32 protein-coding genes are annotated in these 41876 nt (G+C 34.1%); 4 read left to right on the top strand and 28 right to left on the bottom strand.

All coding sequences use genetic code 11. The features are described from left to right. The first annotated feature begins 31 nt into the window (after nt 1–31). On the top strand, nt 32–955 hold the full coding sequence (locus AB8B52_RS08680; protein ID WP_406027175.1) for a DUF2268 domain-containing putative Zn-dependent protease: 924 nt from the start codon (nt 32–34) through the stop codon (nt 953–955). Between the two features lie 135 nt (nt 956–1090). Continuing rightward, nucleotides 1091–1339, top strand: a complete 249-nt coding sequence (locus AB8B52_RS08675) for a hypothetical protein (RefSeq protein WP_406027173.1) — start codon at nt 1091–1093, stop codon at nt 1337–1339. A gap of 280 nt (nt 1340–1619) precedes the next feature. Here AB8B52_RS08675 and AB8B52_RS08670 read toward each other — a convergent pair whose 3' ends face one another. From AB8B52_RS08670 to AB8B52_RS08615, 12 genes are all read right to left on the bottom strand, one after another. Continuing rightward, nucleotides 1620–2000 carry a hypothetical protein gene (locus tag AB8B52_RS08670; RefSeq protein WP_406027171.1) on the bottom strand — a complete coding sequence of 127 codons (381 nt, stop codon included), beginning with the start codon at nt 1998–2000 and terminating at the stop codon, nt 1620–1622. A gap of 311 nt (nt 2001–2311) precedes the next feature. Beyond that, entirely contained in the window at nt 2312–4609 is a 2298-nt protein-coding gene (locus AB8B52_RS08665) for an ATP-binding protein (RefSeq protein WP_406027169.1), read from the bottom strand. A gap of 157 nt (nt 4610–4766) precedes the next feature. Further along, complete coding sequence (locus tag AB8B52_RS08660; protein WP_406027168.1) at nt 4767–5609, bottom strand: pseudouridine synthase; 843 nt, start codon at nt 5607–5609, stop codon at nt 4767–4769. Nucleotides 5610–5650: 41 nt separating this feature from the next. After that, nucleotides 5651–6598 carry a carbon-nitrogen hydrolase family protein gene (locus AB8B52_RS08655; protein WP_406027167.1) on the bottom strand — a complete coding sequence of 316 codons (948 nt, stop codon included), beginning with the start codon at nt 6596–6598 and terminating at the stop codon, nt 5651–5653. Further along, complete coding sequence (locus tag AB8B52_RS08650; protein WP_406027166.1) at nt 6599–7501, bottom strand: geranylgeranylglycerol-phosphate geranylgeranyltransferase; 903 nt, start codon at nt 7499–7501, stop codon at nt 6599–6601. It lies immediately after the preceding gene. Between the two features lie 79 nt (nt 7502–7580). Further along, complete coding sequence (locus tag AB8B52_RS08645; protein ID WP_406027165.1) at nt 7581–8510, bottom strand: mevalonate kinase; 930 nt, start codon at nt 8508–8510, stop codon at nt 7581–7583. 35 nt (nt 8511–8545) lie between these two features. Continuing rightward, nucleotides 8546–8893 carry a four helix bundle protein gene (locus AB8B52_RS08640; protein ID WP_406027163.1) on the bottom strand — a complete coding sequence of 116 codons (348 nt, stop codon included), beginning with the start codon at nt 8891–8893 and terminating at the stop codon, nt 8546–8548. Between the two features lie 60 nt (nt 8894–8953). Then, nucleotides 8954–10051, bottom strand: a complete 1098-nt coding sequence (locus AB8B52_RS08635; protein WP_406027161.1) for a diphosphomevalonate/mevalonate 3,5-bisphosphate decarboxylase family protein — start codon at nt 10049–10051, stop codon at nt 8954–8956. A 1-nt stretch (nt 10052) separates the two neighbouring features. Next, a complete protein-coding gene (locus AB8B52_RS08630; protein WP_406027160.1) occupies nt 10053–10592 on the bottom strand; it encodes a DUF1697 domain-containing protein in 540 nt (179 codons plus the stop codon). Further along, nucleotides 10593–10862 carry a type II toxin-antitoxin system RelE/ParE family toxin gene (locus tag AB8B52_RS08625; protein ID WP_406027158.1) on the bottom strand — a complete coding sequence of 90 codons (270 nt, stop codon included), beginning with the start codon at nt 10860–10862 and terminating at the stop codon, nt 10593–10595. Further along, complete coding sequence (locus tag AB8B52_RS08620) at nt 10846–11097, bottom strand: hypothetical protein (protein WP_406027156.1); 252 nt, start codon at nt 11095–11097, stop codon at nt 10846–10848. The genes AB8B52_RS08625 and AB8B52_RS08620 overlap by 17 nt, the downstream gene beginning before the upstream one ends. Before the next feature lie 228 nt (nt 11098–11325). Continuing rightward, the gene (locus AB8B52_RS08615) at nt 11326–12537 is read right to left on the bottom strand and encodes an NAD(P)/FAD-dependent oxidoreductase (RefSeq protein ID WP_406027154.1); all 1212 of its coding nucleotides are present in this window, start codon (nt 12535–12537) and stop codon (nt 11326–11328) included. 28 nt (nt 12538–12565) lie between these two features. Between AB8B52_RS08615 and AB8B52_RS08610 the strand changes: the two genes are divergently transcribed. Continuing rightward, the gene (locus AB8B52_RS08610) at nt 12566–13375 is read left to right on the top strand and encodes an SdiA-regulated domain-containing protein (RefSeq protein ID WP_406027152.1); all 810 of its coding nucleotides are present in this window, start codon (nt 12566–12568) and stop codon (nt 13373–13375) included. Nucleotides 13376–13440: 65 nt separating this feature from the next. Here AB8B52_RS08610 and AB8B52_RS08605 read toward each other — a convergent pair whose 3' ends face one another. The 6 genes from AB8B52_RS08605 to AB8B52_RS08580 all read right to left on the bottom strand — a co-directional run bounded on the left by AB8B52_RS08605 (nt 13441) and on the right by AB8B52_RS08580 (nt 22645). After that, nucleotides 13441–17121 (bottom strand): metallophosphoesterase, encoded by a 3681-nt coding sequence (locus AB8B52_RS08605; RefSeq protein ID WP_406027150.1) that lies wholly within the window; start codon nt 17119–17121, stop codon nt 13441–13443. Between the two features lie 34 nt (nt 17122–17155). Beyond that, entirely contained in the window at nt 17156–18094 is a 939-nt protein-coding gene (locus AB8B52_RS08600; RefSeq protein WP_406027148.1) for an L-histidine N(alpha)-methyltransferase, read from the bottom strand. Next, entirely contained in the window at nt 18095–19261 is a 1167-nt protein-coding gene (egtB, locus tag AB8B52_RS08595) for an ergothioneine biosynthesis protein EgtB (protein ID WP_406027147.1), read from the bottom strand. A gap of 3 nt (nt 19262–19264) precedes the next feature. After that, nucleotides 19265–20488, bottom strand: coding sequence for an alpha/beta fold hydrolase (locus AB8B52_RS08590; protein WP_406027145.1), 1224 nt, complete (start codon nt 20486–20488; stop codon nt 19265–19267). Between the two features lie 84 nt (nt 20489–20572). After that, entirely contained in the window at nt 20573–20854 is a 282-nt protein-coding gene (locus AB8B52_RS08585; protein ID WP_406027144.1) for a DUF427 domain-containing protein, read from the bottom strand. Between the two features lie 228 nt (nt 20855–21082). Continuing rightward, nucleotides 21083–22645 carry a protein adenylyltransferase SelO gene (locus tag AB8B52_RS08580; RefSeq protein ID WP_406027143.1) on the bottom strand — a complete coding sequence of 521 codons (1563 nt, stop codon included), beginning with the start codon at nt 22643–22645 and terminating at the stop codon, nt 21083–21085. A 198-nt stretch (nt 22646–22843) separates the two neighbouring features. On the opposite strand from AB8B52_RS08580, the gene AB8B52_RS08575 reads away from it, so the two are divergent. Next, on the top strand, nt 22844–24061 hold the full coding sequence (locus tag AB8B52_RS08575) for a Pycsar system effector family protein (protein ID WP_406027142.1): 1218 nt from the start codon (nt 22844–22846) through the stop codon (nt 24059–24061). Nucleotides 24062–24077: 16 nt separating this feature from the next. Here the strand turns inward: AB8B52_RS08575 and AB8B52_RS08570 are convergent, their stop codons facing one another. From AB8B52_RS08570 to AB8B52_RS08525, 10 genes are all read right to left on the bottom strand, one after another. Next, nucleotides 24078–26450 carry a GAF domain-containing protein gene (locus AB8B52_RS08570; protein ID WP_406027141.1) on the bottom strand — a complete coding sequence of 791 codons (2373 nt, stop codon included), beginning with the start codon at nt 26448–26450 and terminating at the stop codon, nt 24078–24080. Between the two features lie 101 nt (nt 26451–26551). Beyond that, the gene (locus AB8B52_RS08565) at nt 26552–26902 is read right to left on the bottom strand and encodes a hypothetical protein (RefSeq protein ID WP_406027140.1); all 351 of its coding nucleotides are present in this window, start codon (nt 26900–26902) and stop codon (nt 26552–26554) included. Nucleotides 26903–27011: 109 nt separating this feature from the next. Then, nucleotides 27012–29138 carry a glycoside hydrolase family 97 protein gene (locus AB8B52_RS08560; protein WP_406027139.1) on the bottom strand — a complete coding sequence of 709 codons (2127 nt, stop codon included), beginning with the start codon at nt 29136–29138 and terminating at the stop codon, nt 27012–27014. Between the two features lie 243 nt (nt 29139–29381). Continuing rightward, nucleotides 29382–31064 (bottom strand): alpha-amylase family glycosyl hydrolase, encoded by a 1683-nt coding sequence (locus AB8B52_RS08555; RefSeq protein WP_406027137.1) that lies wholly within the window; start codon nt 31062–31064, stop codon nt 29382–29384. Between the two features lie 17 nt (nt 31065–31081). After that, the gene (locus tag AB8B52_RS08550; RefSeq protein WP_406027136.1) at nt 31082–32497 is read right to left on the bottom strand and encodes an alpha-amylase family glycosyl hydrolase; all 1416 of its coding nucleotides are present in this window, start codon (nt 32495–32497) and stop codon (nt 31082–31084) included. Nucleotides 32498–32771: 274 nt separating this feature from the next. Further along, nucleotides 32772–34667: an alpha-amylase family glycosyl hydrolase gene (locus tag AB8B52_RS08545; RefSeq protein ID WP_406027135.1), complete on the bottom strand. Its 1896-nt coding sequence runs from the start codon at nt 34665–34667 to the stop codon at nt 32772–32774. 5 nt (nt 34668–34672) lie between these two features. After that, nucleotides 34673–37060 (bottom strand): TIM-barrel domain-containing protein, encoded by a 2388-nt coding sequence (locus tag AB8B52_RS08540; protein ID WP_406027134.1) that lies wholly within the window; start codon nt 37058–37060, stop codon nt 34673–34675. Between the two features lie 176 nt (nt 37061–37236). After that, entirely contained in the window at nt 37237–38250 is a 1014-nt protein-coding gene (locus tag AB8B52_RS08535) for an alpha/beta hydrolase (RefSeq protein ID WP_406027132.1), read from the bottom strand. A gap of 55 nt (nt 38251–38305) precedes the next feature. Beyond that, nucleotides 38306–40255, bottom strand: coding sequence for a glycoside hydrolase family 13 protein (locus AB8B52_RS08530; RefSeq protein ID WP_406027130.1), 1950 nt, complete (start codon nt 40253–40255; stop codon nt 38306–38308). 159 nt (nt 40256–40414) lie between these two features. Next, a partial coding sequence (locus AB8B52_RS08525; RefSeq protein ID WP_406027128.1) for a family 65 glycosyl hydrolase domain-containing protein occupies nt 40415–41876 on the bottom strand: 1462 nt, incomplete at its 5' end.

Genomic DNA, 41876 nt, shown 5'->3' with positions numbered 1-41876 from the left:
CAAAACCGTTGTGCAACATTGAACCCAAACTATGAAAAACCTTATTACAGTATTTTTATTAATCGTTTTTTTAAGCTGCCAATCGATACCGAAAACTACTCAAAAACAAGAATCATCTGAATTTGAATTGATTGATTTGACAAAGACTCAATTGAACTTAATGAAAATGTTCAAAGATGAAGATAGAATTAAAAGAGATTCAATTTTTACAGAAAAAATATATGAACCTTATTTAGAATTGTGGAATAATTACTTGGGCAATAAAAATGATTTTATAGAATGGCTAAATACCACATCCTTTCCTGAATTAAATCAATACCAAAACAAAGCAGAAGAAATAAATCTGGAAGATTTAAATAAGTATTTTAAAAATACTAAAAAAAGGATGACAAAGTTTACTGGATTTGAACCTGTTGGAAAATGGTACATAGTATTTGGCCCTAAATGGACTGATGCTGGTGGTATTGGTAATAGTGCAATGGTTCTTGATTTAGCGAATTCCATAAATGATACGGAACATATAAAGTTATTATTCCCACACGAATTAAATCATCAGATATATTCAAGTACAATTCCAAACACTGAAAGTATAGTTTTAAAGAGAATTTTAGATGAAGGATTTGCTTCTTATGTAAGTTTCTTATTTCATAAAGGAGAAACTACTAAAGCTCAAGAATTACATTACACAGAAAAAGAATTAAAAACTTGTAATGAAAATGAAGATATGATATTAAGGAAACTTGAAAAATATCAAAATTCTATTGATAAAAAAATAGCGAACCTTTTCGCAGATAGAAGTTATAAAATAGAAAAGGATTTACCAGGAGGAATTGGATATTATATAGGCTTTAGGATTGTAGAAGAATACGTAAATAAAAATGGAAAAGAATCTTGGAGAAATATTTATACAATGAAACCAGAAAAGGTACTTGAACAAAGTGGGATTTTAAAATAAAACGCCGCACAACAACGCATATAATTAATTGCTAAGTCTGTACCAACTTCCTAAAATCCCTTCAAATTTTCTATTCCGTGATTATTCATTAAATTCATTGCCTAATTACACATCATACCATTAAAACCAAAATTTATGAAAAAAATCACAACAGCAATCCTACTTTTTGTTGCGTTAATTTTACAAGCTCAAGAATTGACTTATGGAATAACGTTAGGTGGAAATGTTTATGAAATATACTCTAATAGTACTTTAAACCCTTCAAATAGTAACATACGTAATGAAGGAGGCACAAAGAAATTTAAACTTTATTTAGGCGGATTTGCTGATTATGGATTTAATCAATTTGGAAAAGTTACAAAAGCAACTTCCGAATCTATTTAAAGTTTGGATACCAATTTAAAGCTATAAGAACGATGATCTATAAATATGAATCATCGAGTCTCTAAAATAATTATGCATACTGCATTATATCAAAAAAGACCTATAATCACCAATACTTTAAACTCAAACCAACCTATTAAAATTTAAAAACATGCTACCAATTATAAATTAATAGCATGTGTAGTTATAAGATAAAGTTTGGTTCTATTACCTTCTTAAATTTAACCTGTACAATCGTGTACAAATATTAAATTTTAAAAATTCCTTAGAAACGTATAGGTTACAATTCTGTTAAAATATCGGCCGAATCTACTACTACTTCAATAGTGTCACAATTTTCGAGTGATAATTGTACTTTTTGACCGTAATCAAATTCATTGGATGCTACAACAACCGCGTTATAAGTAGGCAATTCAATCCAATTACTATTGTCGGCAATAGAAATACTGCTCACAAATAACTCCGTGTAATTATCATCTAAATCGTAAATAATAAAATCGAAACTATGCGTACCGTTATTGGTTATTCTAACCATAGGTAAATCGTCAACACACATTTGGGCTTCGGGAGATACTAAATCTGAGATGTCATTAACATCGGCTGGTTCTGTTGTACAGTTTACAACAAGTAAAAACAATAAGAGTAGTCTTATATTTTTCATAAGTAGGTAATTTTTCATTCTATTTGGGACTGCAATATATAAAAAATTAACATACAGCCGTTAAAAAGTTGTATTTATTCGATGAACGGTAAGAAATAAACTTTCAAATTAAAACGCAAACCAGTAATTAATGCGTATCACAGAGTTAGATAGAACTATAATACGATACCAATAACAGAAGAGTGGATCCTAACTTATCAAGTAGATTAGTGGTAAAACACCCCATTTCAAAGCTTTGGTTTAACGGATAAAACTGTAGAAATATTATTTTTTGGTTAAAACTTAAATTTTTTAAATTTAAATTAATCATCTTAAGCTAATTTTCTCAATTCACTTTCATGCTTAGGAGTCAAATTTGCTATGATGGTCTTTTTAAACTGATCCACGTCGTAAGGTTTTAGGATAATATCGTTCATCCCTGAGTCGTAAATCTTATGTTTTTGCTCTTCTATTTCAACAGCTGTTAATGCAATTATAGGAATAAACTTATTGAATGTTCTTATTTCTTTCGTCGCCTCAATACCATTTTTTACAGGCATGTTAATGTCCATTAAAACTAAATCGAACGCATATTTTTTAACTAAAGCCACTGCTTCTTCACCGTTTTGTGCAATATCACAAATAACATCAGAATTTTCTAAAATTCGTTTGGTAACGGTTTGGTTGATACGATTATCTTCTACAATAAGTATGTGCTTTTTTTCTAGTTGCTTACAATCTAAGATCGGTGATATTACTTGTTTCTCTGCATCTGATGCTACTAAAATATCTAAATGAAAATAAAACACTGTTCCTTCTCCAATTTTACTATTAACACTAATAGTACCTTTGGCTTGCTCTACCAATTTTTTAACAATAGGTAATCCAAGTCCGGTACCTTGATATGTTCTAGATGACGATTCAATTTGAGTAAACTCATTAAACACCTGTTTTAGTTTACTTTGCTCTATGCCTGGACCTGTATCTTTAATTGTAAATTGAAGTTTAGCCGTTTGGTCTGATTGTTCTAACATTTCAATATTGACATCTATAGATCCCTTTTCAGTAAATTTACAGGCATTGCCTATTAAATTCATAAGAATTTGAGAAAGTCTTACCGAATTGCCCTTTAATAAAATAGGAGTGTTTTTTTCAATATGAACTTCAATTGTATTTTGATGCTGCAGTCTAATATATTCAAATGACGATACTATTGTCGCAGTTAATTCTTCTAAGTTGAACACAATTGTTTCGTCAGTAAAACTATTGTTGTCAATTTTATTAATATGAAGTAAATCGTTTATAAGCGCCAATAAATAGTTGGCTGAAAATTTTAAAGATTTTAAATCTTTTTCATGTTTTTTTAAATCATTATCCTCTAATAAAATAGAACTTAAACCAATAACTCCATATAAGGGTGTTCTTAACTCATGACTCACCGTTGCAAAGAACTTTGTTTTTGTTTTGGTAAATTCTTCACTTTCCTTTTTAGCAATTAAATATTGCTTGTTTTTAATTCGCAAATCTTTTACTAAGATCCTTCTTCTTTTATGTGCAACGTAAGTAATGGCTAAGATTAACATTAAAAAAACACCAATACCTAAAAACAGCAATAACAAGATATTCTTTCTTTCAGCTTGTTCTATTAAAAGTTGTTTTTCAAGCTCTTTAGACTTAATCTGGTCTTTAAAGCGTTCTACCTTTAATTTTGTACTTACGGATTCAATTATACTTTTAGCTTCACCTTCGTCCTTTTCCGCTTCATAAACCTCTAATTTTTTACTAATATCATAGACTCCTTTATAATCTTTTTGCATCTCTAAAGCCTCTTTGTAACCTGTGTAACCTTCAATTAACGCATCTCTAAACTCTGTATTATCACAAATAGCTATGGTTTCTTTAAAACTTTTAATAGCTTCTTTTGGTTTGTTTAATAAAAGTAGCATTCTGCCTTTATTATGAATATGGCTGGCTTTATAATGCGGTGGATTGTTTAGAAGATTTAAATATAACTCCGTTTTTTTGAGGTGATAGGCACTACGTTCGGGCTGTTGCGTTTCGTTAAACGCTCTTGTTAAATTATGATGTAAAACAAACAATTTTGTTGTATCCTTTAATTGTGCCGCTATTTCTACACTTTCAAGATATATTTTTATCGTTTTACCCTTGTAGCCTTCGGTATAATAATAAATGTTAGCAAGATTACCTTTAGCTTTTAAAATAAGGCTACTGTCATTAGTTTTATTAGCTTGCTCTAATGTTTTTAAAAATAATTTTTTGGCATTAACAGTGTCTTTAATACGTATCAATGTATTTCCAATTACAGTTCTTACGTCATGGATGTGATTTGTATTCGCGCTTTTTTCTGCTAAGGACAATCCTTTTTCAGCATAGATTAAAATTGGTGCATAATTAGATTTGTAATGCTCTTGGGTCATCCATTCTAACATCGCCTCAACATGGGTCTTAATCTCAACTTTTGTAGAATCCTTTGATATTTTTGGTAGCTTGCTGGTAATAGATGTCAATGGACTTTGATTTAAATCAAAATCTACATTTTCGTTTTGACTGTAGGAATACAGACATACAAAACATGCAACCAAACCTAAGGTTTTAGTTAGGAATTTCATAGTAGGTATAGATAATTTGGGATTGTAATATATGTATTATTTATTACAAAAAGGCTATTACACCGAAATAATCTGCATTTTACCCGATATTATCCAAAACTGATTCCTGTAAAACCCTAGAAAATAGTTTTATTATACTAAAGAAATTCTGTAGACTCTAAATCATTTTTAAAGTATTTACCTCTTGTTCAGTAAGGTGTTTCCAATGACCACGAGGAATATCTTTTTTGGTTAAATGACCAATGGCAACACAATCAATTTTTACGATGTCGTAATTGAGATTGTCAAATATGGTTCTTAAAATGGTGTTTCCTGTATTTTTAATCTTAATACCAACAAGATTTTTAGATTCACCTTGTATATAGCTAATTTCTTCAACCATTACAGTCTTCCCTTCAACTTTAAAACCCTCTTGAACCTTCTTTAAATCTTCAAACTTTAAGTTTTTATCGAGCTCTACCTGAAATAATCGTGCGACACCCTTTTTAGAATTGGTGAACTTCTGCATAATAATATCATCATTGGTAAACAACAATAAACCTAGGGAGTTTCTGCCTAAGCGACCTATAGGTTTAATATTTGCACTAGTGGCATTAGCGACCAAATCCATCACAGTTCTGCCTTTGCCTTCGGCAGTTGTCGTTGCAAATCCTTTGGGCTTGTTCAATAATACATAAACCTTTGCCTCAGGCATGATGCGCTGACCGTCAAAACGAACATCGTCCGAACGTTTTACTTTATAACCCATTTCGTTAATCACTTTGCCATTCACAGAAACTAAACCAATGGCAATATTTTCATCAGCTTCACGACGCGAGCACATACCCGAATTGGCAATGTATTTATTTAAACGTATCTCTTCTGAATTAGAGTTTGGTTTTGAAGCTTGAGTTTTCTTTTTAACTGGAGCATTTCCTTTCGTAAAACTTTTAGGTTTACTAGGTGCAGTTCTACTTCCTGAAGGTTTCCCTTTTCCTTTGCTATTTCGCTCTTTGCTCATGTTGTAATTTTTTGCAAATGTAAAACAATAGTTGACATTAACTATTTAATTTCTACAGTAGTTTGTCGTTCAGTGTTTACGGTTAATTTAGTCACGTCTGGTCTTGAATAATGACCAACTGGATCAAAATTTTGGCGTTCTTCCAAAACCCGATTAAAATCTATAGTTTGAATGATTAGCCCTTCTTTATGCAATACAGGTTCTACAATCCACTCACCATCTGGTCCTGCAATGCAACTTCCTCCATTAGCCAACGTGTCTGGTGCATTTTTAATAATAGCATCAAAATGTGGTGTGTCTTTCGGAACGTCTGTTTTAGACATTAAACACGATACAGAAACCACAAACGAACGTGATTCTCGTGCAATAAAGCGTGTAATATCTTTGGTATTGTGATCGCTTCCTGGCCAAACGGCAATATGAAGATTTTCACCTTGACCATATAATGCTGTGCGTGGTAAGGGCATCCAATTTTCCCAACAATTGAGTCCACCAACCGTAAATGCTTTTAATGGATGTACTTTTAGTCCGTTTCCGTCACCTGGTGACCACGTGAGGCGCTCATCGTAAGTAGGCTGTAATTTTCTATGGACCGACTGGATGTTACCGTCTTCATTTATATACACTAAAGAGGCATAAATACTATGACCACCTCTATCAGTTGGACGCTCTATAATGCCTAAATAAATAGCAATACGATGCGTTTTTGCTAATTCACAAACTGTATCTAACTCTCCTTTTTCTATACAAATGGCATTATTAACATAATGTGCGTGTAGTTGTTTATTGACATCTGTATTCCATTCTGCACCTCCTGTAAGTGCTAACCAAAAGGGATATCCTGGTAATAGCGCTTCACCAAAAACTACAAGTTCACAATTTGCGCTTGCCGCTTCTTTAATTGCTTCTTCTACTTTTTTTAAAGTCGCACTTTTATTTAACCACACAGGTGCGATTTGTGCCATGGCAATCTTTAACGTTGTCTTCATTTATATACGATTTAAAACAATAGATACATCAATTAACAAAATAGAAAACACACCAGCTACAATAATAAACTTAAGCATATTATGTAATAATAAGTAATGTGTTTTCTTGCTAGATTTTAAAAGTATTATTAAAAAAGCTAGTAGCACTACCACACTAAAATAAAAGAAATAATACATATGACCGATATCAAAAAACAGCACTAAGGCTATAGAAACACTCATAGTAATGACTGCTACAATAGTGAGCATGGTCTTAGATACTTTTTCTCCATAAACCACTGGTACCGTTCTGTAATTTAGAGCTAAATCGCCTTTAATGTTTTCTAAATCTTTAGTCAACTCACGCATAGATACTAGTAAAAACAAAAATAATCCGTGAGCAAAAATGACTTTTTCGAAATTTTGATAATAAATAAATATCGCAAAAAATGGTGTAACCGTAAGTACCGCAGAAACCAAATTACCAATCATTGGTTGCTTTTTTAAACGATGCGAATAAAACCAAATTGCAAATATATACAGCGCAAAAAAGATCACGGCTCTAAAAGACACATAGCTCGCAAAAACAACAGCCAAAAAATTAAGTACAAAGTAAAAGGATAGTTTTGTGTTTTGACTTACCAACCGATCTAACATTGTTTTTGTAGGCTTGTTGATTAAGTCTTTTTCAGAATCGTAAAAATTATTAATAATATAACCTGCTGCAATCGTTGCAGATGATGCCAAGACGAGCATCATTAAATTGATATCAAAAAGAACGGATTTTATGGTTTTATCTGGAGCGAAAATATAAACCGAAGCTAAATATTGGGCTATAATTACCACTAAAATATTGTACCCTCTTACTACAGAAAACAGGCTGAAAAATTTTAGAAGAATGTGTTTCTGCCGTCTAGATAACATGATTGATGTTTAGGGAATACGCAAAGCTATTTTAAATAAAAGAAGGATTACAGTGTTGCAGTTTACTGACTAGCAACTATTAAAAATTATAAACCACCTCTAATTTCTGACCTTTTAAGGCTTCTTTAGCTTTGTCTATATTTTCAGTAAAACCTAAAATGTAACCTCCACCACCAGAACCACAAAGTTTTAAGTAGTAATCGTTGGTTTCAATACCGTTTTTCCAAAGCTCATGAAATTGCGACGGAATCATTGGTTTAAAGTTATTAAGTACAATTTTAGATAATTGTTTTGTGTTTTTAAATAACGACTTCATATCACCTTTTAAGAAATCATCTACACAAGCATCTGTATGTTTTATAAACTGATCTTTAAGCATGCTACGGAAGCCTTCATTTTTCATGTTTTCCATAAAAATACTGACCATAGGTGCGGTTTCTCCAACAATACCACTATCTAATAAAAATACAGCCCCTTTTCCTTCTGCCTTTTGCGACGGAATGCCAGTAGCTTCTATATTATCTTTAGAATTTATTAAAATTGGAAGACTTAAATAACTGTTTAATGGATCTAAACCAGAAGATTTTCCGTGGAAAAAGGATTCCATTTCAGAAAAAATAGTTTTAAGCTTTAATAATTTTTCACGTGTTAGGTTTTCTAAAACTGTAATTTTATTAGAAGCATATTTATCGTAAATAGCTGCAACTAACGCACCACTACTTCCTACTCCATAACCTTGAGGAATTGAAGAATCAAAGTACATTCCTGAATCCACATCGTGCTGTAAAGTTTCAAAATCAAACGTTACGAGATCTTTATCTAAGCATTTTAAATGAGCCACTAATCGCTTTAAACTCGCGTTAGATTCAATCGCTTCTTTCGTCGGATTTTCATCAACCTTAAGTGCTCCATTGTAAAAATTATATGGAATAGATAAGCCTTTAGAATCTTTGATGATTCCGTATTCACCGAATAACAAAATCTTTGAATAAAATAATGGTCCCTTCATGTAATAATGAAAAATTAATAATGCAAAGTTAATGATTATTCTTTGGATGTTTTAACAATACTAACCAATAATCGTAACATTTCCTGTGATTTAGGTTTAAATTTGCCAAAATCTTTAGTGTTTATATAATTTGTTGCGTGAAGTAAATCTAACCAATAATCGGTTTCATTAGCTTCTTTTAGACTAATTGACATTTTATTAATAAAATCTTTTTTGCTTTGAGCGAATTCAGCTTCTCTTACATTTGCACCAATAGATGTTCCTGATTTTAAAAGCTGTCTCGACATCACAAATTCTTTTTTATTGTGTGCTAAATCTTTATATAAATTCACAATATTTATAGCGAAATCGAAACTTTTTTCTTTGATAATATTTGGCTTCATAACGATGAATTTAAGTACAACATCTGAAAGATACTACTTAAATTTTTTCATTATTACTTATTAACTTTTAATTAATAGTTCCGCACCTTTTCCTATTTGATCGCAAATATAATGCTCGTTTTGACAGTATTTCGCTAATACTTTTTCAATAAATTCAAGCACTATTTCCTTTTCACTTTCAGGATATAACACATGGACATTGGCACCTGCATCTAAGGTAAAGCATACTTTAGAACCTGTTTTCATTCTGAAAGCCCAAATTTTATTGATAACTTCTAAAGTATTTGGTTTCATCAATATGAAATAAGGCATACTCGTCATCATCATAGCATGAAGGGTTAAAGCTTCACTTTCTACAATTTTTATAAATGCGTTTAAATCACCCGAAGCTAAAATAGTTTTCAGTTTTGCCAAATTATCATGGGCTTGCGCAAAACGCTCTTTTGCAAACGGATGACCATACATTAATTGATGACCAACGGTACTGCTGACTTGCTTTTCTCCTTTGTCAACTAACAAAATAGTGTCTTGATAATTATTGAAGTTGGCGTGTACATCACCTTCAAACTTTATTCCGTATAAATCAGAACTTTCTGTACTTTCATTTTTTCCCCAAACAACAAGTTCGCCTTCAATACTTCGGCAAGCACTTCCTGAACCTAATCTTGCAAGGAACGATGCCTTTTGGTTGAAAAAAGACTTCTCGACTGCGCTCGAAGTAACAGCATCAGTCAATTCCTGTTCAATACTCATTAAACAAAGTGCAATGGCGCTCATTCCAGAAGCAGAAGATGCAATCCCTGAACTATGAGGAAAGGTATTAGAGGTTTCAATTTTGAAATGATAATCCTTCAAAAATGGCATGTAAGCTTCAATACGCTCAAAAAAGGTTTGGATTTTTGGCTTGAACGCTTCATTTTTCTCGCCTTCAAAATAGACATCAAAACTAAAATCGTTGCCTTCTTTTTTAGAATAGGTAATTTCTGTGATGGTCTTACAATCTGAAAGTGTAAAACTTATTGATGGATTTTCAGGAATTTGATGCTCCTTTTTGCCCCAATATTTTACCAAAGCTATGTTGCTAGGTGAAGACCATTTTACTGATCCGTTTTCAACATTAGCGTTGTATGTTTTTAGAATAAAATCTTGTGCTGTCATGCTAGTCATTTGTCTGAGACAAAGATAATAGTTTTAGCATTGTTTTATAATTTCTGGCAGTAGCATTGACTTTTAATTTTTTTTCGAAATAATTTAGATTGAATTTTGCGCGTCCATAACCTTTTGCGCAAAACAAATACATAGAATCATTTAATATCACATAAGTATCATCAGGATATACTTTTTGAGATGCCTCTACTACTAAATCTTTACTTGGAACTTTGCTAAGTAATACGAAATAACTTTCTGTTTTTTGGTTTTCCGTAAAAGGGCAATTCTTAAAAATAGTTGCAAACTCAGTTGTTGTTTTAACCAAAACTGGAACTTCAAATTGGAAATGATCTAAAATTGATTTTTGAATGCGGTTTTCTAAAACTTCCGCTTCATGAGCTGAAGATTGAAAAATAACATTACCACTTTGAATGTAGGTTTTTACTTTTTTAAGTCCAGAGTTAGCAAGTATTTCTCTAAGCGTTGCCATGGGCACTTTTTTGTGTCCACCAACATTGATGCCTCTTAAAAGTGCAATGTAGGTTTGCATTTAGTAATCTTGTTTCTGGTTTATAATGTGAATTACATATATGTCCTCATTTATTATTCTATAGTGAATAGAATAACTATGCTTTTCAAGCGAAACAATTCTTACATCTTTATATCTAACCTGAAAGCAATAAGGCATTTTTTTTATTAAGTTTAACTGCCTAATTAAATCACTAAAAAAATCATCGTGTTTTTCTAAATATTCATAATAACAAGAAATTCTATAGAGTTCACGCTGCGCATCTTCTGATAAACTAAAGTTCTCTTCCATACTTTTTCAATACTTCAGATACTGGCGTAAATTCAACTTCTCCCTTGTCCATTCTGTCAATCATATCATCCATCATCTTTTTATAAGCTTCCGATGGTTCACTAAACCTTTGCGCAGTATCCTCAAGTGTAAATTCTATGTAATTTTTAAGAGAGCGCTTTTGAAGTTTTGCTTGCTTTTCTAAAATAGCGATGGCTTTATCGTCTAGTTCTATGAGTTTTTTTGTTTTTCCCATGGTATATACTTTTTATATAGTAAATATATATAAAATATATTAGATTAGATTAATAGAGCTGTAAGGCTTTCAATATCTTGCAGGTTGGTAAGTCATAAATAGTCTAACGACGAAGCCTTTCGACTTCACTCATTAACCTTAAAAACATTAAATTTATAATACCAACTTAAAAACCCTCTTTGACTCTAGTCTTACAGACCTGCAAGCTTTTTAAAAGCTGCTAGGTCTTTAAACAACAGACTGTGATACAATATAAGCACCTGTCCAAGCATTCTGAAAATTAAAACCGCCCGTTACTGCATCTACATTGATGACTTCGCCTGCAAAAAATAAGTTTGGAATGCGTTTACTTTCAAACGTTTTAAAATTGACCTCTTTTAAATCGACGCCTCCTGCTGTTACAAATTCTTCTTTAAATGTGCTTTTTCCCGTAACCTGAAATATAGCTCTAGTTAATTGCGCTGCTAGATTTTCGAGTTGGTTTTTATTGATGTCTGCCCAACGTTCGGTTTCATTTATTTCTGAAGCTAAAACGAGTTGTTTCCAAAGGCGTTTTGGCACATCGAATTGGTTGGAATTCTGAATTATTTTTTTTGCAAATTCGTGCTTAAAACCTTTGAGATGTTCTAAACACATTTCAAAATCTTGTCTAATAAAATTGACTTCGATTTTAAAATTGTAATTCAACTTGGCCAAAGCTACAGCTCCAAAAGCTGATAGTTTTAAAATCGCTGGTGCACTCATACCGACATGTGTAATAAGCAAAGGGCCTTCTGACTCTAAATCCGTACCTACAACGTTTACCTCAACATCTTTTGCCACAACACCTGGAATATCTTTAATGCGTTTATCCTTAATATCGAAAGTGAAAAGTGAAGGCACAGGCTGCACAATCGTATGACCCAAATCTTCGAGTACGTTCCATATTTTTGGATTGCTTCCTGTGGCAACTACTAATTTATGGCAGTCTAAAATTCCTTGAGATGTTTCTATTAAAAAATCATTTTCTCTAACTTTAATAGATTTTACAGAATAATTATAAAGTACGTCAACCTTATGCTTTTTGGCTTCATTTAAGAAACAATCAATAATAGTTTGAGAGGAATTTGAAACTGGAAACATTCGGCCATCGTCTTCAATTTTTAATTCTATACCTCGTTCTTCAAACCACGCAATTGTATCGCCTGTCATAAAAGTGTGAAAAGGCCCTAAAAGTTCTTTTTCGCCTCTTGGATAATTTTGTATTAATTCTGACGGAATAAACTCTGCATGCGTCACATTACAGCGACCTCCTCCAGAAATCTTTACTTTTTGAAGGCCTTCTTTTCCACGTTCTAAAATAGCAACGGATAACTCTGGATTTTTCTCAGCAATATTAATAGCAGCAAAAAAACCTGCTGCTCCACCTCCAATAATTATAATATCTTTACGTTGACTCAATGTGACTGATTTAAAGGATAAAATTACAATGATATACCTCAAAAGACTAATATTTCTGTTACTTATTACCACATCTTGTCAATCTACTGGGCAACTTAAAGTTGAGGCTGATATTGCACAACATTTAAAAGAAGTTTCGGCTGTTGAAACCTCTACAGCGTCATCACTTATCTGGACCATTGAAGATTCTGGAAACCGTAATCAATTAGTTGGTTTAAATGCAGAAGGCACCGTTATTAACACCATTACTATTACTAATGCAAAAAATGAAGATTGGGAAGATTTAACCGCTGATGATGAAGGTAATATTTATATTGGCGACTTCGGAAATAATAATGAAAAGCGAAAAATATTCAGAATTTACAAAGTGAAATTTGAAGATTTAGATAAAACGACTGCCATCGCAAACATTATTGAATTCGAATTACCTAAAAAACAAGATTCTAAAGACTTTGAAGCGTTCTTTCTTTACCAAAACTACTTTTATATTTTCAGTAAAGAACATAAGAAATTCTTAGTGCTAAAAGTGCCTAATATTGAAGGTAAGCATTTAGCAAAAATACATTCTGATTATAAGCTCGATGGCAAAAACAATAAAATAACCTCTGCTGATCTTAGTGATGATGGCAAAACAATCGTATTGCTAAATCATGATAAACTTTGGAAACTTTCGGGTTTTAAAGGTGCCGATTTTTTCTCTGGACATATCACCGAATTACCATTTGAGCACAAGTCTCAAAAAGAAGGTATTTGTTTTAAAAATAACGCTGAAGTATTAATTACAGATGAGCGCAGAGGTACTGACGGAGGCAACATTTATAGTTTTAATCTAAACTGAGAAGACTATCCTTATTAGAATACTAAAACGTGTTAAGCACAAGCAATTTTGGGCTCATCTAAATACTAAAATCCAAAGCCAAGTCTAAATGCTAAACGCACACCATCATCGCTATTAAAAGCAGATATATTGGCCGTCATCATTTCTGCCATATTTACAAAAAATCCTCCACCAAATGAATTATTCCATTTCTTGGAGTCGTCATTATCTATCCAAACACGGCCATAATCCATACCACCATAAATACCAATATGAATTGGAAGTAATCCTGTTTTAAGACTGCTAAAATTCCAACGTATATCTGTAGATTGTGAAAATGCACTTTTACCTGTAAACCTTTGAAATCTGTAGCCTCTTAAACCTGTTCTGGCTCCTAAAGTAGCACCTTGATAGAATTCAAAATCGTCACCAAAATTAATATGCCCTCGAAAATTAGTCGCTAAAACCAGCTGACCACTGGGAATTAATTTATAGTCGAAGCCTAATTCTGGAATGAGGTATCCAAATCCTTTTTCAGTACTTACATTATTTTTATATCCAACTTCTAAAGTGGTTTGCATGCCAACCGTTGGAAACGCGTCATTATCTTTATTTGCATAAGCATATTTAGCATTGACACCATAAAAATCTTGCTTATCAAAAACAGGATTATTTTCTGATAAAACTGAAATAAAGCGTTGTGCGGTACGCTCTACCTCATTGCTTTCATAAGAGATTCCAAACTTAAAACTTGCCCCTTCTCTACCTTTCCAAATTAAAGATGGCATAGCGCTAAAAGTTCTTATTTTCACACGGTTAAAATCACGATCAACATCTACACCATCAGCATCATCTGCTTCAAAATTTCGTGTTTCATTGCCAAAACCAAAAAAGTTAACGGCGTAATTAGGGCTATTAAAATGAACATCCATTCCTAAATTTACACCTGGAAAAATATTTGAAAACTCACCACTATAATTCAAATCAAATCCACTGGTTGCAAAATAATAAGATGCAGCGACTTGATGTTGTGCTGTAAACGGGTTACGTTCAAAACCATAATTAGTAAAAATAGCACTAGCTCCAATTCTAAAACCATCGTCTGGATTCGACCCTAAACTTGGTAAAATTTGAGTCATGTTATTTTTTAATTTTTTATAATCATAGACATTGGTTTTGTAATCATCAGTAAACTTCTTGTGTCCTTTATTTGTTACAACCGTACTTTTCTTAGACTTATAATCATAATACGTCACGCGCTTTCCGTTTTCAATAGTGTAAGTGTCGTTATTTTGCCCACCTATTAATCGTAACTTTATCAAATGATCACCATTTCCTTTAACCTCAAAAACATCATCATCGTCTAAAGCATAAATCCATATCTCTTGTGTTTCTTTACGATTGTACGTTCGTTCATGAAACTTATCTTTCTTTTTACCATCTTTAATCCGATAGGCTGTGACTTTAGTTTCACCATTAGGCAAGCGCTCAATATCGAACCAATCATCTTTATTGGTTCCTTTTATTACAGCATATTTATTCACTAATTCATAATAGCGATCAGAAATTTTTTGAAGATTGGCTCGTCTCGCCTTTAACTTTTCTTTTATCGCCTCTACAGAATGTCCTTGTACTTCTTTTGGCATGTTTAAAAATGCTTTTTCAATAACAGCATCTGTAACATTCTCTTGAATATGTTTAACTTGAGCATCCCAAACATCTTTCCTAGACTGTGTAATAATCTCCATATCTATTGGATAGGGTTCTATATTCACACCTTTAACGTCTTCTAAATCATCAGAATATTTTCTTAGAATACGTGCATCAGGTATGAGTTTTACAGCAGCACCTAAAAGAAAACCATCTGACATAATTGAAAATGCCTGATCACGATCTCTTGGCATTGGTCGGTAAACTTTCTTACCATTTTCTTTAAACTCAATCCATCTCCATTGGTCTTGATGCCTATCCCAATCTCCAATCAACATATCAAACAATCTTGCTTTTATATACGCTTTTTCGTCAACTACGATATCTTCATCTTTATGGACTTTTTTCATCATATCATCAGTTGATAATAATTTGTTCTGAAAACCAAAACTTGCTTTATCACTATGACCTTCAGAGGTGTGTTCTTCAATCATGTAAAGTTCATCACCAAATTCATCATTATAAGACCCTAAACGCTCTTGCTTTGGTACATAATACAATACAGGATTGGTATGATAAACACCAATAGCATCTGCCAAATCACCCACAACCAATGGTGCATAAGGATGAGATCCTGTAAATACATCTAAAACTAAATCTTCGGTTGCAGTGTCATCAAATTGACCTTCTATATACTGATCTTTAAAAAGAAATGCTTGTAAGTATTGAAGTGCTTGTTTTCTTACGGCACGCATTACGTATTGCGTTCCGTTTTTATCTTTTAGCCGTAAGGACTTCGATTGATTTCCACCACCTTTTCTAACAGGTTGCAATCCACCGAATAATGTATCTAAGCCAACATTTGGAGCCTTTACTTTAGTACTGTAGTATTTTCTGTAGCGCTCTCCCCAAAGAAATTTACCAAAACCGCTAAAATCTGTCTCATCTTCACTATAGATAGAAGCACTCGTATGAGACGATACGTTGTCTTCATAAGCTTTTGGTTGTAATGGTTTGTTTTCTTCAAAAACTTCAATTGTAAATACTTCTTTTTCTTCATCTGCAGAATAAAAAGTAACGTGTGATGAACCATCTTTATACACCATAAGTTTAGCATAACCAGGTGTTCCATAACCAAATTTTCCACTCCCGATATTTCGAACAGCAGACACTTTAGAACCTGACCCTGAAACAATTTGATGCAAATTATCTTCTACCAAATACTGTAAACTATGCTCATGACCCGAAACAAAAACTACTTTTTCATTCTCCTGAGCAATGGTTACTAAACGTCCTTTTAATTCATTATACATTGGATTTTGAAGATCGGCATGTGAAACGCCTGTTGTTGTTCTCAATACATTTTTTAGGGTTCCTAAAATTGGTAATGGAGACATATGACTAACGAAACTGAATTGTCCTCCATGCGAACCATTTGTATACATAGGATGATGCATGGCGACAATTGTCGTTTTCCCTCTTGCCTTTTTTATGAGGCTACTAAACTCGTCTAAAAATTTATGTCTCGTCTTTATCTCACAATCATCGTTGATCGTTGGACGATTGTTCCAATTAGTAATGTACCAGTGGGTATCTATTATAATTAATTCAATAGCATCTGAAATATGAATTTTATCTATCGGACAACCATTTTCTGGCAAAAAGCTGTTTTTTCCAAGGGCTTTTTCTACCATTTTCTCTTGGTCTTTTAATCCTGAACTACCTGAGTACCAATCGTGATTTCCTGGAATAAAAACAGTTTCTCCCTTAAAATTTTGAGCAGCTTCTGTTTGAATAGTAATACGATGTTTCGCTAACTCATAACCTTCTTCTGATTTCTTAGGTAGTCCTTTTGGATAAATATTATCACCTAAAAAAATAGCTGTACTGTTCTTGTCTGCTTTCTCGAGTTCAGTTTTAAAAGCTTTTATGGCTTTTGAACTTTCTCCTAAATCAGAATTTCCTGCATCACCTATAAGGTAAAAGGTGTGTTCAATATCTTTATCTGTGGGCAGTTCGCTTTCTACACTTTTTGTGGCTTGCTTTTTTAATGTCGCACAAGCATTACAGACTAGCATTAAAGTTAAAACTAGAGCGTATTGGTATCTTATTTTCATCAGAATATTTTGGTTGGTCGGTGAATTTACAACATCACTTTTCCCAGAGGCTATCTGTGAAATAATGTTTGCAATCCAAAAAATTAGTGGTCAGTTTAAAGTTTGTGGCTTCTGCTAAGTTACTAATTTCGTCGAGACTGTACTTTTTAGAAAGTTCTGTCCAAATTAACTCATTATAATCAAAGTGAATTGTTGTGTTTAAAGCTTTAATTTCAACGGCTTGTTTCCTCAGACTTACGATGTAGCTTTTTACATCGCCAGTAATAGGATTATAATGGCAATAAAAATCGAAATCATCGATCTTAAAATCAGCTTCTAATTCTCTACTAATTCTTAGTAGTAGATTTAGGTTAAAACGTTTGGTAATTCCATGCTTATCGTAATACGCATTATGAATGATGACTGGATTCTTCTTAATATCGAAACCAATCAACAATTTATCGCCAAGTTTCATATGATCGTGAAACAATTGCAATAGTTCTTTGGCTCGGTCTTCTTGGTAATTACCAATATTTCCACCTAAAAACAGTAACAAACTTGGGTAATCACTAGTGCGATTGTCTTTCAAAATTTCGAAATAATCACCCACTTTTGGATGGACTTTTAAATTAGGCAAACGTTCTTTTAAATTCTTAGTCAGTATATATACAGCTTCTTGCGAAATATCAATAGGTATGTAATGAAAATCTACATCATGATTTACTAAATGCTCTAAAAGCTTAAAAGTTTTAAAACCATCTCCTGCGCCTAATTCCACAATATTAAAAGGTCCTGAGAATTTTAAGGCCTCAATAATTTGTTTCGACTGCATGGATAGTATTTCGAACTCAGCATTGGTGAGATAATATTCAGGCATATTCATTATTTCTTGAAATATGCGACTCCCATTATCGTCGTAAAAGTATTTTGAGGATAAGTATTTGTTTTCGGCTGTTAAGCCATTAAGCACATCTTGTGCGAAGGTATCTGTCATCTATTTTGCTAATCTTATGCCTGAAAATTGCCAACGCATTTCAGGGTGAAAAAAATTTCTGTATGTTGGTCTGCTATGATTGTTTCCCGTAGCGACGGAGGCACCTCTCAAAACCATAGTATTAATCATAAATTTGCCGTTATATTCTCCCAAGGCTCCTTCTACTTTTTTGTAGTTTGGATACGGTAAATAAGCACTGTTGGTCCATTCCCAAAGTTGTCCGTAATTCAATTGATTGGCTGCGACCTCCCATTCAAATTCAGTTGGTAGTCGCATGCCTTTCCATTGTGCAAAAGCGAAAGCTTCGTATAATGTGACGTGGCTAACTGGCAAATTAGGTTCAATAGCTTTAAACCCTTTAAGTGTGTAATGCATCCATTTGTCTTTGACTTTGTGCCAATACATTGGTGCTTCCAATTTGTTATTTTGAACAAAATCCCAACCTTCAGCATGCCACAAATTAAAATCTTTGTAACCACCAGCTTCTATAAATTCTAGATATTCTGAATTGGTGACCAATCGATTTGAAATTTCATAATCATGAAGGTACACTTTATGTCTTCCTAATTCATTATCCCAGCAAAAGTCATCAGTATTATGACCAATTTCATAAACACCTTCTGAAATTTTTACAAATTCTTGATGTTCATCTTCTTGTTTCAAACTGATCTCAAAGTCTAACTTTGGAAACGAAGGTTGGTGTCCAAAAATATACTTAATATCATATATCAGTAACTCTTGATGCTGCTGCTCGTGCTGTAAACCAATTTCAATAATATCGGATATATCTTTGGAGATGCCTTTAGAAATGAATGCACTTAAATGTGAATTAACATAAGTTCTAAATTCTATAACTTCACTGAATTTTGGTCTTGTCATTAAACCTCGATTAGATCTTATGACACGGTCACCAACGTTGTTATAGTAACTATTAAAGTAAAACGCATAATCATTATGAAAAACTTTGTAATCTTTAACGTATTCCGTAAGCACAAACTGCTCAAAAAACCAAGTTGTGTGCGCTAAATGCCATTTTGGTGGCGACACAAAATCCGTAGGTTGAATTGCTGTATCTTCTGGACTTAATGATTTACAAATGGCTTCCGTTTTATGCCGAATTTCTAAAAACTGTTCTTTTGTAACCGTATGTGATGTTGTGATTTGCAAGGGTTAATCTTTTATAATTTGGGTATTAAAAATAACTTCACTTTCAATGGTTTTATGCACAGGACATCGCGAAGCAATCTCTTTTAAACGTTCTTTTTGCGAAGCATCTAAGTTACCAACAAATTTTAGTTTTTTATTGATATGGTCTAAATATTTTGGTTGATCTACCTCAATTTGTAAATCGTCACTATGTTTTCTGGAATGTGAAATGTAAACAAACACTTCTCGTAAATCCCATTGCTTTCTCTCCGCATACATTTTTAGTGTCATTACTGTACATGCGGCAAGTGCTGCGTTGAGATATTCGTAAGGCGAAGGCCCAAAATCGCTTCCACCAATACTTGCTGGTTCGTCTGCAATGAAGTTATGATTTTTAGTTTGAATTGCCGTGGTAAAATTATCTTCAACAATGTTCAAATGACCAACCAATTGTTCCCCTTCAATACTTAACATGGTGTTCTCTTCTTTCGGAAAATAACGTCTTGCCCAAGTTCCTATAATATCGCCAACATATTTACTATCGTTTTCTTGAGATAACAGATGGTCGGCATCATCTAAAGTGATAAAACTTTTAGGATGGTAAGCGTTTTTATAGAGTTGCTCTGCATTTTCAATGCCTACAATTTTATCGAATGGCGAATGCATAATCAATAAAGGCTTTCGCAGTGCTTTTACGGTAGCTGGTAGATCTGTTTTACTAAATTCTGAAACAAAGTCTTCATCAATAACAAATGGTCGTCCACCAATATTTACTTCAATGTTACCTTTATCTTTAATCGCGTCAATCTGATGCGAAAATAAATGCGTAACATGATCTACTGTTGCAGGTGCACCAATAGTTGCCACAGCTTTAACAGCATCAATTTTTGAAGCCGCAACTAAAACTGCTGCTCCACCAAGCGAATGACCAACTAATAAACTTGGTGCTTGGTAATATTCTGTTATATAGCCATGAACATCTATTAAATCTTCTACGTTGGCTGAAAAATGACTCTCTGCAAATTCACCTTCACTTCTGCCCAATCCTGTAAAATCGAATCGTAATACGGCAAATCCATCTTGGGTTAATGCTCTACTTAAATGCTTTACGGCATTGAGATTACTACTACATGTAAAACAATGTGCAAAAATGGCGTAGTAGTTTGGTTTTTGGTTTGCAGGTAATTCTAAACTTGCGCTTAGCATTAGTCCTTTTCTGTTTATAATTTTAAGCTTGGTGCTTTTCATGGTGGTTTTTTATTTCATACCTGTCAGGTTGGTAAAACCTGACAGGAAATTTCGGATTCAAATAGATTTTATTAAACCATCATTTTATTCCTCAACTCTAACTCCTCGCCAGAATGCGACACGATTTTTTATGCCCTTTGCTAATTCTGAAACTTCAGGATAAAACCATGCTGCATCTTTATTTTCTTTGCCGTCGACTTCTAATGTGTAATAAGATGCAGTGCCTTTCCAAGGACATACGGAATGTAATTCGCTAGATTTAAAAAATTCCTTTTTGATACTCTCATGCGGAAAATAATGGTTGTTTTCTATGACGACTGTATCGCTACTCTCTGCGATGACTTTGTTATTCCAAATTGCTTTCATGTTTGTTATTTTTATAGACCTATATGGTTTTTTTTAAACCTTGTAGGAACTGTTAGTTTAGCTTTACAACCCTAAAGTCCCCTCAAGGGGACAATAGTCCAATTCATCTCAGCGGACTGTCCACTTGAGAGGACTTTAGGAGTGTTTTTCGTCCGATTTATATTTTATTATTTCGTTTAAAGACCTGCTAGGTTTTAAAAACCTGCTAGGTCTGATTGAGGTCTGAATTTAAGAACTACAACTTAACATTGAACAACCTACTTTATGTCGTGCCCATTCTGGTCGTTTGGTAAACCATTTTCCGTTTTCTGGTTGTTCTTGGTAAGGTTGTTTTAATAGTTCAAATAGTTCATCTATTAATTTGTAATCGCCTTTGTCTGCATCGTCAATTGCCAATTGTGCCATGTAATTTCTTAACACGTATTTTGGGTTGACTTTATTCATTTTATCTTTGCGGTCAGCATCTGATAGCAATTCCTTTTCTAGTCGTTGGTCGTAAATTTTAAACCAAACTTTCCATTGCGCTTTAATTTCATATTTTTGCTGTTCTGGTTTGTAAATGGCTTTATGGACGTGTTCTAATCCCGCTTCAGGAAACCCTTTTTTATAATTTGACAATAGTCTGAAAAACATGGTCATATCAGTTTCGTGTCGTGTTAAACAGTCTTGTAAATCTGACATTAATTTGGCATCACTTGCAGCTTCAATTTGCAGTCCTAATTTAGAACGCATCATCTGTAAAGACTTCGTTTCAAAATCAGTTTGATACTGGTTCAAAACAGTTTCAAACGGTTCGGCTTCATCAACTAAAGTATATAAAGCATTGGCGAGTTGTAGTAAATTCCATAGTCCGATGTTGGGTTGATTGCCAAAACGGTAGCGCTTATTTTGTTTATCAGTTGTGTTTGGTGTCCATCCAAAATCGAAATCTTCTAACCAGCCATAAGGTCCATAATCAATAGTTAATCCGAGGATAGACATATTATCTGTATTCATAACGCCATGCACAAAACCGACACGTTGCCAATGGATAATCATGTCTAGTGTTCGGTTAGCAACGGCTGCAAAAAACTTGATGTAAGTTTCTTTTGAAGGTTTCCCGAGTTCAGGATAAAAATGCTTGATGGTATAGTCAGTAAGCTTTTTTAAATTTTTTGTGTCGTTTCTGGCTGCGAACAATTCAAAATTACCAAAACGAATAAATGTTGGAGCTAATCTGCTCACAATAGCTCCTTTTTCATAATCGGCATTACCATCATAGAGCATATCTCGCAACACATCATCACCAGACAACATTAAACTCAACGCTCTTGTGGTAGGCACTCCCAAATGAAACATGGCTTCGCTGCATAAATATTCACGAATGGAAGATCGTAACACTGCAAATCCATCGCCTTGTCTAGAATATGGAGTGGCTCCAGATCCTTTGAGTTGTATGGCCCAACGTTTTTTATTGTGCTCCACTTCAAACAAGTTAATAGCTCTACCATCGCCTAGTTGACCAGCCCAATTGCCAAACTGATGGCCTGCATAAGCCATGGCATACGGTTTTGTTTTAGGATAAATTTTTGAACCCGAAAAGATGTCTAAAAATGCTTTTGAATGGCTGTCTTTTTCATTCAACCCAATAGCTTCTAACATTGCTGCAGAAGCATGAATTAATTTTGGATTGGAAGGCACTTTTGGAGTTACATACGAATGTGTGGCTTCAAAAACTTGGCGTCTTGAGTTTTCAGTATGAGTATCTGATGGTAATTCGGTATTAAAGGTGTTGCTTATTTTTAATTGCATTGAAGGCTGCTTTCTGTTTTGGGTAAATAGAACGTTTATTAATACGTGCTCTTGGTAATTATTCGATATGAATTTCGTCTAAACAATCGTCGTTATAGTTTTGATTACATTGCAAAGACAATCAACTTTAGCTAAGTTACTACTTTAGTAATTGAAAAGGTTATAAATAATTCTTAAATTAGGCTCACATTTTAGTATATGGAGAATATAATAATTGAAGCAGAGAAGTACGTTATATCATATTTGAATGATAATTTAGATGCAACTTTCGTTTATCATAACCTTGCACATACGCAACGTGTGGTTGGCAAGATAAAAGAACTTACAGAAGAAAGCTCTTTAAGTGATACGGAAAAACAACACCTTTTAATTGCTGCATGGTTTCATGACACGGGATTTACAAAAACAATTGAAGGTCATGAAAAAGAAAGTGTAAAAATTGCTTCCAAGTTCTTAACAGCGCAAAATGTTTCAGAAGATACTATAAAAGGGGTTTCTAAACTCATAATGGCAACGCAAATGAATTATAAACCTACAACTAAGATTGAAGGTTATATAAAAGATGCCGATTGTGCCCATTTATCTAGCAAAAATTATGAAGATTACGCCAGCTTATTGCGGAAAGAATGGGAATTAACCATAGGCAAGACCATATCGAAAACAGATTGGATACAAGAGAATATTATTTTTTTAACTAACCATTCTTTTAATACAGATCTTGCTACAAAAAAATGGGAAAGTCGTAAAGGAAAAAATTTAGCGAATCTTTTACAAAACCAGAACAAGATTAAAGAAAACACAGAAAAGCTAAAACAGAAAAAAGCAGAATTAAAATTTAAAAAAGACAAATTAGACTTACCAGATCGTGGTATTGAAACCATGTTTAGAGTGGCACTTCGTAATCATATTACTTTAAGTGATATAGCGGATACTAAAGCCAATATTCTATTATCTGTAAATGCCATTATTATCTCTTTGGTTTTATCTAATTTAGTTTCTAAACTCGATAATCCATCTAATGGTTATTTAATATGGCCAACAGCTATATTTGCCTTATCTACGGTAGTTTCAATCATCTTATCAGTACTAGCGACAAGACCAAATGTAACTGGTGGTAAATTCACGAAGGAAGATGTCTCTAACAAAAAAGTGAATCTTTTATTCTTTGGAAATTTCCATAAAATGAAACTTGATGAATTTGAATGGGCTATGAAAGAAATGATGCAAGACAAAGATTACCTCTATAGTTCACTTACTAAAGATTTATATTTTTTAGGGCTTGTCTTAAATAGAAAGTACAATTTACTCAGGCTCACGTATACTGTATTTGCCGTTGGTATTATTGTAAGTGTTATTGCTTTTGCCATTGCATTTCAGTTTTCTGGTTCAGAAATAGCGACTACAGCGATGTTATAAAGGCAAAACATCAATTTTACGCCTTGATTTCTTTCATTAAATCATCATAAGTATAAAACGCCTTATCATCTTTATCTTTATGATAGAGCACACTCACTCTGATAGCTTTTAAGCCAGTAACAGCTTGAAGATCTTGAAGCTCAACGATTTCTACATCATCATCTAAATAGCGTTTAGATTGTAAAAACTTAACGTATCTTAAATACTCTCGTTCGTCTTCTTTTTGTGAATACACAATACTGATTTTACCTTTTTGTGTTACGCGTTCTGTTGTACCTTTAATGAAGGCTTTATCTACGCGTTTTTTTACTATCTCGTAACGCGCATTGTAAGTGCCATCGACATCAAATTGCTTTTCATCCATTCTAAAACTAATGGACAATGGTTGGTTAAATACTAATATCATGGAAGCGACATCCAAAGCCACTGGAAAATCTGACTGCATTTGATAATACGCGTTTTCCATTTCTACCATGACTTGCAACTGCCATAATCTTAAATTATAAAGGTAAATAGGATTAAAACTATCTTCTTTAGTAATAGATTCGCCTATATACATGTTGTGCTCAACACCATCTGTTTTAAAACGTTCAAAATAATGTGGATACATCAATTGCGCTTCTACTTGTTTCTGGTCTAACAGCGCAGCCATTTCTTTATTAATTAAAGCAATGGTGTCATCATAATGTTTTCTATGATGGTATAAGACATCTACAACAGCATCAATTTGATTAAAATAATGATCAATTCCTGCTTTCAATTCGTCTGTAGTGTACAAATGTTTTAAAACAGGCTCTATGTCATCTTTAATAAAACTTGCTATTTGTTGTTCACTATCGACTTGAAAATTTGAATCTAAACCTTCTAAAAAATCAGTGATTTGATATATATATTGCTCATAAATTGGTAACTGCTCTAATTCTGACGCTTCTTTTAAAATGCCCTGAACCGTTTTGAGTTGTAAAGTCAAATCTTGTTGCGTTGCTGTATTTCGAGCTTCGGAAGAGCCTTTAATATCTATTTGTCCGTAAAGTGGATAAATATTCTCGAATGCAATTTTATTAAAGCTCGGCTCATTGCCACTCATTTGATCTTTAATAAAATTTTTGGCCTCTTTTTCGAATCGCCAATGCACACTTGGATGGATAGAGGTACATTCTTTTTGAATAATGGCTTCAATTAAATTGACTTCTTCACTTTTAGAACGTTCTACTGCAGATACAATAAAAGGCATCACATCTACTAACTTATTCGCATTAATACTATTAAGGACAAAAGGTTTTTCTGAAACAATTTCTAAAATCCCCATTAATCCATCTTCATTGGCAATAGGTGCCAAAATAGCACTTTTAACACCTTGATCTTTTAAGGTTTTATACTGAGGTGCTTTACCTTCTGATAGCTTAAAAAATTTATCGACGTCAGACACCGCGTAGAACTTCTTTTCTTTCAATAATGTTTGATAAGACCAACTGCACATGGCTTCAGAACACTTCAAAGTCTTCTGTTTATTTAATAAATAACTATCCATACCTACACCGTAGACATGCTCAAAGGTATCTTCTTCTTCGTTATAAATTGAAAAGCCAACTTTAACGTCGTTTAATCCTAAAAGTGAACGGAAAATTTTATGAAAATCTTCCATAAAACTTTCATTTTTCCGCTTGTCTTCGCCTATTAATGACGATTTAATATTTGAAATAGACTGATCGTCTGTAACATCAAAAATATTAGAAATTACAAAGCCTTTAAACGTATAGCTGTTAGGTGGAAACTTCGCTTTCCAAAGTTCAATATTTTCAAAGTTATCTAGTAGTTCATCATAATCTTCTCTTGTTATTTTTGGAGCATCTGCACTTGGGATGATCTCAGTAAAATCTGCATTATATAGAATCTTATAATAATGCATAATTCCATTGGCATCTGGAATTTCGTAAAGAAATGGACGCTTAAAATTTAAATCATAGCCGTAGCAAAAATTAAGAATTATGGTACATGCGATGATATACGTCTGATCCTCTGGCATGTTTTTAATCTGTAATTCAAAATCTTTACCAGCGATTTCAATAATAGACTTAAATCGTTCTGAGGAATTGAAGATAAAATTATGAAATGGTATCGATGCTGTTTTAATCTCGTTCTTGGTTAGAATAGGACTAAACGCATCTTGAAGAATGCCTTCTATTTCCTTTTCATACGTTTTAAATAATTTAGTATCACTGAAACCGTCTCTTAAAACAGGATGCTCTTCTACAATTTTAAGTACACGTCTTGCATTAGAGGCAATAAAATCGTTATCAGCTTGAATTAAATTTTCGTACTGACTTAAAAGTTTATTGAAACTGACTTTTAATGTAAAAGGGGATTCTATGTTATCGTTAATATCCAAAATTATCTAATTTGATTAAAGCAAGTTACGAATAATATAGATAGTCGTTTTATTTTAGCATAGCTTACGTGATTCAACGTCATTTAAGTCCCTAAAAAAATCTAAAACCCTAAATGACCATAAGTCCAGTTAGAACCATCACTAATAAAAATTAATGTTTTGGTAGTAATGTTAGCACCTGCGAGATCAACTGTAGTTGTGCCTGCTGTACTGTTGTTTCCTGCAAAAAACTCAATACCTGCTCCTATACTACTTATTATAGCATCATCTACGTTACTTACATTCCTTAATATATAGATTCTACCCGGGAATAATGAGGCATCCGGCAAGCGAAATACTTGACCTGCACCAGTCGTAGTAATTGATATATAAACACCATCCTCTATTAAGGTTGGTGTTGCTGAACCCGTTATACTTAAATGTTTTACAGAAAGGTTTCCATTGATATCCAAAGTACTTTGAGGGTTATTTGTACCTATTCCTACTTGAGCATAAGTAGAATTAAAACAAAATGCTAATACTATTATTAAAATTAAATTTTTCATAACGAGTAAAATTAAATTATTGTTTCTTTTTTAAACTGATGGCAAAACCTCCACCTTCAGCTAATTTTATAGTTAGTTTAGTTTTATTATTTATGTCTATTTTTTCTATGATTAAATCCAAAGGATTATCATTCCAATGTGCGTTGTCACCATCTTTATAAATTATGGCTTCATAGATGTGATTCTCATCTAAAAAGCTAAAATCTAAATCTAAAGATAACGAATTTTCATCAGTTATGCCACCCACAAACCAATCTTCAGTAAGACGCTCTTTTCTGGCAATGGTCACATAATCACCTACTTCACCGTTTAAAACTAAAGTTTTTTCCCAATCTACACCAACATCTCTGATAAACTGCAAAGGTTTCGGGTTAGCTTCATAATGTTCTACCAAATCGGCTGCCATTTGCACAGGACTATAAATCACCACATACAATGCTAATTGCTGTGCAAGCGTTGTATTGACCTGATTGTCTTTTTTGTATGCATCGAATTTAATATTGAAAATACCTGGTGTAAAATCTATTGGCCCAGCAAGCATTCTTGTAAAAGCTACGATAGGTAAATGCTCTGGCGGATTGCCACCATCGCTTGCCCAAGCATTAAATTCTTGTCCACGCAAACCTTCTCGCGAAATGGTGTTAGGATAGGTACGTCTTAAACCTGTAGCTTTTATAGGTTCATGTGCGTTAATAGCAACTTGGTATTTTGCCGCTTTAATCACCGTATTATTATAATGATTGACCATGTATTGCCCATGATGGTATTCGCCCTTTGGTAGAATTTTACCAACATAACCTGTTTTAACGGCATGCATACCATGTTTCTGCATTAAAGCAAAAGCCGTGTCTTGTTGTTTAGTGTAGGTTTCAGTTGCCGCAGAGGTTTCATGATGCATAATAATAGTAACACCTTTTTCTTTGCCATAACGTACCACTTCGTCTATATCGTAATCTGGATAAGGGGTTACAAAATCGAAAACGCCTTCTCGGTCTTCAAAACCAATCCAATGTTCCCAACCTGTATTCCAACCTTCTACTAAAACGCCTCCAATATTATTCTTAGCTGAAAAATCTATAAAACGTTTTACATTTTCAGTGGTTGCACCGTGTGTTCCATTAGATTTTCCATGATCTGTCCACGTATTCATATCTTGAGTCATTCCATAATCCCAAGAGGATTTTCCTAAATGCATTTCCCACCAAACACCTGTATATTTCATGGGTTTGAACCATGAGACGTCTCCTAGTTTATTGGGTTCGTTCAAATTCACTATCAGATTCGATGTAATTAAATCTGGTGCATTATCCGTAATTTGAATCGTTCGCCAAGGTGTGTTGAAAGGCATGGTACGTTTTACTTTATAATCGGTGTTTTTAGAACCAACGAGATTACTTTTTAGATTGAGATTTTCAGTATCCACTTTTAAGGTCATTCCAGAATAATCGACTAATGCTGCCTCATGAAAACTTAAATGGATACCATCTTTACCAACCATAGTGACTGGTGTATTTACGGCATTTTCCGGAATATAGGTTTGTGCTAAATTGGTATGATTCGCATATGTTAAAGCGTCAACTTCTGAAAGTTTTGTAGTGCTATACAAATGTTCATAGATATCCCAATCTCCAGGAATCCAAAAGGTTTTGTAATCTTCTGTGAGGTTGAATTCAGTATGTTCTTCGGTTATAAAAACCTCTCCTTTTAAGTTCGTTTGTTCTGGAAATTCATATCGGAATCCAATGCCATCATTGTAAACTTTGAAAATGATGTTTAATAAGCGTGCTTCATCCGTTGTTTCTTCGAGTTCAATTTTTAATTCGTTGTAATGATTGATTACATCTAATTGTTCTCCCCAAGGCATTTGCCATGTGTCGTTAAAGTCTGAAACGTTTGTAGTCTTGACGCTAAAGTTTTTATTGAATTCAGGAATATCCTTAAATTCGAAACCTAAATAAGAGGTATCAACAATCGTTTTATTGTTGAATTTAACCGAATAATATGGACGACCTTCAGTGTCGAGACTAAAATTAACTTCAATCTTTTCGTTTGGTGACGTTATAATTTCTGTAACGCTCAATTCTGATGACTTACACGTAAATAGTGTTAGTGCGATTGCTATGATTACTAATTTTGTTTTCATAATTTGACTTTTCATACCTGTCAGGTTTGCAAAACCTTACAGGATATTAAATAACACACACCTACTCAATTTTTGAAACCTCAAAAGCGATTTACAATTTAACTGTTTCTAATTTTCATTTTACACCTATGAGGTTAGATACTGAATCAAGTTCAGTACATGCCTTGCAGGATATTTGAATCTAGACCTCAAAGGTAGATACCGAAACGAGCTCGGCACAAGACCTTTGAGGTCTTTAGATCGTTACTTCTTTTCCAACAAAACCACGTCAAACTGTGATTTAATAGTTACTGTTCCGTTTTTAACTTCTGCTGTTTGATTAGAATAAGCATCATATAATGTGTCACCATCTTTAAAAATCTTAGAGACATCCACAATCTTATCGCCTTTTTCAAGGTCTAATCCAACCACCACTAAATCTTTATAATCTCCTTTTTGATAACTTCGGTAGAAGTAATAAGGGGATTCCGTAATTATTTGATGCATGCCTGCTCCAACCGCAGGATGATTCGCTCTAAATTGACCTAATTTCTGCCAATGACTTAATACTTCTTTTGTTCTTGGTCGTTTTGCTATAGAATCCCAGTTCATCACCGAGCGTAATTTTGCATCACCCTCTGTACCAGGTACAGCAAGTGTTCTTGCAGATTCATCTCCATAATACACTTGGGAAGTTCCTGGTGATAATAGTAGTTTGTTAGCCGTTTCAAAAGGCTTTTTTCTTAAAGCATCAAAAGGGCTTCCATCGTCGTGAGAACTTAAATAATTTAGAGTTCCAAAATCTTCTAAATCACCTGTTAATATTTTATCGTAGTGCTTAAATAAATCCTCATAACCCATTTCTTTAGAGTTCCATTTAAATTCAAAATTAATGAGACTTTGAAAACTTGGTGGATCAAAATAATTGACTTTTTTATCTCCAAAATCGAACGCTTGTCCTGAGCTTACTCCGTAATTATAGACTTCTCCAACTAAATAGAAATCATTATCGTCTAAAACTTTCTCCGAATTATTCTTTTTGTATTGTGCAAATGCATAATCACATTCGGCTTTAAATTCTTCCCAAACATAGGCTTCGGTATGTTTTACCGTATCTGCTCTGTAACCATCTACCCCAAACTCAGTAATGTAATCTGTTAACCATTTTATAATATAAAAACGTGGTGCTCTTGGATGACCTGTGCGCTCAAAAAAGGCGTCGAGTTCTTTTATTTCTTGCTCGTATCGGCCTTCTGCTTTCCATTTTTCGACTAATTGAGGTGGTAATTCGACATTCTCATTGCTTTCTGTTCTAATATCTGGAAGATTGGCCACTAAAGTACAGGTCACAGTGTTTTCGTAATTATCATAGGTACATTGTGGTCCTGTGCGCACCCAACTGTCTGGCCAAACTGGGTCTTTTTCAGTTACTGGACCTGTATGATTGATTACTGCATCGAGCACTATTCTGATACCTTTAGCATGCGCTTCTTTTACCAACTCTTGTAAGTCTTCTGTTGTTCCGAAGTTTGGGTCAATTTTTGTCCAATCCTTCGTCCAATAGCCATGAAAACCATAGGTTACACCAGTACCTTCATCTGTACCTCCATGAATTTGCTCTACAATTGGTGTCATCCAAATGGCATTGATGCCTAAATCTGTAAAATAACCTTCTTTTACTTTTTGGGTGATGCCTTTAATATCGCCACCTTCAAATCCTCTTAATTTTGCGGTTGTTTTGGTTCTATCAAAATTAATATCGTTAGAAGGGTCTCCATTATTGAAACGGTCGGTTAATAAAAAATAGATGTTGGCAGCTTCCCAAACGAAAGGTGCCTCCGTCATAGAAGGTTCAATTGCAGTGGCATTACTATTTTCTGACTTGGATTGATTTTTACAACTTAAAATCATAAAACTTAGGCAAATTAATGGGATTATTTTTTTCATCTTAATTGTGTATTCTTTTATGGTTGAATATATATTTTATAGCTCCATGGTTCTAAATTTAGAAGCGTCGCATTGTGTAATGTGATTGTTTCATCTGTGCTAAAGTCTTTGTAAACTCCTTGATTAAGTGCTTCTTTAAAAGTGACAGACTTACTTTTATCTGAAAAATTAAAAACAGCAAATACCTTATCATTTTCATTCTGACGCACAAAACTGAACACCTCACTTTCATAATTATTTGGCACTTTAATCATGTGACTTCCCCATTTGGCATGCCATAATGCGGTATTTTTTTTCATTAATGTGAAGAGCTTTTTGTACAAATCACCAATAGGATGTTGTTGCCATTTAATGGCATCTTTTTCAAAAAACTCTAATCGTTTTGCGTTACCTGCTTCTTGTCCGTTGTAGATTAAGGGCATGCCTTCTCCAATAACAGACAAAGCGATGGCAGCTTCCAAACCATCTCCAAATTGTTCGTACATCGTGCCTTCCCAAGCATTTTTATCGTGATTGCTTACAAAGGTCATGCGCATACTATTCTCTGGAAATGCGCTTTCGTTCCATGAATAGTAGATATAAAGTTTATTTACATCTGCCTTTCCCATACAAATATTATGGACGGCTTCATTCCAGCTCCAAGCATAGGTCATATCAAAAGCTTCTGCGTGTAAATCTCTAGATTCCCATTCGGCCAACATAAAAACGGGTTTGATGTCGTCTAATTCTTTTCTGACGTTATTCCAAAATTCTAATGGCACCATTCCTGCGACATCGCATCTGTAACCATCGATATTGGCTTCCTTTACCCAAAATTTTAAAGCTTTGGTCATGTATTTTCTAACTTCAGGTTGGTTGAAATTTAAGTCGATAATATCGCTCCAATCCCACCAAGGTGTTGGACGAAAATCGCCTTTGTAATCTTTATCGTACAAATCTAGATGTTTCGTTACTAATTCATTGTCCCAAGCCGTATGATTCGCTACCCAATCTAAAATCACATACATGTCTTGCTCGTGCGCTGCAGCTACAAAATCTTTTAAATCTTGAAGTGATCCGAATTCAGGATTGACACTGTAATAATCTTTTACCGAATATGGACTTCCTAAGCTGCCTTTTCGGTTTTTTTCTCCAATCGTGTGAATTGGCATCAACCAAATAATATCGACTCCTAAATCTTTAAGTCTTGGCAATTGTTTTTGAGCTGATTTAAAGGTGGCTTCTTCGCTGAATTGTCTAGTGTTTAATTGGTAGATTGAAGCATTTTTACTCCATTCTGGATGTGTTAGTTTTACGTAAGATTGAGGTTGGTGTGGGTTTGAAGTTGAAAGTTCTGAATTTTCAATTGTCTCTTTTGATGGGTTTGAATTGTTTTTGCATGCTGAAAAAGCGCATATAACTGAAATTAGAATGAAGAGACGTTTTGTTTTCATGAGTTACGTTCTGTTTTATAAACCTCAAAGGTTTCAAAAACCTTTGAGGTTTGAGCTATCTTTTTGTAAATCGACTCGCTTCGACTTCGCTCAGCGACCCATTTTTGAGGTTTGGTTTGTTGAGACCTACTAGGTTTTGAAAACCTCGTAGGTCTTAGTTTATGATGTTCTTATTTATACCTACAAGGTTTTTGAAACCTTGCAGGATAGACTAACTTTTATCTAATTAATCATTTTATACCTACAAAGTGAAACCTTGCAGGAAAACAATCCATTATTTTTCAATTTTTAAAATAAAGGATTCTAAGGGTTTTATGTCAATTCTCACTTGTGCTTTACCATTTTCTACTTTTAAAGTTGACGTATAAGTCGTATACAATTGGTCTTTTACGTCGTACTCTCCATCTTGAAGTTTTAATTTTTGAACTAAATCTTCAGGTAATTGTAATTCAAAGCCATAGGTGTTTTCTGCATTAAAATTTGAAATGATAATTAATTTTTCATCATCGCTCCAACGCACAAAAGACAAGACTTTATCATTATACCATTCTGTATTTTGATGGTTGTAAATCTGAATATCTTGATAGTCTCCCATCAAAGCCGAACTGTTAATGGTGAAATTTAGTAAGCGTTTGTAAAAATCACGAAGGTTTTTTTCTTCTTCTGTGGATTGCCCTCCATCAAACTTTTTATCGTTTACCCAACGCACATAACTTGGTACTGAACCATAATCGAAAATAGACGTTCTTGTTGGATCACCGAAACCTAAGTCTTCGGCACCAGATTCTCCAAATTCTTGTCCGAAATAAACCATCGTTGGTGCCGTTGATGATGTTGCAGAAATTACCATCGCTGGTTTTCCCTTTTCTGCACTACCAGCAAAATCAGGACTAGCAATACGTTGCTCATCGTGGTTTTCTAGGAAGTGAAGCATGTGATGTTCAATATCTCTTAAATCATCTAAAATTAGTGGAATATGGTCTGTTTTTCCGTGACCTTGCATCACGTGTTTCAACGTATCATACAACTGAACTTTGTCGTACAGATAATCCATTTTCCCTCTTTTGATGTAGTCTCTGTACAAACTCGGATTGTACACCTCAGCCAATAAGAAGGCATTGGGATTTTTCATTTTTACGTGCGAATTCATATAACTCCAAAATTCTACAGGTACCATCTCAGCCATATCGTAACGGAAACCGTCGACTCCTTTTGCCGTCCAATACAAGGCAATGTCTTTAAATTTTACCCATGAACTTGGTACGGTTTTATCTTTCCAGAAGTCGAAGTGTTTTTTATAATCTTCGTTCTCAAAACCTGCTGGCAAATCGTTAAAATCTTTTTTACCATCAGGACTTACTCCGTAATTCACTTTTACCGTTTCGTACCAATCGTTAACATCTGGTTGTGATGCTCTTGACCCGTTTCCTGTCCATTTTGCGGGAATTTCTTCAAACTTACTATCTGCAAGTGGATGCTTTTCGCCACCTAAAGGCTGGTAACCGTTTTTCCATTCTGGTACTCTAAACGCTTCATTTGGATTGTAATAAAAGTTATTATTAACGTCATAAGTTTTGGTCTTATCATCTTCTGCTCCAAAATCTGTTGTGCCTTCAGGATTGGTTAAACTTTGATAATTTCGTGCCACGTGATTTGGTACAATATCAATGATCACTTTTAAACCTGCTTTGTGAGACCGTTCTATTAAAGCTTCAAATTCTTCTAATCGGTTTTCCACATTTACGGCTAAATCCGGATTCACATTATAATAATCTTTAACCGCATAGGGTGAACCTGCACGACCTTTTACAATATCTGGATCGTCGTTAGAAATGCCATATTTTGTGTAATCTGTAATCACATCGTGATGCGGCACACCTGTGTACCAAATATGTGTGACTCCTAAATTTTTGATTTCATTTAAGGCTTGAGCTGTGAAGTCATTAAATTTTCCTACTCCATTTTCTTCTAAAGTTCCCCAAGGTTTATTTGTGGTATTGGTATTTCCGAATAAACGTGTAAATACTTGGTAAACGACTTCTTTTTTCTTCATTTCTTTTTTTATTTCTTCACTTCCACTGCGCTCAGTGACTGTTTCTTTAGGTTCGTTTTTACATCCAAAAACACCTAATACGATTAATAGTGCTGTTATCTTTTTAATGGTTTTCATTTGGATTATTTTTTAAGTTTAACCGTAATAATTGAAGTTTCTTCTGAGTTTCGTTCTACAGGAATTCTGGCTGTTTTTGTAGTTTCGGACCAATCAAAATCAGAATTACGACCCACCATAATACGCTTTGGTTTTTTTTCTAAGCCATGAATAGTTAAATAAAATATCCGTGATTTTGAACTGTAATTTTTTCCTATGTCATCAGAAATTTGAAACTCTAAAACAGAGCCTTTTGTTTCCATTTCAAAATTTAGGATTTCATAGTTTTTATCGGCAATAGCATTTGCAGATTTACCGTCGTCCGTGTAAACTGATCTGCTACTGCTTAAAACGGAAGCATCGTGATAATAATCAATTTTATAAACCCTGTCATCATAGATTTCTGTAGTTTGGATGCTATTGGTATTTGGAATAAAAGCACCTGCTCTCACATAGGTTGGTATGGCGTTTTCTTTTAAAGTTACGGTTTTTGTTTGTCCACCTGTTACTTTTTCATCTGTGTAATAATTGAACCAAACATTATCTTTTGGAAAGTACACGTCTTGTTCTTTTTTACCTGCTTCCAAAACTGGCGACACTAAAAAATCATTTCCCCATAAATAGGTTTTTGAATAATCGAACAAGTCTGAATTATTGGGTTCTTCAAAAAATAAAGGTCGCATTAAAGGTTTACCGAATTGGTTATTCTCGTAAACTAAATTGTAATTGTATGGTAATAATTTGTAGCGTAATTCTATGGCTTCTTTGGCAAGTGCTTTCGCTTTTTCGCTTCTAAAAACAGGTTCACTCGGCACATCTTCTTGTGCGTGTGGTCTGTAAATTGGGTTAAATACTCCGTATTGTAACCAACGCGCATACAATTCGTCATCTAAATTGGCACCTGCAAAACCACCTAAATCACTATGCATATAAGCTAAACCTTGCATACCCATTTGTAGTGCAATTTCGGGCTGACTTTGTAAGCCTCCCCAAGTTCTATTAACGTCGCCAGACCAAGGAATCATTCCGTAACGTTGCGAGCCAGAGTAGCCTGCTCGCATTAAAATGAATGGCCTTGTGTTTGGGAAATCACGCTCATAACCTTCAAAAACCAATCTTGCCCAATCGTGACCATAAATATTATGCACTTCGTTTGCGCTTCCAGCTTTGTGCTCCACCCATTCTGGATGCACTTCTGGTTCGCCTAAATCTCCCCAAACTCCTGCGACTCCTTTATTGGCTAATCCTTTATAAATGTTCCAAAACCATTTTTCGCCATCAGGATTGTAGATATCGATGAGGCCTGTGTTACCAAAATAGAAATCGTAGGTTGCTGGTTTTCCGACAGAATCCTTTGCCAAAATTCTTTTCTCAACCGCTTCATTCCACTTTTTAGATGTGGTTAAAATAAACGGTTCTGTAATCGTTATGGTTTTGACACCTTTATCTTTGAGACGTTTTACCATGCCTTCAAAATCGGGAAATGCTTCTCGGAACACTTCCAAATTTCCCATGGTGCCTTTAAGTTCTTTTCCAAACCAATACAAATCTAAAATAATGGCATCGACTGGGATTTTTTCGTCTTTAAATTTTTTAATCGTCATTTCTACCTCTCGCTGTGAATGGTAGCCAAATCGGCTTGAAAAGTTACCCAAAGCCCAACGCGGCAATAGTGGTTGTTTCCCTGTTAAATCGGTATAATTATCAATCATATCTAACCAAGAATCGCCTACAATAACTTGATAGGTTTTTCTACCCGAAATGGTTTCATAGGTTAAGGTATTATCGCCTTTACTATCTAAATCTAGGAAGCCAATTGGTGCATTATCAAAATGTACGAGATATTGTTTTGACGATACTACGATTGGCATAGTATAGTTCATTAGTTCGCTTCGGGTTTCGTAACCATAATGTGCTTTGTTGTACAATTCTAATCGATTGCCACGACGGTTCATTCCTAAAGCTCTTGCGCCTCCTCCATATAAAATTTCATCTTTTTCTAAATGGAACTGTATGGTTTCGAGACTGTCATTTTTAACATAGCCTTCTTTTTCTGAAATGATAAATTTATCTTTATAATGGTACGAAATTTTAAATGGCTTTTTAGTAATGGTAACGTAAAGTCCTTTGGTTTTTAACACGACCTCGTTACCATTATCAGTCATTTCAAAATACGAGTTGTAGGGTTTTGCGACTACAGCATGAGAAGTTGCTTTTAGATACTCACCTTTTGGAACAAACGTAGTTTCAATAATATTTGCAGAAAATGGTTTAAAAATATAGTAACCATCATTGACTTCAATTTTTAAATCTAAGCCTTGTTTTACAGCACTTTGAAAAACTCGAGTTGAATTTTGAGCATGCGTAAAACCGGATGAAAAGAGGGTAACGATAAATAAAATTATGTTTTTCATATTTTGTTTATTGAGACCTCACCGTTTTTAAAACCTGTGAGGTCTAGAAATATTTAATTCAATACCAACAAGGTTTTGACTTCGACTCACTTCGCCTTCGCCAAGTGACTTACAATCAGCTAGCAACCTTAAATTAAAAATACCACCTGCAAGGTTTTAAAAACCTGCTAGGTCTATTAAAAGCCAACATCAGGTCTGTTTTTTTTATCATTTTTTACTTTTAATAAAAATTCTAAAGGTACATTTAATCGTTTGTTCCATGAACTTTCTGAATGGTCTGTACCTTCAAAATATAGATTCTTAAAGTCGGTATCAGAATATCCTTTTGATTTTAGGATATCATCGACTCTTGTTGCGTATTGCGGATAATGCTCGTCTAGAGTTTTATTACCATAATCAAAATACAATTTATGGTCTCCTGCTGTTGGTAAATTGGCTTCCATATACTTAAAAATGGCTTCTGGATATGGGTTATTTGGCATTGGCATTGCACCAACCCAATGTGTTGATAAACCTGCTGCGCCACCAAAAACTTCTGGATATTCTGAAATCGCATACATAGACATTAAACCTCCCATGCTTGAACCCATTATAAATGTGTGTTCGCGATTTGTTTCGACCGAATAATTTTTATCAATACTAGGTTTTAATTCTTCAACTACAAATTTTAAATAGTTATCTCCTTTAAAATCACTATTAAAATTGTTCTTTTTAGCTAATGCCATTAAAGAATCTTTAACCTTAATATTCATAAAATCCATTGCTTTTTGCGGAAATAAATCTTGCCAACGGATTTCTGGAATATTGTGAATTCCGACTACAATAAAATCTTTTACTTTTTCTTCATCTACTAATTTTGATGCCCATTCATCTACTTTCCATTCTTGTTTGTTCCATGTGGTGGTAGAATCAAATAAATTTTGACCGTCGTGCATATATAACACTGCGTATTTTTTATCTTTTGAATAGTCCTGAGGTAACCAGATGTCTACTGGTCTTGCTTGAATATATTTTGACGGAAAGCTGTCTGTACGATGAATTTCACCCTTATACAATTGAGCCGTTTTTAAAGCTTGAAACTTAACCTCAGGTTGATTGGTTTCAACTTTAATATTTTCTTGTATTGGTTGTGTTTCATTTTTACATGATAACAAAACCAGAAAGGTGCATATGTAAATAAGGTGTTTCATAGATGTTGCTTTTAGACCTGCTAGGTTTGAAAAACCTGCTAGGTCTCTGTAACTTTTAAAATTTAGTCGTTAAAATCAGACTCCCTTTTTCGTTTAACATTAAAGTCGTATCCCATTTTAGTTGTGCTTCAGAAACGATATTTTTCAATAATTTTCCTTTTAATCCTAATTCTTCAAATCGAGATACCTCTAATTCAATTGGATTCTCGTTTTTATTGATAATATGAACAATGGTTTCGTTTTCTGACATTCGTGCTAAAACATAAACACCATCTTGTGGTGCAAAATGCATGGTTTTTCCGTCGTGAATGGCTTCGCTTGTTTTTCTGTAATTCAAGATGGTTTTGAGATACGATTGCATTTCTTTTTGATCTGCTGTTAAACCTTCACCCGAAAATGCATTTACCGTATCACCTTGCCAACCGCCTGGAAAATCTGTTCGGATAAGTCCATGGTCACCTGGATTATCAAAATCCTCCATTAAAATTTCGGTACCATAATAAATCTGTGGAATTCTCGGCAACACCAATAAATAACTCAAAGCCATTTTGGAATTGGTTAAATCGCCTTTAAATTCTGTATAAACGCGACTTTTATCATGATTGTCTAAAAATGCCATAATATCTTTTGGCGACGTGTATGCAAAATCATTGGATAAGCCTTCATAAATTTTCACGAGGCCTTTATCCCAAGATTCATCTTCATTTAAAGCTTCGACGATTTGCTTTTGCATGGCAAAATCCATCGTAGATTTTAAGTTAGAATCGTATTTGTCTGTATTGTTATGGCCCTCTTGCCAATAGCCAATTAACAATGGGTTATAGCTCCACTCTTCTCCAACAATGGTAAAATTAGGATATTCATTCATAATCGCACCAGCCCAGTGACTCATAAACGTTTTGTCTGGATAAGGATAGGTGTCTTGACGAATGCCACCCAAACCTAAGGTTTCAATCCACCAAATGCTATTTTGAATAATATAATTTGCCATAAAGGGATTACGCTGATTCAAATCTGGCATCGTAGCTACAAACCAACCGTCTGCCATTTCAGAATAATCTTTTTTAGACGCATATGGATCTTGATTTGTAGTACGTCTGTGGCTCGATGTTTTGGTGGTTTTCCAATCCCAATTGTCCTTATTCTTCTCGTAATGTTCTTGATAATTCACCCAATCTTTAAATGGTAAATCTTTCATCCACCAATGTTGCAATCCACAATGATTAGCCACCTGATCCATGATGAGTTTCATATCTCTCGACCTTAAATCGTCTGCTAAGGTTCTGTAGTCTTCTAAGGTTCCGAATCGTGGATCTACTTTGTAAAAATTAGTCATGGCATAACCATGATATGAGCCTTGTGGCATATCGTTAATTAAAACAGGACAAGGCCAAATTGCTGTAAAACCAAGGTCTTCAATGTAATCTAAATGGTTGGTAATGCCTTGTAAATCGCCTCCGTGTCTGGCATAACCATCTGTTCTGTCAGTACCTTGTTGAAGCAAACCTGCTACTTCATCATTTTTAGGATTGGCATTAGCAAAGCGGTCTGGTGTAATGAGGTAAATGGCATCCGAACTATCGAAACCGACATAATCTTCTGCGGATTTTTCGCGTGATTTTAACGTATAAGTTTGAATTAATTCTGAACCGTCTTCACGTTTGAATCGGATATTGAATATGCCTGCTTTTGCAGATTCAGAGATGTCTAAATCTAAAAATAAATAATTAGGACTATCGGATTTATGCACTTTTTTTAAGGTGACACCTGCATAAGACATTGTTGGTGTTGCATTTCCGATATTTGGATGCTTAACCAATAATTGAAGGTTTTGATTTTTGAAATCTACCCACCAATTTGGTGGTTCTATGCGTTCAATGTCATTCTGAATTTCCGTAACAGTTTCGGTTTCGGAAATCACGTTTTTCTCTGACGTGCTTTTTTCTTTGCATGACGACACATTAATAAGGAATAGGATGATTAGGATGTGTTTTAATGCTTTCATACTTTTTGTTTCAATTAAGAAAATATACCTACAAGGTTTTAGAAACCTTGCAGGATAAAAGTCAGGTTTATTTCAAGATAATTGGTTGTTTTTAAAATTTTAGACCTGCTAGGTTTGCAAAACCTGCTAGGTCTTTGACCAATTTAAACTCACAGGATATTATACCGTAACCAAATTTCCAGAGCTAATCATCACTTCCTTACCATTAACCAAAATTGGTAATGCCTTATCACCTTCCAACTCAAAATGGGTTTCATTTTGGTTGACGCTTACTTTTATAATCTGATGTCTAAAATTCACTTTAAAAGAATAGCCTTTCCATTGTTTTGGAATCTTAGGTTCAAAAGATAAGGTGTCGTTTTTAACACGCATACCACCAAAACCTTCTACAATACTCATCCATGTCCCAGCCATTGAGGTGATGTGCAAACCTTCGTGTACTTCATGATTGTAATCGTCTAAATCTAAACGCGACGTTCTCAAGTAGAACGTATACGCCTGATCCATGCGGTCTAATTTTGCCGCTTGAATACTGTGTACGCAAGGTGACAAGGAACTTTCGTGAACTGTAAATGGTTCGTAAAACTCAAAGTGACGCTCTAATTCTTCAATTGTAAAATCGTCCTCAAAGAAATAAAACCCTTGTAATGTATCTGCTTGTTTGATGTATGGCGACCGTAATATGCGATCCCAAGACCATTTTTGATTAATTGGACGTTGGGTTTGATCTAAATCTTCAACCGTAATCAGTTCCTTATCTAAAAAACCATCTTGTTGTAAATACACTTGATGTTCCTCGGAATATGGAAAATACATGTGATCTGATACTTTTTTCCAAAGTGCTAATTCTTCATGTGAAATTTTTGTTTTGCCTTTAATTCTTGCAAAATCTTCGCCATGCCCTTCTTTTACTTTTTCAATCGTTTCTAAGGTATAATCGATACACCATTTGGCAATGTAGTTGGTGTACCAATTGTTGTTTATGTTATTTTCGTATTCATTTGGTCCTGTAACACCGAGAATGACATATTTATTTTTTTGTGTTGAAAAGTTAGCGCGTTGGTGCCAAAAACGTGAAATAGCAATTAAGACTTCTAATCCCATTTCTGGAATGTAACTGAAATCGCCAGTATATCTGTAATAATTAAAAATGGCAAAGGCAATGGCTCCGTTTCTATGGACTTCTTCAAAGGTTATTTCCCATTCGTTATGACATTCTTCGCCATTCATGGTGACCATTGGATACAAAGCAGCTCCATTTTTAAACCCTAGCTTTTCAGCATTCTCAATGGCTTTTTCGAGATGATTATAACGGTAGGTTAATAAATTTCGTGCGACTTCTTGATCTTTGGTTGCCATGTAAAACGGAATACAATACGCCTCGGTATCCCAATACGTACTTCCTCCATATTTTTCGCCTGTGAAGCCTTTTGGACCAATATTTAAGTTAGGATCTGTGCCTAAATAGGTTTGATTCAAATGAAAAATATTAAATCGAATACCTTGTTGTGCTTTTACATCGCCTTCAATAGTAATATCAGACATGTGCCATATCGTTGCCCAAGCTTGTTTTTGATCTTCTAGTAATTTTGAAAAACCAGCTGTTGTTGCTTTGCTTAAT

The sequence above is a fragment of the Winogradskyella sp. genome (genome assembly GCF_045105575.1).
GTDB lineage: Bacteria > Bacteroidota > Bacteroidia > Flavobacteriales > Flavobacteriaceae > Winogradskyella.
The sequence above is the reverse complement of the archived record's forward strand: the minus strand, read 5'-3'. Positions and strand labels throughout refer to the sequence as shown.

Bases quoted from the DNA above. Each gene is read 5' to 3' on its own strand.
- AB8B52_RS08680 (WP_406027175.1), top strand. From the start codon at position 32: ATGAAAAACCTTATTACAGTATTTTTATTAATCGTTTTTTTAAGCTGC.
- AB8B52_RS08675 (WP_406027173.1), top strand. From the start codon at position 1,091: ATGAAAAAAATCACAACAGCAATCCTACTTTTTGTTGCGTTAATTTTA.
- AB8B52_RS08670 (WP_406027171.1), bottom strand. From the start codon at position 2,000: ATGAAAAATATAAGACTACTCTTATTGTTTTTACTTGTTGTAAACTGT.
- AB8B52_RS08665 (WP_406027169.1), bottom strand. From the start codon at position 4,609: ATGAAATTCCTAACTAAAACCTTAGGTTTGGTTGCATGTTTTGTATGT.
- AB8B52_RS08660 (WP_406027168.1), bottom strand. From the start codon at position 5,609: ATGAGCAAAGAGCGAAATAGCAAAGGAAAAGGGAAACCTTCAGGAAGT.
- AB8B52_RS08655 (WP_406027167.1), bottom strand. From the start codon at position 6,598: ATGAAGACAACGTTAAAGATTGCCATGGCACAAATCGCACCTGTGTGG.
- AB8B52_RS08650 (WP_406027166.1), bottom strand. From the start codon at position 7,501: ATGTTATCTAGACGGCAGAAACACATTCTTCTAAAATTTTTCAGCCTG.
- AB8B52_RS08645 (WP_406027165.1), bottom strand. From the start codon at position 8,510: ATGAAGGGACCATTATTTTATTCAAAGATTTTGTTATTCGGTGAATAC.
- AB8B52_RS08640 (WP_406027163.1), bottom strand. From the start codon at position 8,893: ATGAAGCCAAATATTATCAAAGAAAAAAGTTTCGATTTCGCTATAAAT.
- AB8B52_RS08635 (WP_406027161.1), bottom strand. From the start codon at position 10,051: ATGACAGCACAAGATTTTATTCTAAAAACATACAACGCTAATGTTGAA.
- AB8B52_RS08630 (WP_406027160.1), bottom strand. From the start codon at position 10,592: ATGCAAACCTACATTGCACTTTTAAGAGGCATCAATGTTGGTGGACAC.
- AB8B52_RS08625 (WP_406027158.1), bottom strand. From the start codon at position 10,862: ATGGAAGAGAACTTTAGTTTATCAGAAGATGCGCAGCGTGAACTCTAT.
- AB8B52_RS08620 (WP_406027156.1), bottom strand. From the start codon at position 11,097: ATGGGAAAAACAAAAAAACTCATAGAACTAGACGATAAAGCCATCGCT.
- AB8B52_RS08610 (WP_406027152.1), top strand. From the start codon at position 12,566: ATGATATACCTCAAAAGACTAATATTTCTGTTACTTATTACCACATCT.
- AB8B52_RS08605 (WP_406027150.1), bottom strand. From the start codon at position 17,121: ATGAAAATAAGATACCAATACGCTCTAGTTTTAACTTTAATGCTAGTC.
- AB8B52_RS08600 (WP_406027148.1), bottom strand. From the start codon at position 18,094: ATGACAGATACCTTCGCACAAGATGTGCTTAATGGCTTAACAGCCGAA.
- AB8B52_RS08590 (WP_406027145.1), bottom strand. From the start codon at position 20,488: ATGAAAAGCACCAAGCTTAAAATTATAAACAGAAAAGGACTAATGCTA.
- AB8B52_RS08585 (WP_406027144.1), bottom strand. From the start codon at position 20,854: ATGAAAGCAATTTGGAATAACAAAGTCATCGCAGAGAGTAGCGATACA.
- AB8B52_RS08580 (WP_406027143.1), bottom strand. From the start codon at position 22,645: ATGCAATTAAAAATAAGCAACACCTTTAATACCGAATTACCATCAGAT.
- AB8B52_RS08575 (WP_406027142.1), top strand. From the start codon at position 22,844: ATGGAGAATATAATAATTGAAGCAGAGAAGTACGTTATATCATATTTG.
- AB8B52_RS08560 (WP_406027139.1), bottom strand. From the start codon at position 29,138: ATGAAAACAAAATTAGTAATCATAGCAATCGCACTAACACTATTTACG.
- AB8B52_RS08555 (WP_406027137.1), bottom strand. From the start codon at position 31,064: ATGAAAAAAATAATCCCATTAATTTGCCTAAGTTTTATGATTTTAAGT.
- AB8B52_RS08550 (WP_406027136.1), bottom strand. From the start codon at position 32,497: ATGAAAACAAAACGTCTCTTCATTCTAATTTCAGTTATATGCGCTTTT.
- AB8B52_RS08545 (WP_406027135.1), bottom strand. From the start codon at position 34,667: ATGAAAACCATTAAAAAGATAACAGCACTATTAATCGTATTAGGTGTT.
- AB8B52_RS08540 (WP_406027134.1), bottom strand. From the start codon at position 37,060: ATGAAAAACATAATTTTATTTATCGTTACCCTCTTTTCATCCGGTTTT.
- AB8B52_RS08535 (WP_406027132.1), bottom strand. From the start codon at position 38,250: ATGAAACACCTTATTTACATATGCACCTTTCTGGTTTTGTTATCATGT.
- AB8B52_RS08530 (WP_406027130.1), bottom strand. From the start codon at position 40,255: ATGAAAGCATTAAAACACATCCTAATCATCCTATTCCTTATTAATGTG.